Genomic DNA, 55,430 nt, shown 5'->3' with positions numbered 1-55,430 from the left:
CGCGATCCTTGCGGACAAGGCGATCCGGGTCGCTGCCGGACCGCACCAGTAGCCGGTCTCCTGATACTGGAAGTCGATCGCCAGGGTCACCTGCCCCTGAGTCTTGGTCGCGCCCGCCGGCACCATCTTGGCCGCGGCGGCCGCGTTGGCCGCCTTCGCGGCCGCACTACCCACCTGTACGCCGTTGCCGGGGGCGCCCAGAGCGGAAACGTCAGCAGCCGGCGCTGGAGTCGCCACGGCCGGCGAGGTCGATGCCATCGGCATCGAGACTCCGGCAACCAGGGCCAGACCGCAGGTCACGGCCTTCAACTTCGTCGTGGTACGCCTCCCGAGCCTCACGGGCGGCTGGAACAGATCACTGGACATGTGAACTCCTCGAGCCTCGACGCGTCGGCCTCGGTGGTCGACGCACGTGCCAGTGGATGCCTTGTACGCCGCCTTGTAAACCCACTCTCCGAGCAGGTTCGAGCACTGTGTGCAACTGACAGCGTGGTGTTTTCCCAGGTCAGCGTGCGGTTACCAGATTTCCGATCCCGTCCTGCGGTCGTGAAGATTTACCCGAGCATTTCGATCCAGGTCGAATCCACCGGGGAATGAGAGCTCAGGTGACTCAGTTGCAGCTGATATGGCCCCTCTCCCCCGTACTGCGCTCGCCGGAGTCCCGTTGTCGGTCCTCGACCGGTCCCGGACTCGGGTCGGCGAGACAGAGGCGGAGACTCTGCGCGGCACCGTCCAGCTCGCCCGAGAGGTGGAAGAGCTCGGCTATCACCGCTTCTGGGTGTCCGAGCATCACAGCGTGCCTGGAGTGGTCGGCTCGGCGCCGACCGTGCTGGCCGCTGCCGTAGGGGCGTCGACCACCCGGATCCGGGTCGGTACTGGCGGCGTGATGCTGCCCAATCATCAGCCGCTGGTGGTTGCCGAGCAGTTCGGCGTACTGGAGTCGTTGTTTCCTGGCCGCATCGACATGGGACTCGGGCGATCGGTCGGCTTCACGAATGGCATCCGGCGGGCGCTCGGCGTCGAGAAGGACGCTGCCGAGGATTTCAGCTCGCAGGTCCGGCAGTTGCTCGGCTACTTCACGGGAGACCAGGAGAGCCACCCACAGGTCCACGCACGCCCAGGAGAGGGCCTCACTGTGCCTCCGTTCGTGCTGGCAGTCGGAGAGGGCGCGCTCCTGGCTGCATCCCTGGGCCTGCCGCTGGTCCTGGCCGGGGTGAAAGGCGAGCAGGAGCTACAGAAACTGCTGGACCGCTACCGCACCGAGTTCCAACCGTCCGCCTGGGCCAGCAGCCCGTACGTCGTACTGGCAGCCACAGTGGCCGTCGCTGAGACGACGGAGGCAGCCCGGCAGCTGTTGTTGCCTGAGGCATGGTCCAGCGCCTACTCGCGGACCCGTGGCGTGTTCCCGCCGTTGCAGTCGATCGCGTCGGTGCTGGAGCTCGACCTGAGCGAGAAGGAGCGCGGGTTCTTCGAGCAGTCGCTGAGCGGACAGATCTACGGCACCCCCGGCGAGGTGGGTGCCGCGCTGGGCGGGCTGGTGCAGCGGACAGGCGCGGACGAAGTACTGGTCACTACGAACACCTACGACCGTGCCGAGCTGCTCGAGTCGTATCGCCTGTTGGCCGAGTTGGCGTCGGTGCGAACGTTGGCCAGCCGCTGATCCTCGCGACGGCAACTATCGATGCCGTAGGCAACGATTCGGCCGAACCGGGTCAGACGAGCAGGTGCAGGACCAGCCAGACGGCGGGAGCCGTTGCCAGCAAGGAATCCAGCCGGTCCATCACGCCGCCGTGGCCCGGCAGCAGGTTCGACATGTCCTTGATGCCGAGGTCGCGCTTGATCATCGACTCGGCCAGGTCGCCGACCGTCGCGGTCAGCACGGCCACGGCACCGACGATCGCACCGACCCACCAGTGACCGTCGAGCAGCAGGACCACCGAGGCGATCCCGGCGCCGATGCAGGCCACGGTCGAACCGGCGAAGCCCTCCCAGGACTTCTTCGGGCTGATCGTCGGCGCCATCGGATGCTTGCCGAACAGCACGCCGGCCACGTAGCCGCCGACGTCGCTGGCCACCACGACCAGGAAGAACGTCACCACCCGCTGCGGCCCGTCGTCCTCGGGCTGGACCAGCAGGATCGCGAACCCGGCCAGCAGCGGCACGTAGGCGAGCAGGAACGCATTGGTGGTGACGTCGCGGACGAACCCGATCGAACCGCCTGGCATCCGCCAGAAGATCGTCGCCAGGGTGGTCAGCGCCAATCCGATCAGCAGCGCGAGCGGGCCACCGAAGTACGCCGCGACGAGCATCGCCGTGGTACCGGCGAAGAGCGGGATCCGGGACAGCTTCGCGCCACTGTTCTGGAACACGCGAACGAGTTCGTCGACGGCCGCCAGGACGGCGGTGAGCACGACGAGGATGAACAGGGACTTCTGCCAGAGCAGCGAACCGAGGATGACCGCACCGAGACCGACACCGACCGCGATGGCCGCGGGCAGGTTGCGCCCGGCGCGGCTCGGCGCGGGCGTGCTCTGGTCGACGCCCATCACACCTCGAGCAGTTCGGCTTCCTTGTGCTTGAGCAGCTGGTCGATCGAGTCGACGTACTTCTTCGTCATCCCGTCGAGCCGCTTCTCAGCACTCTTGCCCTCGTCCTCGCCCGCTTCGCCGTCCTTGACCGACTTGCCGATCGAGTCCATCGCGTGCCGGCGGATGGTGCGGACCGAGACCTTGGCGTCCTCGCCCTTGGTCTTGGCGACCTTGATGTACTCCTTGCGGCGCTCCTCGGTGAGCTGCGGCATCGTGATCCGGATGACCGAACCGTCGTTGCCCGGGTTCACGCCCATGTCGGAGTCGCGGATGGCCTTCTCGATGGCCGGCATCGCGCCCTTGTCGTACGGCGAGATCAGCACGGTGCGGGGATCCGGCACCTGGAAACCGGCCAGCTGCTGCAGCGGCGTCGGCGAACCGTAGTAGTCGGCCACGATGTTCGAGAACATCGACGGGTGCGCGCGGCCGGTACGGATCGCGGCGAAGTCGTCCTTGGCGACCTCCACGGCCTTCGCCATCTTCTGCTCGGCATCGCGGAGTGCTTCGTCGATCACGACATTCCTCGCTTCCTCGGGGCCGCGTCGGTGCGGCCGGATCAACCCTACGAACGCTGGTGTACCACTCCACGGACCTGAGCCCGTGTGTCGACCGTGATCTTAGTGCGTCTGCTACTGACCCGGTGAGACGACGGTACCGATCTTCTCACCGCGGACGACGCGGGCGATGTTGCCCTCCTCGAGTCCGAAGATCACGATCGGCAGCGCGTTGTCCCGGGCCAGGCTGATCGCCGTCGCGTCGGCGACCCGCAGCCCGCGGGCCAGGAAGTCGTCGTACGACAGCTGGTCGAACTTGACCGCGTCGGGGTTCTTCTTGGGATCGGAGTCGTAGACCCCGTCGACGCCCTGCTTGCCCATCAGCAACGTCTCGGCGCCGATCTCCAGCGCGCGCTGCGCGGCGACCGTGTCGGTGGAGAAGTACGGCATGCCGGAACCGGCGCCGAAGATCACCACACGGCCCTTGGACAGGTGCCGGTCGGCCTTGCGCGGGATGTACGGCTCGGCGACCTGGCCCATCGTGATGGCGGTCTGGACCCGGGTCTCGACGCCCAGCTTCTCCAGGAAGTCCTGCAGCGCCAGGCAGTTCATCACCGTGCCGAGCATGCCCATGTAGTCGGCGCGGTTGCGCTCCATCCCCCGCTGCTGCAGCTCGGCGCCGCGGAAGAAGTTGCCGCCGCCGACCACCACGGCGACCTGGACGCCGGAGCGGACCACCTCGGCGATCTGCTTGGCGATGGAGTTGACCACGTCGGGGTCGACGCCGAGCTTGCCGCCGCCGAACACCTCACCCGACAGCTTCAGCAAGACCCGGCGATAGGCCGGATCGAACGGCGAAGAGGCCGGACTCGTCTCGGTACCCAGGGTTTCCGTCACGATTCCGGCCTCCTCGTCGACTACTGCACTGACTAGCGGTGGTCGCTGAGCCGTCAGGCTCCGACCTCGAAGCGAGCGAACCGCTTGACGGTCACGCCGGCTTCGTCGAGGACCGCCTTGACGGTCTTCTTGTTCTCCTGGACCGACGACTGCTCGAGCAGCACGACCTCCTTGAAGAAGCCGTTCACCCGGCCTTCGACGATCTTCGGCAGCGCCTGCTCGGGCTTGCCTTCCTCGCGCGCGGTCGCCTCGGCGATCCGCTTCTCGCTCTCGACCGTCTCGGCCGGGACCTCGTCGCGAGTGGTGTACAGCGGACGCATCGCGGCGGCCTGCATGGCAGCGCCGCGGGCGGCCTCGATGTTGTCGCCCTCGAACTCGACCAGCACGCCGACCTGGGCCGGCAGGTCGGCGGCACGCTTGTGCATGTACGCCGCGACCTTGCCTTCGTAGACGGCGACCTTGCCGAGCTCGAGCTTCTCGCCGATGACGACGGCCAGGGACTCGATGTTCTCGGCGACGCTCTTGCCGTCGGCCAGCTTCTCGTTCAGCAGACCCTCGAGGTCGCCGACCTTGCTGGCGGCCGCGTGCGCGACGATGTCGGCCGCGAGCTGCTGGAACTGCTCGTTCTTGGCGACGAAGTCGGTCTCGCAGTTGAGCTGGATCAGCGCGTTCTCCGCGGCGGCCACCAGGCCGTTGCTGGCGGAGCGCTCGGCACCACGCTTGGCGGCCTTGGCGGCGCCGTGGATGCGCAGCTCCTCGATCGCCTTCTCGAAGTCGCCGTCGGTGGTCTCGAGCGCCTTCTTCGCGTCCATCATGCCCGCGCCGGTGGCGTCGCGGAGCCGCTTCACGTCAGCGGCGGTGTAGTTCGCCATGCCTCGATCTCTCAGTCTTGTTGGTGCGTCAGCTGGGGGATGTCGTCCGGGCGCGAGCCCGGCGACTGCTCGCCGTCCGGCCTGGCCGGCCGCTGGTGGCCGCCCGCTCCGGGGAGCGGGCGTCTCACTCGTCGTCCGACCGGTTCCGGCTGGTCGGCCATCGCTTTGCTCCGCAGAGCAGGTTGGTGGCCGACCGGCCGGATTGTCCGGCGGTTGCTCACCGTCCGGCGCGGTCGCCGGCCTCCGTCATCCGGGGGCCGGCTCGTGCGCCTGGCGGCTACAGACCGATCAGGCGTCGGTCTTGGGCGCGTCGGTGCCCTCGACCGGGGTGCTGTCGGCGGCGGCGATCGTCTCGGCGACGGCGCCGGACTCGGCAACCGGAGCCTCGTCAGCGACCGGAGCGTCAGCGGCCGGAGCCTCGTCGGCGGCCTTGGCCTCGTCGGCCGGGGCGTCGGCGGCCGGAGCCTCGGTGGCCTCGGCAGCCGGAGCGGCGTCAGCGGCCTTGGCCTCGGTGGCGCCGTTCTGGCTCTCCAGCAGCTCGCGCTCCCAAGCAGCCAGCGGCTCCTCGGCACCCAGCTCCTCGCCGGCCGCGGCGGCGCCCTGGCCACCACGCGACATCAGACCGTCGGCGACGGCGTCGGCGATCACGCGGGTCAGCAGGCCGACCGAACGGATCGCGTCGTCGTTGCCCGGGATCGGGAAGTCGACCTCGTCGGGGTCACAGTTGGTGTCCAGGATGCCGATGATCGGCAGCTTGAGCTTGCGCGCCTCGTCGACGGCGAGGTGCTCCTTCTTGGTGTCGACGATCCAGACGGCGGCCGGAACGCGGGCCATGTCGCGGATACCACCGAGGGTCTTGAGCAGCTTGATGTACTCGCGACGCTTCTGCAGCAGCTCCTTCTTCGTCACGCCGGAGGCGGCGACGTCGTCGAAGTCCAGGAGCTCGAGCTCCTTCATCCGCTGGAGCCGCTTGCTGACGGTCTGGAAGTTGGTCAGCATGCCGCCCAGCCAGCGCTGGTTCACGTAGGGCATGCCGACGCGGGTCGCCTGCTCGGCGATCGCTTCCTGGGCCTGCTTCTTGGTACCGACGAACAGGATCGAGCCGCCGGAGGCAACGGTGCTCCGGATGAACTCGTAGGCGCGGTCGATGTACGACAGCGACTGCTGCAGGTCGATGATGTAGATGCCGTTGCGCTCGGTGAAGATGAATCGCTTCATCTTCGGGTTCCAGCGACGGGTCTGGTGCCCGAAGTGGACGCCGCTCTCGAGCAGCTGCTTCATGGTCACGACGGCCATGAGGTGTTCCTCCTGTCGCGCCCCGGCTCAGCCGGTGACGCCTGTCTCGGTTGTCCCGCGGTGGACCAGGATGGTCCGCCGCGCCTGACGCCCGCGCGCACCAATCCCGAACGAGCCGGGACCGAGTGGTGCGCCCACCGACCGCCACCGGGATTCCGGAGTCAGCCTTAGGCATGCGGGCGTGCGAAGTCGCCCCACACAGGTGGGACGCCACCAAAAGTCTACGGGAGACCAGGCACCCACACCTAACCGGCCCCACTTGTCCACAGCCCCCAGGATTCCACCGCCGACCCCGCCACTCCAACGGCACATTCCCTGTATGACGCCACTCCTCCTCACTCCCCTGCTCGCAGCCGCCCTGCTTCTCCCCAACCAGCCCGCACCAGGCAGGTCTTCACCGCCGCCCCTCACCCCGGCCACCGCCGACGCCCGGCTTGCTCTGGAGCCACATCACAAAGTCACAACCGCCGCTCAGCCGGAGCTCACCAACCTCCACCGAGGCGTCGATGACCCTGCTGACCCTCACCCGAAGCCCGCCATCCCCCGCCAAGCCGCCGCTGACCCTCCGCCCGAGACCGCCACGCCTCGCCAAGCCACAGTTGGCCCTCAGCCGGAGCTCGCCAACCTCCGCCGAGGCACCGCTGACCCTCGCGCCGTCTGGCCCCTCGAGCCCCGCCCCGAGATCGTCCGCGGCTTCGAAGCCCCAGCCAAACCCTGGCTCCCCGGTCACCGAGGCCTCGACCTCCGCGGCTCCCCCGGCCAGCAGGTCCGCTCCGCCACCCCAGGCACAGTCACCTTCGCCGCCCCGATAGCCGGCCGCGGCGTCATCGTCATCACCAACGGCCCACTCCGCACCACCTACGAACCGGTCAACCCCACAGTCCGCCCAGGCACAACAGTCTCCCCAGGAACCCCACTCGGCACCCTCTCAGCGGCTCACTCCCACTGCGCCCCCGCCACCTGCCTCCACTGGGGCCTACTCCAAGCCACCACCTACCTGAACCCGCTGTCCCTACTCCCCCAACGCCCCATCCGCCTACTTCCTTTGATCCCACCCACCACCTTGCCGCCCGCCTTCTGGCCAGCACCGCACGCCGCACCCGCCCTGTTGCCAGCACCGCACGCCGCGCCCACCTCTCCAGCGCAGCACCCCGCCTCCACCGGCGACCTGCCGGAGCCATACGCCACGCTCACCCGCGACCTGCCAGCACCACAGCCCGCACCGACCGGCAACCGCCCAGCGCCGCACGCTGGCCCCATCGACGCCCTGCCAGCACCACACGCCGACCCCACCGGCGACCTGCCAGCGCCGCATGCCGGCCCCACCGGCGACCTGCCAGCACCACACGCCGTCCCCATCGACGCCCTGCCAGCGCAGCAGCCCGAACCCATCGACGACCTGATCACCGATGCCACCGCCCCGCCGACCCCGAATCCACAGGAGTCAGCCGCATCCACCGCCCTGCCGCCCCCGCCCACAAACCGCACCCCGCCCGGCTCGGACCCGGCTCCCTCCAGCACCCGGCCGCCACCCGACGCAGCACCGCCGGCCCCACCCCGCGCGCAACCATCACCCAACGGCGACCCGGCCTCGAATGTCTTCGTCACCCTGGCAGCAATAGCCACTCTCACCGGCAGCCTGCTAATCAGGCGGCACTGATGCCCCGCCCGCTCCACCCACCCGACCCACCGGCTACCCAGCGCCAGCTATCCAGTCACCCAGCGATCGATCAGCCCAGCCCGGCTCGCGCAGCTCCCAGGAACCCACGCCTTCCAGCTCCGAGGAACCCACGCCTATCAGCTGCCAGGAACCCGCGCCTGCCAAGCGTCCTCGTCCTTCGACCGCCGCTCGACACCAGCCGGCAGCTTGCCCTTGGCCAGATCGGTCAGCGTCGTGTGCTCCAGCACGTCCCGCAGGCTCGCCCGCGCCGCGATCCAGACCCGCTGCAGCACGACCGCCCGCTCGTTGTACGCGACGCTTTCCGGCCGCACCCCGGAGATACTCACGATCGGGCCGTCCACCGCGCGCATCACATCGGCCACCGAGATCTCGTTCGGATCGACCGCGAGCTTCCATCCACCCGACTGGCCACGCTGACTCGTCAGCACCCCGGCCCGCCGCAGATCCGCCAGGATTCCCTGCAGGAAGCCGTGCGGAATCCCCTGCGCGCGGCTGAGTTCCTCGGCCGACACCACCGAAGGATCGTTCGCCACCCATCGCTGGGTGATCTCGATCAGCGCCCGCAACGCATAGTCAGACTTCGCCGAAACCCGCATACTCCGCAGTCTGCCGTATCGAAGGCCGGAGTCAGGCGCGCGGATGCGCTTGTTCGTACGCGCGTCGCAACCGGTCGCCCGACACGTGCGTGTAAATCTGCGTGGTCGCCAGCGACGCGTGCCCGAGGAGTTCTTGCACGCTGCGAAGGTCGGCGCCACCTTCCAGCAGATGCGTCGCCGCCGTGTGCCGCATCCCGTGCGGCGACAGATCCGGCGCGTCGGCCGCTTCCATCCGGGCGTGCACCAGCCGTCGTACGGTTCGTTGATCGATCCGGCCCCCACGAGACCCGAGGAACAACGCCGGCCCACTCCCCTCCCGGAACAGCTTCGGCCGCGCACCGTCCAGCCACCCGTCCAGCGCAACGCCCGCCGGTACGCCGTACGGGACGGAGCGTTCCTTGCGGCCTTTGCCGAAGACGCGGACCACCCGCCGCCCCGGGTCGATGTCGTCGAGGTCGAGCGCGCACAGCTCACCGACCCGAATACCCGTTGCGTAGAGCAACTCCATGATCGCGAGGTCTCGAAGTCCCACCGGGCTGCCGTCGTCCGCCGCCACCGCGGCAGCGTCGAGCACCGCCCGCGTGTCGGCCTGTCCGAGCACGCCCGGCAGCGACTTGTGCGGCTTGGGGCTGGCGAGCAACGCGCCGGGATCGGTCTCGATTCGCCCGGTCCGCTGCGCCCAGGCGGTGAACACCCGGGCCGCCGTCGCCCGCCGTGCCATCGTGCTGCGCGACTTGCCGAGGCTCTGCTGTTTGGCCAGCCAGGACCGCAGTCCACGGATGTCGAGGCTGCTCAGATCATCGTGACCAAGCCGAGTCAAATGATCGATCAGATCCATCACATCACCGATGTAGGCTCGCACCGAATGCCTGCTGAGGTCTCTTTCCGCCGTCAGATGCCGTTCGTAGTCAGCCAGTAACACAGTGAAACCTTCCGTCTTGGAAGGCGTTCCGCTGACCTCGTCCGGCGCCATGCCCCGACGATGCGGCAGTGGCCCCGGCATCGCAAGCCACCGCGCGGTGGATACCCCTAGGAGGTCTGGCCCCAATTCCACTGGTCGACTACTGTTCGGCCCGATTGCCCTAGTAGCAACGGAGGCACCCCTGACCATGGCCCCCTCAGCGAACGGACAGACCGTAGGCCGGCGCCTGCCGGTCGAGTCGGCGTTCACTCGAGTCGAGGATGCGCGGCACCGTCTGCCGCGCCTGTTCGGTCGTCGCGACCTAGTCGTTCTCGGACTCGGCGTGATGATCGGGTCCGGCATCTTCAGTCTCAGCGGTAAGCAGGCGGCCAATGTCGCCGGGCCCGCCGTGATCTTGTCGTTCTTGATCGCCGCGGTGGTCTGCGTACTGGCCGCGGCCTGTTACGCGGAACTCTCGTCGACGATCCCCGTCTCGGGAAGCGCGTACACCTTCAGCTACGTCACCTTCGGTGAGTTGTGGGCCTGGCTGGTGGGCTGGGCTCTGGTGCTCGAGCTCGTCACCGCCGCCGCCATCGTGGCGCGCGTCTGGTCGGCGTACTTCCTGGCGACGCTGGACGGATTCGGCTTCACCCTGCCCGCGGGCGTGGCGCAGTACTTCGGGCCGGACGCCGAGATCAACCTGGTGGCGCCGGTGCTGCTGCTGGTGCTGACCGCGCTGATCGTCACCGGCACCAAGCTGTCGGCCCGGGTGCTGACCGTCGTCGTCCTGGCGAAGGTCGCCGTCATCTTGCTGGTGGTCGTGATCGGCGCCCTCCACATCGACTTCGACAACTACCGCCCGTTCGTCCTGGACTCGCGCCCCGCCCCGGCGACGGCCAGTCCGACCTTGCTCAGCTGGATCCTGGACTCGTCGTTCGGCTCGTTCGGCGTGATGGGCATCTTCACCGCGGCCAGCTCGATCGTCTTCGCCTACATCGGCTTCGACCTGATCGCGACCGCGTCCGAGGACGCCCGCAACCCGCGCAAGACCGTCCCGCAGGGCATGCTGCTGGGCGTCGGCGCCGTCACCATCCTGTACGTCGCAATGGCGGTCGTCCTGGTCGGGATGCGTCCCTCCGGTCAGCTGGGCGGCGCGGCTCCCCTCTCGGAGGCCATGTCGGCTGTCGGCGTCGGCTGGGCGGCGAAGGTGGTCAATCTAGGGGCCTTGCTCGCCATGAGCACGGTCATCGTGGTGGTCCTGATCGCGCAGAGCCGAGTGCTCTTCAACATGGGCCGCGACGGCCTGCTCCCGAAGAGCCTCGGCCGGGTCAGCCGCGTGTACTCCTCCCCCGCCCGGGCCGCCACGGCCGCCGGGGTGGCAGCGATCGCGCTGACGATGTACCCGAAGGTTCTCGACCTCGAAGAACTGCTCGTCATCGGTGCCCTGTTCTGCTTCGCATTCTGCGCCGTCGGCGTGCTGACGCTGCGGCGCAAGGAGCCAAACCTCGAGCGTGGCTTCCGGGTCCCGATGGTGCCGTTGATTCCGCTGCTGTCACTGGCCTCGACGCTGTGGCTGATGCTGAACCTGAAGACCAGCACCTGGACCAAGTTCGGCGTCTGGATGGCACTCGGTCTGGCGATCTACGGCCTCTACGGCCGCTGGCACAGCCGTCTGGCCAACGAGGACAGCTGGGACTTCGACATCGGCGACACCGATCCCGGGACGGGCGGTCTGCAAGCCGTCCGGAGCGAGGCCGACACCGGTGAACTGCGTGCGGTCCGGACACCTCCCAAGCCGCCTTCCCGCGGAAAGCACATGCGTAACTGACGCTTCGGTGCCCACTGATCCCCTGACGAGTTCCCGGTCAGGGGATCAGCCATTTCCGGGGCGGTTTTCCACAGCGTTCCAAGTCGTCCGCGAGATCGGTGCGAACCACGGCAGATTCCTTGTCGGAGGTGGTCATCGATGCGAACCACGAACGCGGTCGGGCAGTATGGCGAAGATCTCGCCGCCAGACACCTGGTGGACAACGGCTTCACGATCCTGGATCGCAACTGGCGTTGTGCTCAGGGCGAGATCGACATCGTCGCCCGCGAGGGCCACACGCTCGTCGTCTGCGAAGTGAAGACCCGGCGCGGGCTGAACTACGGCAGTCCGCTCGAGTCGATCACCTATCGCAAGCTCAGCACACTCCGCCAGTTGGTCGGGCGGTGGCTGCAGGCGCACGAGGTGCGTCCGGATGAGATCCGGATCGACGCTGTCTCGGTGCTGCTGCCGCACCAGGGCGCGCCCAGTGTCGACCACGTCAGGGGCGTGGCCTGATGCCGCTCGCCCAGGCCTGGTCCGTGGCGCTCGTCGGCCTGGAAGGCCACCTCGTCGAGATCGAGGCCGACATCGCTCAGGGCCTGCCGAAGACCACCCTGATCGGCCTGCCTGACACCTCACTGTCGGAAGCGCGTGACCGAGTGCGCGCCGCGGTAGTCAACAGTGGCGAGAAGTTCCCCGACCGCAAGGTCACCATCGGCCTGTCCCCTGCGACGTTGCCGAAGACGGGTTCGCATTACGACGTCGCTATCGCGTGTTCGCTACTCGCCGCCGCGGGAGTGGTCGACAACGAGCGGCTTCGGCAGGTGGCGATCATCGGGGAACTGGGCCTGGACGGCCGGATGCGGGAGGTTCGCGGCGCCCTGGCCATGACCCTGGCCGCTTCCCGCTCCGGCTTCGAGCGGATCGTCGTCCCGGAGCTCAACGCCGGCGAGGCCAAACTGGTCCCGGGCATCGAGGTCTACGGGATGCGGTCCCTGCGTCAGGTGCTCGCCCTGCTGCGGCAGACCGAGATGCCCGACGAGGACCCACCCCGGGCCGAGCCTCGGCTCATCTCCGAGTCGCTCACCCGGGTGCCCGAAGTCGATCTCCACGACGTGCTCGGCCAGCGCGAGGGCCGCAAGGCGATCGAGGCAAGCGCGGCCGGCGGTCATCACATCTATCTGCACGGGCCACCCGGCTCGGGCAAGACCATGCTCGCCGAGCGCCTCGCGGGCTTGATGCCGGATCTCAGCACCGAAGACTCCCTCGAGGTGTCGGCGGTGCACTCGTTGGCGGGTTTGCTGACCAACGATGCGGAGTTGGTCGTGCGGCCGCCCTTCATCGCCCCGCACCACACCGCCTCCCTCCCCAGCCTGATCGGAGGCGGTTCCGGTATGCCCCGACCTGGGGCGATCAGCTGCGCTCACCGAGGGATCCTGTTCATCGACGAAGCACCCGAGATGCATCCGCTGACCCTCGACACCCTGCGGCAGCCGCTCGAGTCCGGCTTCGTCGAAGTGCACCGGGCGGCCGCGGTCGCGAAGTTCCCGGCTCGCTTCCTGCTCGTGCTCGCGGCGAATCCCTGTCCCTGCGGCCTGGCCGGGATACCGAACAAGATCTGCAACTGCACTCCGCAGAACCTGAACCGCTATCGCCAGCGCATCAGCGGCCCGATCAAGGACCGGATCGACATCCAGCGCCAGATCCTTCCCGCCGCCCGCGGTGTGGGCGACACCGATCAGCCGGAGTCGACCGCCGAGGTCGCCGCCAGAGTCCGGCTCGCGCGCGAGCGGCAGAGTCATCGGTATCAGGGCACGGGCTGGTCGCTGAACAGCCAACTCCCCGGGCCGATCCTCCGCCGCGAATACCCGCTCGACGAGGCGAGTCAACGACTTCTCGAAGACCTGTACGCCGAAGGCAGCCTCACCGCCCGAGGCTTCGACCGGGTCGCCCGTCTCGCCTGGACTCTCGCCGACCTGGAGGGCGCCACGCTCCCCAACGTCGCCCATACCCACGAAGCGTTCCAACTCAGAACCGGCGCCCCGCTGACCCCACTCACCGACGAACGCCCTCTCCGAAAGGCAGCTTCATGACCACTGCGATCTCCCCACCGGCTGATATCAGCGAAGATGAGCGGTTTGCGCGGGCCGGATTGTCCCGGGTGGTCGAGCCGGGCGATCCAGCGGCGGTTGCCGCGTTCGAGGGATTGGAGGCTCAAGAACTGTGGGCTGCGTTGCACGAGAAGCGGCCGATGTTCGAGCGGTGGAGTGCTCGGGTGGCGGAGGCGCGGCCGGAGATCGACCTGCAGCGTGCTGTGGCTACCGGCGCCAGATTCGTCATCCCGGGCGATGACGAGTGGCCCGAACAGGTGGAGGTGCTGGCCGATGCGGGCCTGCAGAGCCGTCGCGGCGGCGTACCGTTCGGGCTTTGGGTTCGCGGGCCTTCGCATCTGCGAGAGACACTCACGCAGTCTGTTGCCGTGGTCGGCGCCCGCGCCTGCTCGTCGTACGGCGAACATGCAGCGGCCGAGCTCGCCGCGGGACTCGCCGATGAGGGCATCACGGTGGTCTCCGGCGGCGCTTATGGGATCGATGCCGCGGCCCATCGCGGCGCCCTCGCCAGCGGCGGTCCGACGGTCGCCGTGCTCGCCTGCGGCGTCGACGTCAGCTACCCGAAAAGCAACACGGCGCTCTTCCACCGAATCGCCGAAACCGGCCTGCTGGTCAGCGAACTCCCGCCGAGATGTTCGCCCACCAAACTCCGCTTCCTCGCCCGCAACCGACTCATCGCAGCCACCACGCTGGGCACCATCGTGGTCGAAGCAGCAATCCGCAGCGGCGCCCTCAACAGCGCCGGCTGGGCCGAACAATGCGGCCGCCAGGTCCTCGCCGTCCCCGGCCCGATCACCTCCCGCATGTCAGAAGGCGTCCACCTCCTGATCCGCGAACGCAACGCCACCCTGGCCACCAACGTGGCCGACATCCTCGAAGCCATCTCCCCACTGGGCACCCACACCACGTCCTACCCCCACGCCCCCGCCACCCCCACCGACCACCTGGACCACGAACTCAGCCGCACCCTGGACGCCGTCCCCGTCCTCCGCCCCGCCCAAGCCACCCGCATAGCCACCACCGCCGGCCTCGACCTCGACACCACCCAGGAATGCCTCGAAACCCTCGCCGAAACCAACCTGATCGAATACACCGACACCGGCTGGCGCCTACCTTCCACCCAACAGTCGGCCTGACCCCACCGCCCCACACCCGCACCCGCACCCGATTCCCGCTCTTCTGCCGACTCCGTCCCGGCGGTGTCGAGGCCCGCGCTGCGCCAGCTCATCCCACATCCATTCGCGACCGCCCCGCACCAGTTCCTTCGTCGCCGGCTTCCCATCCTCAGCGCCGCCTGCACCGAGCCTGGCTGGCGGAGTGCCAGCGCCCGAGAAACCACTCGAATCGCCGGCGGCGCCTGCGCGGCGCTGGTTGGTGAATATGAACGAGTGGGAGAACCGAATGGAACCGGCGCCAGTCCGGCACGCGGACTGGCGGCGTGGCGATGAGACTGCGTTAACGCGTTGGCCCGCTCGTCAGCAGGTTCTGCGGGGTCGCTTGCGGCTGTTGACGCGCCCTCGGGCAGTCGATCGGTCCGCGCCAACGTTCGACCGGCGCGGTACCAGCGTCTGTGACACCGAGGTGTTGTCGCTACCCACCGGCGGGCTCGACGCGCGGTAGGAGCACTGGATGTAGCTCGCGCTGGTGCTGATACCGCTGCACCAGCCGAACTGCCTACGCCGACCACGCGCGGTATCAGCTCGATGTCGGTGCGCTGGCGGCGTCGGTACGGGTGTTGGTCCACGCGGTATGGACGCGTGTCTGCGGGCGGGCTGATCCACTTGGTTCACCGCGAGGCCGAGTCGAGCAACCTGCGCCGGGTCGGCTGGCGAGGTACCAGCAACCTGGCACCGGCTCGGCTGGCCAGGCACCAGCAACCGCACCGGCTCGGCTGGCCAGGCACCAGCAACCTGGCACCGGTTCAGCTGGCCGGATACCAGCAACCTGGCATCGGGTTAGCTGGCCAGGTACCAGCAACCTGGCATCGGGTCAGCTGGCGAAGTATCAGCAACCTGCGTCGGTCAAGTTGCGCAGTATCGGCTTCTGGAGCTGTATGGCTTGGTCGACTCGTGTACTGGTGGCCTGGAGGTGCGGTACCGCTGCGTCCGGGCGTGCCGACAGCCCGCGGGGTGGGCGCGGGTGTCGGGATGCGGTGGGGTCAGCGGCCGAAGTCGGAGTCTTTGGGGACTTCCAGGTCGGACTTGGCCAGTTCTTCGATGTTGACGTCGCGGAAGGTGACGACCTTCGCGTTCTTCACGAAGCGGGCTGAGCGGTAGACGTCCCAGACCCAGGCGTCGGCCATGGTGACTTCGAAGTAGACGTCGCCGCCTTCGGTGCGGACCTTCAGGTCCACCGCGTTGCACAGGTAGAAGCGCCGTTCGGTCTCCACTACGTACTTGAAGATCCCGACGACGTCCTTGTACTCCCGATAGAGCTGTAGCTCCATATCGGTTTCGTACTTCTCGAGATCGTCAGCGCTCATCGGCTCTCCACTCCGGTGGGACTGGTGACATTGTGTCCCAAATCGGGCCGCATACTGCGGCGGACATTCTCGAACCGCCGTCGATGTTGCGGACACGGGCCGTATTCGTCCAGTGCCGCCTGGTGCTCAGGGGTGCAGTAGCCCTTGTGGACCGCGAAATCGTACTGCGGGTACTGCTCGTGCCACTGCTGCATGATCCGGTCCCGGGTCACTTTGGCGATCACCGAGGCGGCCGCGATACAGGCTGCCACCCGGTCACCCTTCCACACCGCCAGCCCCGGTACGCCGAGGCCGTCGACCCCGAAGCCGTCGGTGAGCACGTACTGCGGCCGCAGGTCGAGCAGGAAGATCGCCCGGCGGAGCGCCTCCACGTTCGCGACATGCATGCCGAGCCGGTCGCACTCGGCCGCCTCGATCGAGACCACCGACCAGGCCAGGGCCCGGTCGCGGATCTGGTCGTAGCAGCGGTCCCGCGCCTTCGCGGTCAGCAGCTTGGAATCGGCCAGCTCGGGGATCTGGCCGCGTTTGCCCTCCGGCAGGATCACCGCGGCAGCGACCAGCGGTCCGGCGCACGGGCCCCGGCCCGCCTCGTCGACCCCCGCGATCGGGTCGAGGCCGACCCGTCGCAGGGCACGCTCGTACCCGTACAGCCCGGCGTCACGCCGGATGGTGCTGCCGCGCGGAAGTGCGCTCATCCATCAACTCACTTGGGGGTGTGAGGGGAGGTTCACTTGGGAGGTGGGGTCAGGGAGATCGAGGGCTTGTCCGGTGCCGGACCGGGCGCCGGGATCGACTTGAAGGTATCCGGTACGCCGAGTTTGCCGAATCTGTTCGCCGGCCAAACCACCAGCACCGCCCGGCCGGTCACCTTCTCCATCGGCACGAACGCCGCGTCACCCGGAGCGCCGCCGTCGGGCCCGGTGTCGCTCAGATGCACTCGCGAGTCACCCGACTCGGCCCGATGATCGCCCATCACGAAGACCCGACCGGCCGGCACGGTGACCTGGAACTCCATCGCCGAGGCCGCGTCACCCGGGTACAGGTACTGACTCTCCTCGAGGGGCTGACCGTTCACCATCAGGCGGCCCTTGGAGTCGCAGCAGGCGACCTTGTCGCCCGGCATTCCGACCAGGCGCTTGATCAGGTGCCCGTGGCTGGAGTCCGGCAGCAGGCCGACGACCTCGAAGAACCGGCCGACCGAACCACGCTTCGGGCCGCTCTCCCCGTTGCCGAGCCAGCCGCCCGGATCCTCGAACACGACGACGTCGCCGCGCTCGACGTCGGTCAGTTTCTCGACCACCACCCGGTCACCGACCAGCAGCGTGTTCTGCATCGACTCGCTGGGGATGATGAACATCTGGCCGACGAAGGCCCGCAGGATCGACGAGACGATCAGAGCACCGACCACGATCAGCACGAACTCGCGAGCAGCTGCCGCGAGGCCCGAGCGGTGGGCGGGTTTCTCTTTCGTCGCAGTCGGTGTCTCAGTCACTTCTTCAGCCCCGGCTTCTTGAAGGTTTCCGGAGGACGCAGCATCGTCATCCGGTCAGACGGCCAGATTACGCAACAGGCACGGCCAACCACGTTGTCGACGGGAACGAATCCGCCGCCGGGTCCGCCCATGTGGGCACGGGAGTCCGCGGATTCGGCCCGGTTGTCACCCATGACCCACAGTGAACCAGGCGGCACAACGACGCTGAACGGCGAATTCGAGGGCTTGGCGTCCTCGAGCAGGTACTCCCGCTCGTCCAGGGCGATGTTGTTCACCGCGATCTGGCCGGACTTGTTACAGCAGATCACCCGGTCGCCGGCCACGCCGATCACCCGTTTGACCAGGTGACCCTCACCGCTGCGCGGGAGGATGCCGACGAACTCACCGAGCTGCCGCAGCGGCCCGGGCTGCTTCGGCGCCTCGTTCAGCCAGTTGGCCGGGTCCTTGAACACGACGATGTCGCCCCGGTCGACCTCACGGTGCAGATAGCTGACCTTCTCGGCCAGGATCCGGTCGTTGGTCGTCAGGGTGTCGTACATCGACTCCGAGGGCACGTAGAAGGCCTCGGCAACGAAGAGTCGCAGGACGACCGTGATGACCAACGCGAGCACCGTCACGGTGGTCATCTCGATCAGCAGGCTCATCAGCGGATTCCGCTGTTTGAGCCTACGGTGCCGTCCTTTGGTGCGACGTGCCCTCCTGGCTGGCGGGCGAGCGCGCGTCGCGGTGCTCGGCGCCATACCGGACCGTCGTCAGTCGACGATCAGGAGGCCGGGATGTTGTCCCGCTTCTCCTTGATCTTGGCGGCCTTGCCGCGCAGGTCGCGCAGGTAGTACAGCTTCGCGCGACGGACGTCGCCGCGGGTGACGACCTCGATCTTGTCGACGATCGGGGTGTGCATCGGGAAGGTCCGCTCGACGCCGACGCCGAAGCTGACCTTGCGGACCGTGAAGGTCTCCTGCAGGCCACCACCGTGGCGGCGGATCACGACACCCTTGAAGACCTGGACGCGGGACCGGTTGCCTTCGACGACCTTGACGTGCACGTTGACCGTGTCACCGGCGCGGAAAGCGGGGATGTCGTCACGCTTGCTCGCGTTGTCGAGCTCGTTCAGGACGTTGGTCATCAGGTGTCTCTTCCTCGCGACTGCCACAGGTCACCCGCGAATGCTTGGTGTGAAAGTAGGAGTTGTTGTCACGCGGTGGTCACCCCCTGTGGCAGGAGCACCGACTGGCAACAGCGACCAAGTTTGCCACACCGCATCGACCGCCACGAAATCAGCCCGGCTCAGCGCCGCCTGCGACGCTTGGCCAGCAGTACCAGCTCGACCCGCTCGGTCTGCCGCTCCCGCTTGAGCTCGCGGTAGCCGGCGTTGCGGTAGAGCTGCAGGGTGCGCTCACTGTCCGCACCCGTGAACAGCTCGTACGCCGTGATCTCGGCGGGCGCGGTCTTCTCGGCGACCTGCAGGAGCTTGCCGGCGATCCCTCGCCGCTGCCAGTCAGGGGCCACCATCAGCCGCCCGATCCGGCCCACTGAGCCGTCCAGGACCAACTGCACCGATCCGACGATGCGCCCTCCCGCCACCGCCTTCCAGACCGGCCCCCGCGCGAAGCGGGCAACACACTCCTCCAGCGACTCCGACAGCGGCGGAATCGACAGGTCGCCGTACGCCTGGCCTTCGGTCAGGAAGGTCGCGCGCTGCAGCGTGAGCAACTCCCCCGCGTCCGCCTCGGTCGCCGGGAGTACCCGAACCTGCGACGCCGGGTCGTCCTCAGCAGCCACCGCACTGCCCCAGGCGGCCAGCAGGTCGGGCCTGCGCTCGGTGGTACGCCGTACGGACTCGTCGTGGCGCCACTCGGCGATCAGCTTGTGATTGCCCGACAGCAACACCTCGGGTACGTCGTGTCCGCGCCACTCCGCCGGCTTCGTGTAGACGGGGTACTCCAGCAGCCCGTGCCCCGAGTGAGACTCCTCGGCCAGGGACTCCGGGTTGCCGATCACACCGGGCAGGAGGCGGGCGATGGCCTCGACCATGACCAGTACGGCGACCTCGCCGCCGTTGAGCACGTAGTCGCCGATCGAGACCTCGGTGACCTGCATTCGCTCGGCGGCGTGGGCCGCCACTCGCGCGTCGATGCCCTCGTATCGCCCGCAGGCGAAAGCCAGCCACGGCTCGGCAGCAAGCTCGTAGGCCAGGTCCTGGCTGAAGGGGCGGCCTGCAGGCGTGGGGACGATCAGCCGGGGCTGTGACGGCCCGTCAGCCGGCAGTACTGCGTCGAACGCCTCTCCCCACGGCTGCGGCTTCATCACCATGCCCGCGCCACCGCCGTACGGGGTGTCGTCGACAGTGCGGTGGCGGTCGTGGGTCCAGTCACGGAGATCGTGGACGCGGACGTCCAGCAGGCCGCTCTTGGCCGCCTTGCCCACCAGCGAGACGTCGAGGGCGGCCAGGTACTCCGGGAAGATCGAGAAGACGTCGAGCCTCATCGGCCCGCGTCTCCAGGCTCGGCCGGAACCACCTCGGCGCCTTCGGGATCGAGCAGCCCCGGCCGGTCGGCCACCGTCACGTACTTCGCGTCCAGGTCGATCTCCGGGACCAGCTCTTCGACCAGCGGCACCAGTACGGCGTTGCCGGCCGGCCTGCGGATCTCCAGCAGGTCCTGCGACGGCAGGTGCACCACGTCGATGACCTCACCGGCCTCGGCGCCGTCGGTGGTGCGGACCTTCAGGCCGATCAGCTCGCGGTCGTAGTACTCCTCGGGGTCCTCCGGCCGCTCGTCCTCGCCGATCTCGGCCTGGACCTCCAGGTTGCGCAGGTTCTCCGCCGCGGTGCGGTCCGGCGACTCGACGAACTTCACCAGCAACCGCCCGCTGTGCCAGCGGCTGGACTCGACGACCAGCGTCCTGGGCGGCGTCGTGGGCGTCACCAGCCGGGCGCCGTCGGCGAACCGGAGGTCGGGGTCGTCCGTCCGGACGATCATGCCGACCTCGCCCTTGATCCCATGCGCCCGGCCGATCCGGCCGACGATCACCAGCACTTGCGGTTCCTACTTTCGACAACGAAGGGGGAAAGAGCAGTGAAGGGCCGCACCCAGTGGGTACGGCCCTTCAGGGACTGTCGGAGTTCAGCGGCGCGGACGCTTGTTGAACTCGTCGACGAAGTCGATCCGGACCGACTGCTCGGAGCTGAGCGCCCCGACCACGGTACGGATCGCGGTCGCCGTCCGGCCGTTGCGGCCGATCACCTTGCCGATGTCGTCGGGGTGCACGTGCACCTCGAGCGTCTGTCCGCGGCGCAGGTTACGCGACCGGACACTGACGTCGTCGGGATTGTCGACGATGCCCCGGACCAGGTGCTCGAGCGCCTCGGTCTCCATCACCGTCAGGCCTTGGCGTCGTCGGCCGGCGCGTCGGCGGCGGCGGCGGCGTCAGCGGCCGGAGCGGCCTCTTCGACCTTGGCCTCGGCGGCGTCGTCCTTCTTCTCGGCCTTCGGCTCCGCCTTCTTGGCGGTGGCCTTCTTGGTGACGGCCTCGGTCTTCAGCGTGCCGTGCGCCTCGGCGAGGGCCTCGTTGAAGATCTCCTGCTTGTCCCGCTTGGGCTCCTTGACCCGCAGCGGCGCCGGAGCCTCGAGACCCTTGAACTTCTGCCAGTCACCGCTGGCCCGGAAGATCGCGGCGACGGCCTCGGTCGGCTGCGCGCCGACGCCCAGCCAGTACTGCGCCCGGTCCGACTCGACGTGGATGAACGACGGCTCGGCCTTCGGGTTGTACTTGCCGATCTCCTCGATGGCGCGGCCGTCACGCTTGGCGCGGGCGTCCATCACGACGATGCGGTAGTGCGGCGCACGCTTCTTGCCGATGCGCTTCAGACGAATCTTGACTGCCACGTTTGTGGGGTCTCCCTCGGGATTTCATGTCTTGGTTGAGCAACACACCGGCGTCGTGGGGACAACGGGTGGTCACTCGGATGGGCCTTCCGGGACGTGGAGTTAGAGGGCTGCACGTGATCCGGACGGACTCAGCCCGACATTCTGCCAGATCCACGCACTTCAAACCAATTCACTGCCGGGGTGCCGGGCTACCGGCTGTCAGGTGCGGAAGGGAGCCAGGTCCGGAAGCTCCGCGATGTAGCCGTCGAGCAGTTGATGGGCGGCGGTGACGGAGTCGATCAGGGGGTGCCAGGCGAAGGCCCGGACGGCGGCGGCCCGCGAACCGGAGGCGGCGGCTTCGATGGTGGACCGCTCGACCGCCTTGACCGCGCAGACCAGGCCGGCCTGGTGGTCGGTGAACTGCGAGATCGCGAGCGGCCGGGCGCCGTTGGCGTCGACCGTGCACGGGATCTCGACCACCGCGTCGTCGTCGAGGTGGCGCAGGGTGCCGCGGTTGCGCACGTTCAGGATCAGCGACGCCCGCTCGTTGTGGGCGATCGCCCGCATCAGTGACAGCGCGACCTGCTCGTAGCCACCCGCCGACATGTCCCGCTCGTCCCGCTCCCCCGCGTCGGCCACCGCACGGCTCTCCACCATGTACGTCGACTCGCGCTCGGCCCGCGTCTTCTGCCACAGCTCCAACGCATCGGCGGGCTGTGCAGCCGTCTCGGCGTAGAACCGCGACTGCTGCTCCAGCAGGAACGTCCCGCGCGTCTGCTCGACCGCCTGTACTGCGGCCAGCGTCTCGCGGGCGAAGTAGTAGTAGTGCAGGTACTCATTGGGGATCGACCCCAGCGAGCGCAGCCACTCGACCCCGAAGAGCCGCCCCTCCTCGAAGTCGCCGAGCGCCGCCGGGTCGGCCAGCAACGCCGGCAGATGATCCACGCCACCCGACTGCAGCCCGCGCAACCAGCCGAGGTGATTGAGCCCGGCGTAGTCGTAGAAGACCGACGAGGCGTCCAGCCCCAGCGCCAAGGCGGCCCGGCGCCCGAGCCCGGACGGCGAGTCGCAGATCCCGATCACCCGGTCCCCCAGGGACGGGATCATCGCCTCGGTCACCATCCCGGCCGGGTTGGTGAAGTTGATGACCCATGCCTCAGGCGCCAGCGCGGCGATCCGCTGGGCGATGGCGGTGGCCACCGGCAGCGTCCGCAAGGCGTAGGCGATCCCACCCGCGCCGACCGTCTCCTGCCCCAGTACGCCGAGGTCGAGGGCGACCCGCTCGTCGACGGTGCGGCCTTCGAGCCCGCCGACCCGGATCGCGGAGAAGACGAAGTCGGCACCGCGCAGCGCCTCGTCGAGGTCGGTTGTCTCGGTCACCACCGGCGCATCGGCGTACGGTGTGGCCTGTTGCCGCAGCACCGAACCGATGGACGCCAGCCGGGAGCGGTCGGTGTCGTAGAGCACCACGGAGGTGATCCGGCCGTCGCCACGATCCCCCAGCAACGCCTGGTAGACGAGCGGAACCCGGAACCCGCCGCCTCCGAGAATGGTCAGCCTCATGTCAGCACCACCTGCACCCCAGCCTCCTCCAGCTGCCCCCGGGTCGCCTCGTCGGCGCCGGCTTCGGTCACCACCATGGAAAGTTCACCCGGCTCGCAGACCTTGGCGACACCGTGGCCGGGGAACTTGGTCGCGTCGGCCAGCAGCACCACCCGGTCGGCGGCCTTGATCATCGCCCGCTTCACCGGTACTTCGATCATCGTGCTGTCCATCACCCGGCCGTCGGGGCGGACCCCGCTGGTGCCGAGGAACAGCCAGTCGACGTGGATCTGCCGCAGCGACTCTTCGGTCAGGTAGCCGACCAGTGAGCGGTAGCTGCGCCGGACGAAGCCACCCAGGATGATCAGCTCGATCTGCTCGTCGTGCTGCAGCTCCTCCAGCACCGCGAGGTTGCTGGTGACGACGGTCAGCGAGCGGCCGCGCAGGTGCTGCGCGACCCGCAGGGCCGTCGTACCGATGTCCAGCAGCACCGACTGCCCGTCGTTGACCAGGGCGGCCGCGCGCCGCGCGATCTTGTCCTTCTCGGTCGCATGCACCGCACTGACCTCGGCGAACGGCTCGTCACCGCCGTCGACAGCCAGCGCGCCGCCATAGACCCGCGTCAGCCGGCCCTGCTCGTGCAACTGCTCGAGGTCGCGCCGGATGGTGGCCTCGCTGACGCCGAGCTGGGCAGCCAGCAGTTTCACACCTCCGGCCCCGTCGACCCGAAGTGCGCGGACGATCTGATCCTGCCGCTGCTGTGGCAACACGAGATGACGGTATCACGCAAACTCCGTCATACTTGAGCACAGATTTGCAGGGGTATTGCGTAGTTTGATCAAAAGCTCCACACTGGCTGCACGAATTTGAGCGACCCTGCAGGAGTGTGCTGGCCATGCAAGAGCTGGCGATGAGCGAACTGGACGTCGTCGTGTCCGGCCTGGTCTTCCACGACCTGGTGCTGGGGCTGCCGTCCGCGCCGCGTCCGGGGACCGAGGTGTGGGCGGACGACTCCGCCGAGAGCCCGGGCGGGATCGCCAACTTCGCGGTCGCGCTGGCCCGGCTCGGGCTGCGCACCGGCCTGGCCGCGACCTTCGGCGCCGACGATCTCGGCGACCGGCTGTGGGACCGGCTGGCACTGGGCGAAGGCATCGATCTGACTCTCTCCCGCAAGCTCGACGGCTGGCAGACCCCACTCACGGTGGCCCTTGCCTATGACAACGACCGGGCCCTGGTCACCAGGGGTACCCCTCCTCCGCTGTCGGCCGACGAGCTCCTGACCACGCTGCCGGCCGCCAAGGCCGTTGCCGCTCACATCGGTCCCTGGCCGAACGAGTGGCTCGCCAAGGCCCGGGCGGCCGGCAGCGTGGTGTTCGCCGACGTCGGCTGGGACCCCACCGAGCAGTGGGATCCCGCGGTACTCGATCAACTGGAGCACTGCGACGTATTCCTGCCGAACGCCGGTGAGGCGATGAACTACACCCGCACGAGTACGCCGGACGAGGCGCTCGGGCGGCTGGCCGAGAAAGTCCCGCTGGTTGTCGTCTCGGACGGCGCGAACGGAGCGCTGGCGCTGGACGCGAGCACCGGCGAGCGGGTCGTAGTACCGGCCGTACAGGTCTCGGCGGCGGACACCACCGGGGCGGGTGATGTGTTCGCCGCCGGGTTCATCGCAGCGAGCCACTGGGGCCTCCCGCTGGCCGAGCGGGTGGAGTTCGCCGCACTGGTCGCGGCGCTGTCCGTCACCAAGCTCGGTGGCGCCGAGGCCGCTCCGCGGTGGGCCGACCTCGCCGCATGGCACCACCAGCATCCAGAACACCCATCCCTTGCCGCGCTGATCAGCGCACACTCCGGGAGCGCAGGGCTGCGCGACCAGTCAGGAAGGTAGAACCATGGAGCTCTCACGTCGGACGGTGCTCGCCGGAGGGTTCGCCACCCTGCTCGGCGGAACGCTCGTCGGCTGTTCGTCCAGCATGGACACGGGATCGACGAAGAAGAACGCAGGAGGCAACCTCGCGCTGTGGTGCTGGCCGGGTGGCCTGGGCAAGTCCGTCCTGGACGACACCGTCGCGCACTTCCCGGACCAGAACATCAAGTACTCCGAGGTCGGGGGCGACTTCAAGCAGAAGCTGCTCACCACCTTCAACGGCGGCAGCTCGATCCCGGACATCACCGGGGTCAAGGGTGAGGACATCGCCTCGCTGCTCCCGCAGGCCAACCGGTTCGTCGACCTCAAGACGATCGGCGGCGACGCCCTGCTGGGCGACTACCTGGAGTGGAAGGTCAAGCAGGCCACCACGCTGGACGGCAAGGTGCTCGGCATCCCGATCGACATCGGCCCGACCGCGCTGTTCTACCGCGAGGACATCTTCGCCGCCGCCGGGCTGCCCGGCGACCCGGCCGAGGTGGCCGAGCAGCTGAAGACCTGGGACGACTTCCTGGCCGCCGGGGTGGAGCTGCGCAAGGCCAACCCGAAGGCGCCGATCGTTGCCGACGCCACCGATCTCTACGGCACGGTCGTCAACCAGGGCACGTCGCGGTACATCGACAAGGACAACAGGTTCATCGGCGACCAGGACCACATCCGGAAAGCCTGGGACACCGCGGTCAAGGCGATCACGCTCAAGGTCGACGGCCGTGCCCTCGGCGGCTCACCGGACTGGAACGCCGGCCTCGACCAGGGCACCGTGCCCACGGTCACCGGCGCGGCCTGGGTCGCACTGGACATCAAGGCCGCCTGCAAGACCAGCGCCGGCAAGTGGCGGGTCGCGGCGACCCCGAGCGGTCCGGCGAACTTCGGTGGCTCGTTCCTGACCATCACCAAGAACGCCGCCGATCCGGCCGCGGCGCTCGAGGTGATCAAGTACATGCTCAGCGCCGACAACCAGGCCAAGGCGTTCGCCGACGCGCAGATCTTCCCGTCCGCCCCGGCCGCCTACGACAAGCCGCAACTCAAGGCGGCGGACCCGTTCTTCGGTGGCCAGGCGCCGATCGAGGTCTTCGGGCCGGCCGCCAAGAACATCCCGGTCGCCTACGAGGCGCCGCTGGACGCCGCGATCGCCGTACACGGCATCAAGCTGGTCCAGGCGGGCAAGAAGACGTCGGACGCGGCCTGGGCGGAGGCGGTCGCGAAGGCGAAGCAGATCGGCAAGCGTCAGGGCGTGCAGTGACGCTGACCGCGACGACGCCCACCCGTCCGGCCGGTACGGCGAAGCCGGGGCGCCGGCGCGGCATCGCGTCGTACTGGCGCTTCTACCTGGCGCTGTCGCCGTTCTACCTGATCTTCCTGGTCTTCGGCCTCTACCCGGTGGCGTCGACGATCCTGCTGGCCTTCCAGAAGTGGGACGGTCTCGGGCCCCGCAAGCTGGTCGGGCTGCAGAACTTCGGCTTCCTGATCGAGGACAGCACCTTCTGGCTGTCGTTGTGGAACACCGTGGTGCTGTTCGCGATGTCGACCGTGCCGACGCTGGTGATCGCGATGACGCTGGCGGTGATGCTGCATTCGGCGGTCCGGTTCAAGGGCGTCTACCGGATCGCCTACTTCATCCCGAACATCACCTCGCTGGTGGCGGCGGCGATCTTCTTCGCCGCCATCTTCAGTACCAACTTCGGGCTGATCAACTCCGGGCTGCGCGCGCTCGGCCTGCCCACCGAGGACTGGCTGCGGCAGCCGTGGGGGATCAAGATCGCGATCTCCACGATGATCGTGTGGCAGTGGGCCGGCTACAACACGATCATCTACCTGGCCGGTCTGCAGGCGATCCCGACCGAGCAGTACGAGGCGGCCAAGGTGGACGGCGCGGGACCGTTCCGGACGTTCTTCCAGATCACGTTGCCGCAACTGCGTCCGGTGGTGCTGTTCACCGTGATCATGTCGACGATCGGCGGCCTGCAGACCTTCACCGAACCGCAGGTGATGGTCGGCAACGCCGGCGGTACGGGGCAGAGCGGGATGACGGTGGTCATGTACTTCTACAACCAGGCCTTCTTCAACAACGACTACGGGTACGCCGGTGCGATCGCCCTGAGCATCTTCCTGCTCGTGCTGCTCTTCACCGCGATCAACTGGAGGCTGCTCGGCGGAAGGGGACGCCGGTGAAGACTCGTGTGCGATGGCCGGGGCTGATCATGCACGTCTTCCTGGCGATCGCCGGGGTGCTGTGCCTGTTCCCCTTCTACTGGACGTTGGTGATGGCAACCAACACCACGTCGGACATCTACCGGTATCCGCCCAAGTTCACCCTCGGCTCCCAGCTCGACGACAACATCCGCGCGGTGCTGGAGAACGTGGCGTTCTTCCAGTCGATGGCCAACACGCTGATCGTGGCGGTCTGTACGACGGTGCTGGTGCTGTTCTTCGACTCGCTGGCCGCGTTCACCTTCGCGAAGTTCCGGTTCCCGGGGCGGAACGCGCTGTTCGTGATCCTGCTCGCCACGATGCTGCTGCCGGCCCAGCTGGGCGCCGTACCGCAGTTCCAGACGATGGCGGCGTTCGGCTGGGTCGGGTCGCTGAAGGCGCTGATCATCCCGGCGTCGGCCAACGCGTTCGGGATCTTCTGGCTGCGGCAGTACTTCCAGAACTCGATCCACGACGAGCTGGTCGAGGCCGCGACGCTGGACGGCTGCGGCTTCCTCGGCGTCTACCGGCACGTGGCGCTGCCGTCGGCGCGGCCGGCCCTCGCGTTCCTCGGCATCTTCACCTTCGTCGCCTCCTGGAACGACTACTTCTGGCCGTTGATCGTGCTGACCAACCCCGATCACCTGACCCTGCAGGTGGCGCTGTCGTCGCTGAACCGCAGCCACGGCGTCGACTACAGCATGGTGATGACGGGCGCGCTGATGGCGATGGTGCCGCTGATCATCGTCTTCGTGATCTTCGCCCGGCAGTTCATCAAGGGAGCCACCGAGGGCGCGATCCGCGGCTAGTCCCCCGGCCGGGGCACTAGGCTGCGGGAACTGGAACGGGTGGGACTGCGTCGGAGGGGCGTCATGGTTGGCAAGCGGGGTCGCGTGATCGGGCGGGTCGGGCCGGGAATCGTCGGCGAGGTGATGCTTCCGGTCCGCGGTGCCACCGAAGCCTTCTACGCTTACCCCGCGGCCGACGAGGTGATCGAGGTCGGTACTCCGGTGGTGGTGGTCGAGTTCGATCCGCCCCGCTCGGTCTACGTCGCCCGCGCCATCTGAAATCCACGCAGTCCTGGAGGGGAAATGCTCTGGACGTACCTGATCACCGGCGCGATCGCGCTGGTGGTCCTCTTGATCCTGTTCCGGATGGTCTGGCGGGTGGCGGAGCCGAACGAGGCGCTGATCATCTCCGGCCTGGGCGCGCACTCGAGTGCCGAGCAGATCAACGAGACACTCGGCTTCAAGATCGTGGTCGGCCGCGGCACCGCCGTGCTGCCCGGTTTCCAGACCGTCCGGCGGTTGCCGCTGGACATCCGGGCCACCCCGCTGACCGTGACGTGTGTCTCCAGCCAGGGCATTCCGCTGCACATCAAGGGCGTCACGGCCTACAAGGTCGGTGACGACTACGGCTCGATCGCCAACGCCGCCCGCCGGTTCCTGGAGCAGAGCGACGAGCAGGTGATGAGCACGATCCACGAGCTGTTCGCGGGCCACCTGCGGGCGATCGTCGGATCCACCACGGTCGAGGAGATGCTGCACGACCGGGAGACGCTGACCACCAACATCCGCGGCTCGCTGGCCGGCGACATGGAGAAGCTCGGCCTGGTGGTCGACTCGCTGCAGATCCAGGAGATCGACGACGAGTCGGGCTACATCAAGAACCTCGGCCGCCCGCAGGCCGCCGCGGTCGAGGCCGCGGCCCGGATCGCCTGGGCCGAGCGCGACCGCGAGGCCACCGAGCGCGAGCAGGTGGCCGGCGCGGCGAAGGCCGCCGCGGTACGGCAGAGCTCGATCGCCCAGGCCGGCTACCAGGCCGAGGTCGACCAGGCGAACTCGAAGGCGTCGCAGTCCGGCCCGCTGGCCGAGGCGCTGGCCCGCCAGCAGGTCGTCGTGGCGGAGACCGAGACCGCGAAGCTGAACGCGGCCCTGGCCGAGAAGCAGCTCGAGTCGAGTGTGCTCAAGCCGGCCGACGCCGAGGCGTACAAGCAACGCACGCTGGCCAACGCGGCCCGTGACGCGCAGATCGCGTCCGCCGAGGCGAACGCCCGCGAGGTCACTCTGCGCGGTGAGGCACAGGCGCGGGCGACGGAGCTGAACGGTAAGGCCGAGGCGCTCGCCGTCCAGGCCAAGGCGATGGCCGAGGCCGCCGGTATCAAGGCGCGGGCCGAGGCGCTGGCCACGAACACCGACGCCGTCGTCGCGCAGCAGCTGGCCGAGGCCTACCCGGAGATCGTCCGGGCGGCCGCCAGCTCGTTCGAGAAGGTCGGCAACATGGTGGTCCTGAACGGTGCCCAGGGCATCGAGGACACCCTGGTGAAGACCATCACGATGGGCGGTTCCGGCTTCGCGCTGGCCAAGCAGCTGATCGACTCGCTGTCCACCAACGGCAAGCCGCCGACGCTGGAGGCCGTGCCCGACGAGGCTCCCCGGCCGTAGCCGGCGAGCTACCTTTCGACCACAAGTTAATCACTAACGTCGTATCAGGGTTGTCAGTTCCTAAGTCACAAGTGCTGCGCTAGCTTGAGGGCCATCACTCCCAGCGTCACGGCTCTCACCGGCCGTGACCGGTCGCCCCGAAGGACTGATCACCGTGCCCTTACGACGATTGCTCGCCGCCCTCGCAGCCTTGCTGGTCGGTGCCGCCACCCTGGTGGCGGTGCCGACCGAGGCGCAGGCCGCCCCCAACTTCAAGGCCCCGTTCCCGTGTGGCCAGCGCTGGACCTACAGCCACCACTCGCAGGAGGTCCGCCGCGCCCTCGACTTCGTCCGGTCCGACGGCGGCACCACCAACGGCACGCCGGTGCTGGCCAGCGCCGGCGGTACGGCGTACCGGTTCTCGCAGCCCGGTGGCGCCGGCAACTACATCTCCATCGAGCACGGTGGTGGCTGGAAGACCTACTACTTCCACCTCTCCGCGTACTCCGTGGCCAACGGCCAGGCGGTCGGCCAAGGCCAGCAGATCGGCGTGACCGGTAGCACCGGCGCCTCCTCCGGGCCGCACATCCACTACGAACAACTGCTGAACGGTGTCGGCCAGAACATCGTCATCAACGGCAGCGGACTCTCCTACCCAGGCTCCTACGGCTCTGCCCATCTCACCAGCGACAACGGCTGCGGCAGTCAGCCCGGCAAGCAGTTCATGACCTGGGGCTCCGGCATCCGGGTCCGGGCCGACGCCAGGCTGAACGCCACGGTGGTGGGCACTCTCGGCGGCCCCACCTCGGTCCGGGTGCTCTGCCAGAAGCAGGGCGACACCGTGACGGCGGAGGGCTACACCAACAACTGGTGGGCCAAGCTCGCCAGTCCGGCGGGATTCATGAGCAACATCTACATCGACGATCCGAACGCCGTACTGCCGGGCGTTCCGACCTGTTGACCTGAGTCACCAGGAGACCGGGCCCGTCCGCGAGGGCGGGCCCGGTCTGCTGTCAGGCGGTGTGCAGACGCAGCCCGTAGGCGTTGAGGATCTCGTTGACCGGCTGGAACCAGGTCTCACCACCACTGCTGCAGTTACCCCAGCCACCGGACGTCACGCCCTGCGCCTGGTCACCGGTGATGAAGGAACCACCCGAGTCGCCGCCTTCGGCGCAGACGCTGGTCTTGGTGGCGCCGTAGAAGAGCTGGCCGTTGCCGTAGTTCACGGTCTCGTTCTTGGCCAGTACGGCACCGCAGCGCCAGTGGGTCGTCGAGCCGCTACGGCAGATCGACGTACCGACTGGGGCCTCCCAGGAGCCGCGGACCAGGTGGTCGCTGACCTGTCCCCAGCCGAGCACTACCGGTACGGTCCACCAGCCGCTGTCGACCTGGACCCAGGCGTAGTCGTTGCCGGGGAAGGACGAACCGCGGAAGACACCCTGCGCCGAGCCGTCCCAGCCGCGCGTCCTGGCACCGGCACCGGAGCAGTGGCCGGCCGTGACGTAGCCGCCGTGCACTGAGAAGCCGATCGAACAGCGGACGTTGCCGGTGTAGTACGGGTCTCCCCCGACTGTTCCGGCCGCGTAGGTCTGCGGCGCCTGGGCAACGACCTCCCGAACAGTGACGGCTCCAGCCTTCGCCACCTTCGCCACGAAGGCGTCGACGGCCTGGGAACGCTTACCTGCTTGGACGTTCACGACAACGCTGCCGGTCTTCGGGTCAGCCGACCAGCCGCTCACCGCAGCCGGCACCGCCTTCCCTGCCAGCTTGTCCACAGCAGCCTTGCGCTGGTCGAGTTGCTTGGCAGTCACCGGTACTACGGACACCTCAGCGCCAGTAGCCCGTACTGCGTCTGCTGCGGCGGAACTGGTCACTCCGACGACCAGCTTCTTCCGGGCGACGTCGTACCAGGTGCCGCCGAAGGCAGCGCCCGCAGCACGTTGTGCGGCCGGGACGAGCTTGGTGGCCACCAGTTCTGACTTCAGACGTTCCTTGACCTGCTGCTCGGTCAGGCCGAGATCAGCTTGCATGGCGGTCACCTGCCGCGGTACTGCGTGCTGCTGGTCGGCGGCGGCTTGGTCGGGGGCCACGGCCATGGCCTGGGTCGGGACGGCTACCGCGCTCGCTACGAGCACGGCAGCAGCTAATACCTTCATCTGGACTCTCCTCACCTAGGGGCGGTTCGGTGCGGTGAGAGCGCTCTCGGAACTGAGAGTGGCTTGACGAACACCTGTCGTCAAGAGCTGATGCCGACGTTGTCACCTTGCGCAACGGCGGCAACCGCTATCCCCGCTCGGAGTTGTCCGGAAAAGGTCAGAGCCCGAGGTGGGCCAGCACGGCGAGGACCCGGCGATGGCCCGACTCGGTCGGCGGCAGGTCGAGTTTCTGGAAGACGTTGCCGACGTGTTTGTGGACGGCACCCTCGCTGATCACCAGCTTCTCCCCGATCGCCGTGTTGCCGAGCCCCTCGGCCATCAGGGCGAGCACCTCGCGCTCCCGGGGAGTCAGGCGCTCGAGCGGGTCGCTGCGCTTCACCATCAACTGGCTCACGACCTCGGGATCCAGGACAGTCCCGCCGTCCGCGACCCGGCGTACGGCTGCCATGAACTCGTCGACCCGGGAGACCCGGTCCTTGAGCAGGTAGCCGACCCCCTCGGTCCCGGCGGCCAGCAGTTCGGCGGCGTAGACCTCCTCGACGTACTGCGAGAAGACCAGCACCGGGAAGCCCGGCCGCAACCTGCGTGCCTCGATCGCGGCGCGCAGCCCCTCGTCGGTGTAGGTCGGCGGCAGCCGGACGTCGACCACAGCGATGTCCGGCTGGTGCTCGGCCACCGCCTTGGCGAACTGGTCGGCGTCACCGGCGACAGCGGCCACCTCGAAACCGGAGTTGTCCAGCAGCAGGCCAAGACCCTCCGCGAGGATCGGGTTGTCCTCCAGGATCACTACGCGCACGGCAGGATCACCTCGACCGTGGTCGGCCCGCCGATAGGGCTCTGCAGTTCCATCTGACCGTCAATCGCTTCCACCCGGTGCACCATGCCATGGAGGCCACTCCCCCGCCCCAGGAGGTCTGCCTGCTCGTTGATCCGGGCGCCACCGATCCCGTCGTCAGTGATGGCCAGGTAGAGCTCTGACCCTCGCCGCTCCAGCAACAGGTCGACATGGCCGGCCGCGGAGTGCTTGGTGATGTTGGTGAGCGATTCGGCCACCACGAAGTACGCGGCGGCTTCCACGGAGGCCGGTACCGTGCCGAGCTCGCCGACACGGAGCTCTACCGGGATCGGACTGCGGGCGGACAGTGCCGAGACTGCACCGGCGAGGCCGCGGTCGGCCAGGATCGGCGGGTACATGGTCCGCAGTACGCCGCGTAGCTCGGTCATCGCCTGCTCCGCGCCGTCCCTGGCGTCGTCGAGGATCTTCGCGGCCTTCTCGGGGTCAGCGGCCATGGTCTGCTTGGCGATACCGATCCGCATGGCGAGCGAGACCAGCTGGGCCTGAGTGCCGTCGTGGAGGTCCCGCTCGATCCGGCGCAGCTCAGCGCCGTGGGAGTCGACAGCCCCGGCCCTGGTCCGGGTCAGCTCTGCCACCCGCTCGTTGAGGCGGGCTGTCTCCACCTGCTCGGCGCTGGGCGCCAGCAGGGCAAGCACGGCCCGCGCGTGGCCTCGGGCGACCGCCGGAGCGACCCAGCCCAGAAAGCCCAGCCCGACGAGCAGCTGCAGCGGACCGAAGACCAGCGCCTTCCACCAGGCGTCGATCGGCACCCCGACCAGGTTGAAGCCGCCCGGATCGAGCGGCCAGAGCACCATGGCGATGACAGTGGCCGGGATGGCGACCACCGCGATCACCGCGACGACCAGCTCGACGATGACGACCGCCGGCATCAGCAGCAACAGCAGGCTGCGCAGGAAGGACTTGTCCTTGAAGAGAGTGACGACGTCCCCGGCGTGCCGAGGCAGGGCGTCGGGCAGTGGCGCGGCCTCCGGCTGCTTGAGGTACCGCGCTGCGCGGTACCGCTCACTGTTGGCCAGTTTGACCAAGCCTGCGGTCACGTCGGGGATCACCCACCCCAGCAGCAGGCTGATCGGCGTAGCTACCAGCAGCACCATCCCCCGGAGGTACCGGAGGAACAGGTAGCCGCTGGCCGGACCGCCGCGGGCCAGGATCTTCGTGAGCATCGCAGAGCCTTTCCGTCGTCGTCAGTATCGATCCTGACGGAACAGGCCGCCTACGTCGGTACAGCAGGCTCTACTCTTCCCGGTGGCCCGGGACCCACCGCGACAGGGCCCCGGACCTCCCAGTTCTCTAGCAGACCGGTACGCCCGGGAGCTTGGGATTCGGGTCGGCGATGTAGATGTTGGACATGTAGCCGCCCTGGTCGCGCAGCTTCGCCCACCAGTTGTTGCTGGTGCCTTCGGCGTTGACGGTGTCGCCCTGCTTCTGGCAGGTGACGAAGACCCTGGTCGGGCCGGCCAGCGTGGTGACGATCGAGGCCGTCAGCCTGGCATCACTGCGGACGCGGACGCCGGAGCCGTAGGTGGTGAAGTTGTACGTCGGCGGGTTTCCGCCGTTCACCAGCTGCATGTAGTAGGTCCAGTTCCAGTTCGGGCCCGGGTCGGTGTGGTCGTTGCCCGGGATCTCGTTGTGGCCCTGGATGTGCGCACGGTCCTTCGGGATCCCGCGACGGTCGGCGATGCTCCTGGTCAGCGCCGCCGACGACCGGTACATGGCGTCGGTGAACCAGGACGGCTGGTCCACGAAGCCCTCGTGCTCGATCCCCACCGAGGACGCGTTGGCGTCCCGGGCGTGCCAGGCGGTGTCCTTCTCGGCCACCATCTGGGTCACCTGCCCGTCGCTGGAGCGGACCACGTAGTGCGCGCTGACCTGGGCCGCCGGGTTCTTGAACCAGCTGATGGTGCCGGCGTACGAGCCCTGGGTGACGTGGATGACGATCTTGCTGATCGAGCTCGTCCGGCCGACCCGGTAGTTGCTGGTGCTGGCCGCGCTCCAGATCGCGCCCGGGTAGTCGACCGCCAGGACCGACGAGGTGCTCTTGGCGCCGAGCGGAGCGACCTTGGCGTAGGCGCCCCGGTCGGGAGTGACCGGCTTGGGGTCGAGCCGGACACCCGCGGCGCCGACACCGGCCCCGATGATCCGGTAGACCTCGTCGGTGTACAGGCGACCGGTCGGGGCGTCGGCCGAGTGTGAGTACTGCGCGACGACGCCGTACCACTTGGCGATGTCCTTGCGGGCCTCCCCGCTCAGGCCGGCCCGGTCGGCGTACGAGTCGAGGACGGCGGCGGCGCCAGTGATGTTGGCCGCCGAGTCCTTGGCGAGCTTTTCGACCGGCAGGCCGGTCAGCTGGGCAGCCTCGGACATCGTCGGATTCAGCGGATTGCTGACCAGGTGCATCACGCCGTACCCGTTGGACTGGCTCGGCCGGCCGTCGTGGCCGTCCAGGTGCGACTCGGCGTAGCCGATACCGACAAGCACCTCACGCGGTACGTCGTACGTTGCGGCGGCGGACTGGAAGGCCTGGGCCAGGTCACCTGGCACGCCGCTCCCTGTTTGCGGTGCGGCCGGGTCGGGCGCTGGGGCGGCGGTACTGGGGAGCGCGCCACTCAGCGCGATCGCACCAGCGGCGGCTGCGGCGAGCAGCGCGGTCATTCTGGGCACTCGGGCGGTCTTACCCATGGGGGTGGTCCTTCCCTTGCGACGTCCGCCGCGCCTCCCGCGACGTCCGTCCCACCGAGGGGCGTCGGCGGGTGCGACTCACGGTAGGGCAAAATATTCCGCCGCGGCCAGTAGTTACGTGAATATTTCCCGTCACCGGGTGAAATTGTCCGGTCACCCAGCCGTTCGGACGCGATCCTGCCAGTTCTTCGGAGTCAGGGCCGATAGACGCGGCCGCGCAGGACGATGCAGTCGGGATGAGCCAGCACGGCCGGGTCGGCTCGCGGATCCTCGGGGTAGACGACGAGGTCGGCCGGATTGCCCGGGGAGAGGTCGGCGGGAGCGCCCAGCCAGGCGCGGGCGGACCAGGACCCGGCGGCCAGCGCCTGCTCGCCGGACAGTCCGATGGTGGTGAGGGCCAGGATCTCCTTGGCCACCAGCCCGTGACCCAGGACGCCACCGGCGTCGGTGCCCGCATAGACCTGCACTCCGGCCTCCGCGGCGGAGCGCAGCGTGTCGAGGTGGCGTGCGTGGAGATCACGCATGTGGGCGGCATACAGAGGGAACTTGCCGGCGGCCTGGTCGGCGTACAGGGGGAAGTTCTCGAGGTTGATGATCGTCGGGACGACGGCGACCCCGTCGGCTGCCATCTGGTCCAGCATGTCGGGCTGCAGGCCGGTGCCGTGCTCGATGCAGTCGATGCCTGCCGCCAGCAGGTCGGGCAGGGCATGCTCGCCGAAGACGTGGGCGGTGACCCGGGCGCCCAGGTCGTGGGCGCGAGTGATGGCCGCGGTGAGCGCCTCCAGTGGCCAGCAGGGAGTCAGGTCGCCGGCGTCGCGGTCGATCCAGTCCCCCACCAGCTTGACCCAGCCGTCGCCGCGGCGGGCCTCCTGCTCGACGTAGGCGACCAGTTCGTCGGGCTCGATCTCCCAGCCGTAGTTGCGGATGTAGCGCTTGGAGCGGGCGATGTGCCGCCCCGCCCGGATGATCTTCGGCAGGTCCGCCCGCTCGTCGATCCAGCGGGTATCGGCGGCCGAGCCCGCGTCCCGGACGAGCAGCGCGCCGGCGTCGCGCTCGGCGACCGCCTGCTGCTCCTGGACGTCCCGGTCGACAGCCCCGTGCTGGTCCAGCCCGATGTGACAGTGCGCGTCCACCAGGCCCGGCACGATCCAGCCGCCCGTGCTGACCGTGGTGACGTCAGCAGTGGCGGGCCGGTCGACGACCAGCCCGCCACTGAGGTGAAGCTCCTGCTGCTCACCGGCCGGCAGAACCGTGCCGGCGAGCCGTAGTACACCGGTTTCGGTCGTCATGTGGCGACCGTAACCGAGAGGGACTATCCGTGCGAGCCGCTGCCCTGGGTGCAGGGGGTGGGGTTCGTCTCGGCCGCGCAGGGTGAGCCGGACGGGGTCTCGGACGGGGTCGGGGTCGGGGTCTCGGACGGAGTGGGGGTGGGAGTCGGTGTCGGGGTGGGCGTCGGGGTCGGCGTGTCGGTCGGCTTCGGCGTGGTCGTCGTCGGCCGGTCGGTCGGCGGCTGCGTCGGACGCGTGGTCGGGCGCTCCGTCGGCGTCACGATCGGGTCCGGGATCGACGGCCGGACGGTGGGCGTGGTGCCCGGGACGGTCGGCTTCGCGGTCGGCGTCGGGGTGACCGAGTCGTCCGGCACCTCCGGCACCTCGCGCGGGTCGACGTTGCTCTCGACGTTGCCGGTCGGCTTCGGCGTGGCCAGTTTGCCGGTGAGGTTCGGCACCAGGACCGCGCTCTTGCTGTAGACGCGCATCCACCGCAGGACGGTGGCGACGAAGTCCTTGGAGTGCTGGTAGCGCAGGAGGGAGGCGACCAGGTCGCGGGGGCGCTTCAGGTCGTCACCCTCGGAGCACAGGTAGACCGCGACGGTGGTGACGGCGTCGTACACGTTGTTGGGGTTGCGGAAGCCGTCGCCGTTTCCGTCGGCTCCGAACTCGGTCCAGACGCCCGGGACGATCTGCATCGGGCCGACGGCGCGGTCCCAGACCAGGTCGGCGTCGTACCGGCCCTTGTCGGTGTCCTTGATCCGGCCGATCCCGCGGCGGCCGTTCAGGACCGGGCCGAAGAGCTTGCCCCGGGTCGTTCCGGCCACGTCGACCTTGCCGCCGGCGGCGTGGTCGGACTCGACCTTGCCGATCCCGGCCAGCAACGGCCAGGTGAGCCCACAGTTGGGGCGGACCACGGCGAGATTCGCGGTGGCGCGGCGATACGCGGGGAAGACCCCACGGGGGATGCCGTTCACGGCACCGGGTCGTCCCGGGCGGACCACGGAACGGCCGTCGGTGGCACCCTGCACGGGCACGTCGGCCCGGGCAGGCTTGTCAGATCCGATCCGGCCGTCCACTCCTGGACGCTGGGGGACGATCATGGTCAGTTCGTCGAATTCACCGCTGTTCAGTCCGGCTCCAGGCGAAGGAGCGACCGGACTGTCCGCCGCGAGCTGGCCGGAGGCACCGGCTCCGCCCGAAGCGACTGTCACGATCGCCCCTACCAGCAGGGGGGCCGTGCACAGTGAAGCGATGATTATTTTGACCCGACGGTTTCCACTACGGGTTAGGCGCATAGTTCCCCCAACGACCGATGCGCCAGAAAGTTACCGGAGTGCGACGGAAAGTTACCTGAGCCGATAGCCCGGCAGCGCCGAATCCGCGCTCAACGGTGCTCCGCCGCGCTCAGCAGGCGGCGATCCGGCCCGGGGGCGGCTGGGTCACTGTTGGGAAATCTTAACGTTCCGGACCGGTTTCGCGGCCCGCAAAGGCCCTTCGGGCGGCCCTCAGAGGGCCGCCGGCGCCGCTTCAGGCCGGAGTAGTCTCCGAGGCTACCGGAGTGCTTCCCGGGGCTACCGGGGTGCTCTCCGGAGCCGGGGTGGTCGCCTCAGGGGTCATGCTCGGCGGCACCGTGCAGGTGGGCGCGGGAGCCGGCGGGTCGTTCGGCGCCGGGGTAGGCGCGGGCGTCTCGTTCGGGCCACAGGGGGTCGGCGGCGTCGTGGGAGGCGTCGTCGGCGGCGTGCTCGGCGGGGTCGTCGGCGGCGTACTGGGCGGGGTGGTCGGGGGCGTCGTGGGAGGCGTCGTCGGCGGAGTGGTCGGGGGCGTGCTGGGCGGCGTCGTCGGAACGGTCGGCCGGGTCGGGATCGTGGTCGGCGGAGTTCCCTGCGGCGACTTCGGCGGGGTCGGCGTCGACGGTCGCGGCGTACTCGGGCGCGGGGTCGTCGGTACCGGCGTCGTCGGCACCGGGGTCGTGGGCACCGGAGTGGTCGGCACCGGTGTCGTCGCCGGGGTGGTGACCGGAGTGGCCGGCGGCGTCGTGGGGTCGTTCTGGACGTTGCCGCTGTCGTCCGGCGGGTCGATCGAGTCCGGCGAGTTCGGCACGTTCACCGTCGTCTGGCTGTAGGTCTGCATCCAGCGCAGCACCTTGGACACGTAGTCCATCGAGTGGTTGTAGCGCAGCACCGCCTGCACCAGGCCCTGTGGGTCCTTGAGGTCGGCGCCGCCGGAGCACAGGTAGTCGCCGGCCGAGCGGGCCGCGTCGTAGATGTTGTGCGGGTCCTTGACGCCGTCACCGTTGCCGTCGGCACCGAAGGACTTCCAGGTGCCCGGGATGAACTGCATCGGGCCGACCGCGCGGTCCCACTTGGTGTCGCCGTCGAACGAGCCCTGGTCGGTGTCGCTGATGGCCGCCATCCCGGGCCCGCCGTCGAGCACCGGGCCGAGGATCTTGCCGCGGGTCACCCCGGTCGTGTCGACCCGGCCGCCACTGGCGTGGGCGGACTCGATCTTCCCGATCCCCGCCAGCAGTGGCCAGGTGATACCGCAGTTGGGCTGCGCGGTCCCCAGGTCGTTCGCCGCCTTCTGGTACGCCGCCAGCACGGTCCCCGGGATGCCGGAGACGTCACCGGGCGTGCCGGGCGGAGGCTGCTGGAGACTGTCCACCGCTCCGGTGACCGGCACCTCGATCTGGGACTTCTGCTCGGTCGGGATACTTCCGTCGGCCCCAGGGCCGGGCGGGAGGTTCTCGGCCAGCTCGTTGAAGACGGCGTCCTGACGCGGCTGACTCAGCGCGTGGGCGTCGACGATGAACGTGTTCGAGGTGACCCCACCGGCCACGAACGCGGCGACCAGGACCGTCGGCGGCGCGAGACAGACCCCGACCGCGGTCAGCTTGCCCCGCCACGTGTCCAGGTTGCTGAACTGCTGCCTCATCCGAACCGTCCCTCACGACTTAGTTCGCAGTACCTGATCCTTGGGCGTAGGCACGATCTTAACGGTCCAGCGGTTCTGGACAACCGGTGACGGTATGTCCGTCCGGCCGGTGAAGGACTCCCGGCCGGGAGGTCACTTGTCGCCGAGCAGCTTCTTCAGGTCGTCCGGCAGCTCGAAGTTCCCGCCGGCGGCGCTGCCACCGAAGGCGGCCGGAAGCTGACCCGCCGCCGGTGCGGCCGGCTCGCTCTGCGCCGGGTTGCCCCGCTTGGCCGGGTTGCCGGAGCCGCGCTTGGCCTTGCCCTTCTTGACCTGCTGCTTGCCCTTCTTGCCGCCGCTCATCCCCGGCATCCCGGGCATTCCCGGCATTCCTGGCATGCCCTTGCCCGACGCCATCGCCGACATCATCTTGCGGGCCTCGAAGAAGCGCTCGACCAGGCCGCTGACGGTGGCCACCTCGGTGCCGGAGCCGTTCGCGATCCGCAGCCGGCGGGAGCCGTTGATGATGGTGGGGTCGGTGCGCTCGGCCGGGGTCATCGAGTGGATGACGGCCTCGATCCGGTCGATCTCGCGCTCGTCGAAGTTCTCCAGCTGGTCCTTGAACTGGGCCGCGCCGGGCAGCATGCCGAAGATCTTGGTCAGCGGGCCCATCTTGCGCACCGACTGCATCTGGGCGAGGAAGTCGTCCAGGGTGAAGTCCTTGCCGCCCTTCTTCTGCAGCTTGGCGGCGGTCTTGGCCGCCTCCTCGGCGTCGAAGGACTGCTCGGCCTTCTCGATCAGGCTCATCACGTCGCCCATCCCGAGGATGCGCGAGGCCATCCGGTCGGGGTGGAAGACGTCGAAGTCCTCGAGCTTCTCGCCGTTCGAGGCGAACATCACCTGCCGGCCGGTGACCTTGGCGATCGACAGCGCGGCACCACCGCGGGCGTCACCGTCGAGCTTGGACAGCACCACGCCGTCGAAGCCGACGCCGTCCAGGAAGGCCTGCGCGGTGACGACCGCGTCCTGGCCGATCATCGCGTCGACGACGAACAGGATCTCGTCCGGCGTGACCGCGTCGCGGATGTCCGCGGCCTGTTTCATCAGTTCCTCGTCGACACCCAGCCGGCCGGCCGTGTCGACGATGACCACGCTGTGCTGCTTGGTCCGCGCCTCCTCCATCGCCTGCCGGGCGACCGCGACCGGGTCGCCGACGCCGTTGCCGGCTTCCGGCGCGTACACCGGTACGCCGGCCCGCTGGCCGACCACCTGGAGCTGGGTGACCGCGTTCGGGCGCTGCAGGTCGGCGGCGACCAGCAGCGGAGTCTGGTGCTTGGTCTCCTTCAGCCACTTCGCCAGCTTGCCGGCCAGCGTGGTCTTACCGGCGCCCTGCAGACCCGCGAGCATGATCACCGTCGGCGGCCGCTTGGCCATCCGCAGCTCACGCGTCTCGCCACCCAGGATCGCGACGAGCTCCTCGTTCACGATCTTGATCACCTGCTGGGCCGGGTTCAGCCCGCCGCGCACCTCGGCGCCGGCGGCCCGCTCCTTGACCGCCGCGATGAAGTCCTTCACCACCGGCAGCGCGACATCGGCCTCCAGCAACGCGATCCGGATCTCCCGGGCGGTCGCGTCGATGTCGGCGTCGGTCAGCTTGCCCTTGCCGCGCAGCGTCTTGAAGGCGGCGGACAGGCGATCAGAGAGCGTGTCGAACACGAGAACACAGTCCATTTCTTCCGGTGAAGCAGTTCCGGTGGAGCAGGCAGTCGCCGATTCCCCAGGCAACTCCCCGAGTCTACCGGCCCGCGGGCGCCTGCTCGGAGCTAGCATCCCCTAACCGATGATTCGGATCGAGCGGTTAGGAAGAGTTGCCGTGCGCAGACACAGAGCAGTACTGGACGGACCGTCGAACCTGGGACTACGACCGCCGGCCCCGGGGACCGTGCCAGGTTGCCACAAACTCGCGGGGGCCCTCAGAGACCAGCGGTTCGTCGAGCGGATCGTCGCGGCCGACGCGGGATGCGTGACCCCACCGCGCTACGACCGCGGCGAGTGGAAGCCCGGCGACGGGGTCTTCAACGCGGCGGCGATGGCCGGCTACACGATCCGGCTGGCAGACCGGATCGGCAAGCTGCTGGACGACGGTCAGTTCGTCGTACTGCTCGGGGGCGAGTGCAGCAACCTCCTGGCGCCGACACTCGCGCTCAGACGTCGCGGCCGGTACGGCGTCGTCTATCTCGACGGGCACTCGGACTTCAGGACCGTCGACAACGACGAGTACGTCGGAGCGGCCGGAGGCGAAGCACTGGCATTGGTCACTGGGCGCGGACAGGACGACCTCGCCGACCTGGAAGGACTGCGGCCCTACGTGCGCGACAGCGACGCCGTCATGCTCGGGTACCGCGAGGACGAGGCCTACCTGGACACGATGCGCGAGGCGGGGATCAGGGACTGGTCGGCACTGACCGTCATCGCTGACCCGGCGAGCGCGGCGGGCGGCGTACTGGAGCACCTGGAGCGGGACGACCTGGACGGCTTCTGGGTGCACCTGGATGTGGACATCCTCGACGCCGAGGTGATGCCTGCCGTCGACAGTCCCGACCCCGGCGGCCTGCAGCACGAGCACCTGCGCGAACTGCTCCGGCCACTGCTGGCGTCACCGAAGTGCGTCGGCCTCGACATCGGCATCTTCGATCCGGACCTCGACCCGGACGGCCGGTACGCCGCGGCGCTCGCCGACACCCTTGTCGCGGCCCTCACCTGACCCAGCGCGCCGATGGCGGGTTCTCGCACCCAGGGCGTCCCGCAACGCGCTGCTGGTACGAAAACCCGCCATCAGTCCCCCACCCGTCCAGAGGTGGGGTAACCGCCGGCCGGAGTGGCCGTCCGGCCGGCGGTGGATCTATTGGCCCGTCAGCTGAACGAGACCGGGATGTAGACGTCGCCACTGCGATCGCCGGCCGCGAAGTGGTCGCGGCGGCTGACGATCGCGCAGGTGACGTCCGGGTCGCCGCAGTCCAGGCCGGAGTTGACCTTCTTGATCCGGATCTGGGCAGTGAAGGTGCCGTTGGCCGCGATCGGGTACGACGCGCTGCCACCGAGCGGGCTGTTGGTCACCCAGGCCGACGGGCCGACCGTCGTACCGCCCTGACCGTCACCGCCGGCACATGGGCTGGGCTTGGTGCCGTAGCTGTAGTCGGACGGGACCGCGCACAGCGCGACGTAGTAGCCCTGGGCCGGATTGAAGCCGCTGCCGGTCACAGTGATCGTTTCGCCGGCCGAAACGAGGCCGGTCGCGTTCGAGGCGTTCAAGGTCTTGCCTAGGTTGCTCGCACTGCCGGGTGCGGCAGCGGCAGGCGTGATCAGACCGACTGCCAGCGCGGTAGCGGCGGCGACGGTCAGGACGATCCGGCGGAGCTTTGTCATCTGGGCGGAGATCCTCTCTGGTGACTCAGGTTAGGGTGACCTAAGTTCTCCAGACAGACTAAGGCGCACCTAAGTTCACGGGAAGTGCGATCTCTCTCACTCCCAGTGCGCCGGCAGCCCGTGCGGCTCGGCGGTGCCGAGGATCCGCGGCACTCCCCCGGGCCAGACCTGCAGGACGATGAGCCACTCGGACTCGGCCTGCGGCGTACGGCGCATCGGCTCCAGACACAGGTGAGCCAGCGGAGCCGTCTCGGTGGCCTTGGCTCCCAGCGCCGTGATCAGCGCATCGCCGGCCGTCTGCTCCTCCGGCGACAGGTACTGCCACATCACCGAGTGCCAGATGACCGTCACGTGGCCTTCCGACAGTTCCACGTTCCGCAGGAACGACAGCGCGTCCTCACGCCGTACGTCGGCCGGCACCTGCCGCGCGACCGCCAGTGCTCCCCGCAACCGCTCGAGCCGCGCGGTCATGTCCGGCCACACGTACGACGTCAGCGTGAGCACGCCGTCCTCGCTCAACGGGTTCACCGGAGCGATGTCGCTGCCGACCCGCTCTGCGATCCGCAGGGCCGCCGGCACAACAGGGCGGCCCGACCAGGCGTCCTCCAGCACCACTGGGCTGTCCGCGGCCCCGAAGCTGGACCCGTCGGCCAGGTCGTAACGGAAGTGGTCAGGTCGCAGGTTGAGGCCACCGCTCGCGCCGATCTCGAACAGCCGTACAGGAAGCGGTACTGCCTCGGCCAGCCGCAGCAGCCCGCCGTACAGGGCTGTCGAGCGGCCGACCTCGTTCGTCTGTGGCGCCTGGGTCAGCAGGTTGCGCACCTCCGGTCCACGCGAGAGCAGTACCTGCTCGAACGCCTCCCACCCGAGTACTGCGTCCCACTCGCCACCCACGCTGGGGTAGAACCCGGCCAACTCGGGCGCCGCCCCCGACAACACGAGCCGGTGCACTGCGCCGAGCAGCCGCAAGCCGATCAGTGCGTCCCCGGGTGCTGACTCGAATCCCGCCAGTACTCGCGTGGACGACCCGCCCAACTCGTAGTCGTCCACGAGCCGCCGCAGGAGGTCGGCGTACATGGGTGAGCCCAGGTCCTCGCAAGCCACGGCCTGCCGCTGCAGTGCTGCTACCAGATCCATCCCCCCGACACTAGAAGGTCAGGCGATCCAGGATCGACTTGGCCGTCGTGCGGGCGTCTTCGTCCTCCAGGGCGGAGCCGTTGCGATCGGTCAGGTAGAAGACGTCCACGCACTCGGCGCCGAGCGTGCTGACATGCGCCGACCTCACGTCCGCTCCGGTCGCGGCGATCGCGGCAGTGACGTCGTAGAGCAGTCCCGGGCGGTCATGCGCCCGCACCTGCAGCACGGTGGCCGTTTCGGATGCCTCCGGCAACAAGTCGATCCGGGCGGCCGCGCTCTTCCCCTTCGAGGCGTCGCGCGCCGCCAACCGGCGTACGAGGTCGCTGTCGTCGCGCAGCGCCACAGCGAGCCGGTCCCGCAACCGCACCGGGTCAGGCGCCGAACCGGCTACCGACCACTGCGAAATCCCCAGGCCGTCCGTCGAGGTCACCACAGCAGCCCGTACTGCGAGCCGCTCCACCGCCAGTACCCCGGCAACCGTCGACAGCGTCCCCACCTGATCGGGCACGGCCACATTCACCCGTACGTCGCCCCGGTACTCCGACACAGTCACGCCGACGCGCCCGACACCGACCACCTGGTGCAGGTCCGGAGTCGGGATCGGCGGCACCTCGGTCCACAGCCCAGCCCCTCCACCGGACAGCTCACCTCGAACCCGCCTGGCTAGTTCGCCCACCAGCCGCAGCCGCCACGGCGAAGCTGCCGCGGGGCCGGCCGCGCGTGCGTCGGCGTACGTGAGGGCCTCCAGCAGGTCCAGCGTCTCTGTGTCGCCCACAATGCCCGCGACGAAGTCGACTGTCATCGGATCGTCCAGGTCCCGCCTGGTGGCGACCTGAGCCAGCACCAGGTGCTGCCGGACCAGCAGCGTGATCGTGTCGACGTCGGCTTCGGAGAAGCCCAGCCGGCGAGCTACCGAGGTCGCGATGACGGCCCCGGTGACGCTGTGGTCGCCTTCGACTCCCTTGCCGAGGTCATGGATCAACGCAGCGACCAGCAGCAGGTCCGGACGGCGTACGTCGCGGACCATCTTCGAGGCCTCTACACAGGTTTCCAGCAGGTGCCGGTCGACGGTGTAGCGATGCACAGCCGACTGCGGCGGGCGGAAGCGAACCAGGTCCCACTCCGGAAGGATCCGCGTGACGTACCCCGCCTGGTCCAGGGCTTCCCAGACTTCCAGCAGGCCCGATCCGGCTCCCAGCAACGCGCACAGCAACCGGCGCGCCTCAGCGGGCCATGGTTCCGGCAGGAGCGCGGCAGAGTTCGCGAGCCGAGCACAGACAGCGGGAGAGAGCACGAGATCCCTGTCAGCGGCCACAGCCGCAGCACGGAGTCCAAGGGAGGCGTCTCGCTCCGGACGGGCATCCGGCATCAGGACGACCTCGCCCTCGTGCTGACCGACGCCCTCGTCCAATGCCAGCAGCAGCGGCCCACCTGTGCGGTGACGGCGTCGCGAGCGCGGCGGACGGGCCATCAGGCTCTCGATCCGCCGCCACGACACGTCACACACGTGCGCCAGCGTCCTGCCGGTCGAATAGATGTGTCGCAGCAAGGCATCGCGGTCCTGCAGCCCTAGACCGGCAGCGACCTCACCGGCCACGTCGGCGATCACCCGGTCAGTTGCCCGGCCCGCGACGGAGTGCAGCTCGTCCCTGATGTCGAGCAGGTCCAGCCGGGCCCGCTCGACCACCGGATGCGGTACGTCGATCAACCACGAGGCGACCAGAGCACGCAGTACAACGGCATCTCGCAACCCGCCGTACGCCTCCTTGAGGTCCGGCTCTGCAAGGTGCGCGAGCTCGCCGACCGTGTTGGCGCGGTCCCGGCACGCCTCGGCGAGTGCAGGCAGCCGAGTCTTCGCAGTACGGCGCCAGTCGGCCATCAGCACCGACCGCAGCTGCAGGGTGAGGTGCGAGTCGCCCGCGACGTGCCGCGCGTCCAGCAGCCCCAGCGCGACCCGTATGTCGTCGGCGGCGGCGCTCTGGGCCTCCGCGACCGTCCGGACACTGTGGTCGAGCTTGGTCCGCGAGTCCCACAGCGGGTACCAGATCTGGGCGGCGAGCTCGTCGAGCTTCGGGTACCCCTCGGTGTGCAGGAGCATCACGTCGAGATCGCTGTACGGCGAGAGCTCCTCCCGGCCGTAGCCGCCGACGGCGACCAGGGCGACGCCCTCGGTAGGAGTACCGAGGGCGTCGCATGCCTTGGAGAGGAGCAGGAACAGCAGCGCGTCGGCCTCGTCGGCACGCGCGCGCCGCTGTGCTGCCCGGTCCACCATCTAGAGGGCGTCTCCGTCGGTCTCGCCGGTACGGACCCGGACGATCGACTCGACCGGAACGACCCAGACCTTGCCGTCACCGATCTTGCCGGTCTGCGCGGCCTTCACGATCACGTCCACCACGTCGGCGCCGTCACCGTCCTCGACCACCACCTCGAGCCGGACCTTCGGGACCAGGTCCACCTCGTACTCCGCGCCCCGGTAGACCTCGGTGTGGCCCTTCTGCCGGCCGTAGCCGCTCGCCTCGGTGACCGTCATACCGGTCACCCCGAACGTCTCCAGCGCGGCCCGGACGTCCTCCAGCTTGTGCGGCTTGACCACCGCGGTGATCAGCTTCATACCTTCGCACCTTCCTTGTCAGCAGTGTCGGGCTCGGCGTCCTCGACCACCGGTGCCGGGGTCCGGACGACCGTACTGTGCCCGCGCAGACCCGAGCCCGCGGCCAGGAAGTCGTACGCCGTCTCGGCGTGCTCGGCCTGGTCGATACCAGCCACCTCGTCGTCTTCCTTGAGCCGGAAGCCGATGGTCAGGTCGATCAGCTTCGCCAGGATGAAGGCGACCACGAAGGAGTAGACACCGACGATCAGGTTGGCCAGCGCCTGCCGGCCGAGCTGGTCGACACCGCCACCGTAGAACAGGCCGTCCACGGCCGACGGCGCCGCCGCCGAGCCCAGGAAGCCGATGCCGAGCGAGCCGACCAGACCGCCGACCAGGTGCACGCCGACCACGTCGAGCGAGTCGTCGAAGCCGAACTTGTACTTCAGCGAGACCGCGAAGGCACAGATGCCACCGGCGACGAGACCGAGGATCAGCGAGCCGACCGGGGTGAGCGCGCCACAGGCCGGGGTGATCGCGACCAGACCGGCGATCGCGCCGGAGGCCATTCCCAGCGTGGTGGCCTTGCCGTGCCGGATCCGCTCGATGATCAGCCAGCCGACCACCGCGGCGGCGGTGGCGGCCTGGGTGTTCACGAAGACGACCGCGGCCGTCGTACCGGCGCTCAGGGCGGAGCCGGCGTTGAACCCGAACCAGCCGAACCACAGCAGCCCGGCACCGAGGACCACCAGCGGAAGGCTGTGCGGACGCATCGGGTCCTTGCGCCAGCCGACCCGGCGGCCGAGCACGATCGCCAGGGCGAGGGCCGCGGCACCGGCGTTCACGTGCACCGCGGTGCCACCGGCGAAGTCGATCGCCTTGATCCCGGTCCCGATGAAGCCACCAGGGTTGTCACCGTCGAGGAACCAGACCGCGTGCGCGACCGGGAAGTAGACCAGGCAGGTCCACAGGGCCACGAACACGATCCAGCCACGGAACGTCGCCCGGTCGGCGATCGCACCCGAGATCAGGGCCGGCGTGATGATCGCGAACATCAGCTGGAAGACCACGTAGGCCAGTGTCGGAATGGTGCCGGTCACCGCCTCGGGGGCGATCAGGCCCTTGAGCCCGACCAGTGAGAAGTTGCCGATCACGCCGCCGTTGTCGCCACCGAAGGTGAGCGAGTAGCCGACCACGATCCACAGCACGGTGACGACGGCGATGGTGATGGCGCTCATCATCATCATGTTCAGCACGCTCTTGACGCGCACCATGCCGCCGTAGAAGAAAGCCAGGCCCGGTGTCATCAAGAACACCAGGGCGGCACTGACCAGAACCCAGGCGGTATCGCCGGCGTTGATCTCCATCAACGTCATCCCTTCCATCGATCTGGGGGTGGCCCGCCGTCCTCAGTCGGGGAGCTCCACAACGCCGGGGAACCCAGCGGCACGGCCACACCGCAAACGGTGTCGGCGCGCCGTTTCAGCCGATCGGTCCTGATGTTTCCGGGATGTGACAAAGCGCTTCGTCAGGTGACATCGGCGTGACATCTTCCGGTATGTGGCACTCTGGCCTGACCACACGGCCCGCAGCCGCGCCACTGCGACCGTCCGAAGCTGGGGAAGTACGAATGGGGACCGAGCACGGGGAAAAGCCACGCCGAGGTAGGCCGCGGGATCCGGACGCAGAGCCGAGAATCCGCCGGTACGCCGTCCAGCTGCTGCTGGAGCGCGGGTTCGACGGCATGACGGTGGACGACGTGGCCGAGGCGGCCGGCGTCGGCAAGGCCACGATCTACCGGCGGTGGGCGAGCAAGGACCTGCTCGCCAACGACGCGATGACCGATCTGTTCGACATCGAGATTCCCGACGCCGACACCGGCTCGATCGAGGGTGACCTGCGCCAGGTCTACCGCGACGCGCTGGCGTTCGTGAACCGCAAGGAGGGCGTCGCGCTGATCCGGCTCGCGATCACCGAGCTGAACCGCGACGAGCAGTTCGCCGCGTTCTACCGCAGCTTCCTGCAGCGCCGGATCGCCCTGACGGCGGCCGCGCTGGAGCGGGCCCGGCGCCGCGGCGAGCCGATCCGCGCGTCCGCCGACCCGGTCCTGATGGTGCAGTGGCTGGCCGGCATCCTGATCCTGCGCGCGATGACCGGTGAACCGATGCCGGCCGTCGAGGACGCGGACCACCTGGTCGCGATGACGATGCGGACGATCATGGAGTAGCTAGCGGCGGACGCCGGGCCCGAGGGCGACGCCGTCGACCTCGAGCTCGGTGACCCGGCGGACCTGGCCCGACCGCAGGTTCCAGGCCAGCAACCAGTCGGTGACCTGGAGCAGGGCGGTCTGCTGGTCGTACCAGCCAAGCAGGAAGCAGCAGCCCGGCTCGCGGATCCGGTCCGGAGTGCTGCGGCCGGGAGTCGGCGTCGCCGCCGGGGTCTCGCCGAACACGAGCAGCCGGTCGTCGAGTGGCTGCAGGGCCGAGATCGTCGCCAGTACCTGTGCCTGGGAAGCAACCGTGGGCACCTGCGCCAGTTCGCTTGCGACGAACATCCGGCCGACGGAAGCGCCACTGTCGAACGTTTGTCCCACCCAGGAAGCGACCGGCAGCTGCGGATTGCTGACCTCGACCCACCCGTTGTTCCCGGCGTACTGGCGCAGTGCCACCTGCCCCGCCACCCCGTCCAGCCGGTACGGCGTAGTCGCGTCGTCGGCATCGTGGCTGGCGGCGACGCTGCCGACGACCGACGGCTGGTTGCTGGCCAGATCCACGTCCAGCCGGTACGCCGCACCCGGTCCGCTCGCCAGCAGCCGCGTGCTGTTGGGCAGCCACGAAACACTGCGGATGTCCCTCGACGGCAGGGTGACCGACCGGGTCATCGCCGTACTGGCGTCGATGATGTGCACGGCGCCCGGCTGCGGGAAAGCGACCAGCTTGCCGTTCGGGGCGATCGCTCCGGCGCTCAGCGGCAGGCCGGTCGCGATCGGTTGCAACTCACCAGGAGCCTGGGCCCAGCGGGAGTCCGCGCCCAGGAACAGCGGCACGAACTTGCCTTCCGCCGGTGCCAGGACCACAGCGGCGAGGCGGTCGATCGGGTCGTTCCGCAGGTCTTCGGGATTGTCCGGCACACGCAGCAGGTCACCCAACGGGGTGGAGACCCGGTCGAGGAACGGTTCGCTGCCCGCGGGCGGCGCGTTCCAGTAGGTGATCCCGGCGATCTGGCCGGCCGGCGGCACCGACCCCGGCGGAGGCGACGGAGTGTCTGGTGGAGTGAGAGCGAACCTGTCGCCACCCAGCGTCATCACCAGGACGCCCGCGACAACCACCAGGACGAACGCGATCACCCCGGCGATGATGCTGCGTCGCTGCTTGCGGCGATAGGCGACACCGGCGGCCCAGGCCGCGTCGGTGAGCTCCGGCTCGGGCAGGCCGTCGGCCGCCCGCGCGAGCAGCAGGGGCACCTCGTCGCGTTTCATCGCGGCTCTCTCCCGGTGACGTCGCGCCAGTCCGCGGTGCCGAGCTCCAGCCGGAAGCGGCTGACCGCGGTCATCGAGTGCGTGTGCACGCTGGAGTGGGACATCCCGAGGATCTCACCGGCCTCGAACTCGGTCAGCTCCTCGAAGTACAGCAGCACCAGTACCGCGCGCTGCTGCGGACTCAACGCGGCCAGTGCGGCCTTGACCGGATCCTCCTCGTCCTCGAAGACCTTGGCCCGCGACCAGCGCGCCAGCGCCTGGTGGAACAGCAGCCCGAGCACATAGGAATCCGGATCGTCCTCTCTCCCCCACCGCGTCGACAACCGCGTGAAGGCGCGCAGCAGTTGCTCCTCGGCCCGCCCTGCGTCGCCGTACACGAGGTACGCCGTACGAAGCCATCTCCCTTGCCGCGCATCGACGTACGCGGCGAACTCTGGGTCGACTGTGTCGCGCATCCACCCTCCCGGGAACCATTCAACCTCTCAACTACCCAAAAGAGGATGGTTGCGACCGCAGTAGTCGCGCCAACTTCGGCTGGAGGGCGGCCAGAAGGACTGCCAGTACTGCGCAGCTGACCCAGAGTCCAACCGGCCCTGTTGCGGCATAGACCTGAGTACTCACCAAGGGCGCGACCGCTGTGGCCACTCCCCAGCTCAGCCCGTACGTCGCCAGGTACCGACCTCGTGCGTGCTCGGGAGCCAGTTCGGCGACCACTGAGAGGGCGCGCCCGATCAGCACCACGTCTCCGAGGCTCCAGACAACAGCGGCGGCCAGGAAGGTCGGCAGATTGTGGGCCAGCCCATTGGCGATCAGACCGGCTGCCAGCACTACGTAGCCCAGAGCCATGGCCTGGAAGTTGTCGAGAGCGCGCAGGCGGCTAGTACGCAGTACCGGCTGTGCTGCTACCTGGGTGATCGCGGAGAGGGCGAGGATGAAGCCGATGCCGGACGCCGAGACTCCGCGGTCGAGCAACGTGAGAGGTAGCGCGAACACGATCACCATGGCGAGTACTGCGAAGACAGTGCCTGAGGACAGCATCCAGAGCAGCCGGCGATCGCGCCAGACCGCTGCAGCGGGCGGCACGGCGTGCACCCCGCCGGGCAGCGCTACTGCGACCAAAACTGCGCAGGCCAGACAACTGGCTGCGTCGGCGACGAACAGCCAGCGCAAGTCCCACTGTCCGAGCCACGCCGCCGACAGCCCCGCGACAACCCCCGCCACGGCCATCACCGCACCCAGCAGCCCGTACGCCGCCGGGCGGTCGGCCGGCTCCGTCACGTCCGCGATGATCGCCTGACTCGGCGGTTCGTAGATCTCGAAGGCCAACCCCAGCAGCACCACCGCGGGCACCGCCGACCACAGACTCCCGGACCCTGCGATCCACAACTGCCCTACCGCGCATCCGACCAGGCCGAGCACGATCGTCGCCCGCCGCCCCAAGCGGTCGGCCAGCAAGCCACCGATCACCCGGGACGGCAGAGTCGCCACCCCGAACGCGGTCAGCACCAGCCCGGCCTCCGCCACGCCGGCCCCCAGTTCCACCGTCAGCACCACCGCCAGAAACGGCAGCGTGAACGCACCCAACCGGTTGACCCCGCGCGCGACCACCAGCACCCAGACCACCGAAGGCAACCGACGGTGACCGGCAAACTCGGTATCGTTGGTCACGACAACGCACCCTACGAAGTCTGGAGTGACTGGTCAAGTGAACTTCGATAGTCACATCCTCGCCGTCCTCACCGCCGCCGTGGCCTTGGTCAACCGCCTGACTCCCGGCCAATCCGGCGGTACGCCCTTCGACGGACCGGACGATCTGACCGCGGCTACCGCCGACGCACTCGGGGATGACGGCAGGCCCAGGCCCGAGGTGACCACCGCGCAGGCCCGGCAACTGGCCGCCGTCGCGAGCAGAATGCGCATCGTCTTCGAGGCAGCCCACCGCGGCGAAACGGACCGCGCCGCCGAGGAGGTCAACGCCCTCCTGCGCGACACTCACGCCCGGCCTCAGCTCGACCGCACCGGCTCTCCTGGCTGGAACCTGCACTTCCACGGCGCTGACGACACGCTGGCAAACGGCTGGGCTGCCGGCTGCGCGGCCGGGCTGGCCATGGCCCTCGGCAGCGACCTCGCAGGCCGGCTCGGAGTTTGCTCCGCGCCGGCCTGCGACCGGGTGTTCGTCGACGCCTCCCGCAACAGTGCGAAGCGGTTCTGCTCACCGCAGTGCCAGAGCCGCGTCAAGGCCGCCGCCCATCGGGCTAGACGGCAGACGTCGTAGCGCCCGCGCGGTACTCCTCTACCGCCTGCCGGGTCTCCTCCGTCACCAGGTCCGCATTGATCATGGCGCCGGCAGTGAGTCCCGCCGCGGCCGAGTTGACCACCTGAGTCATCGGGTCGGTCACGTTGCCGGCCACCCAGACACCCGGGACGTCAGTAGCGCCAGTGGGGTCCGAGTCGACAGCCGTGCCCACCACGACTCCCCTGGCCTCCCGGACGGTCGCCTTCAAACCGAGGTCGTCCAGGAAGTCGGCGCGGGCCTCCAGTTGGGTTTGGACCACCAGCGCCTGCCGCGGGATCACCCGGCCGCCTTCGAGCCGGATGCCGCTGAGCTTGTCGTCGGTGACCTCCACCGCCTCGACCTTCCCCTGCACCACGGAGATCCCACGGGCGGCAAACTCCTCCCACTGCTCCTCTGTCGGCTCCAGCACGTCGTTGAGGAACAGCGTCACGTCCGCGCTCCACTGTCGGAACAGCAACGTCTGGTGGCCGGCCATCGCCCCAGTAGCCAGTACGCCGATGGCCTGGTCCTGCACCTCCCAGCCGTGGCAGTACGGGCAGTGCAGCACGTCCCGCCCGAACCGCTCGGCAACGCCCTCCACTGCCGGCAACTGGTCGACCACCCCAGTGGTCACCAACAGCCGGCGGGCCTCCACCGCCTCGCGCCCGGCCAGCTCCACCACGAACCCGTACTCCGAACCACCCGGCCGCACTCGCGTCACGGTGTCGATCACCACCTCACCGCCGTACCCGGCGACCTCGGCGCGCCCGAGCGAGTACAGCTCGGCCGGCGGGACACCATCCCGGGTCAGGTAGTTGTGCACGTGACCTGCCGCGGCGTTGCGAGGCGTGCCGTTGTCGACCACCAGCACGGACCTGCGCGCCCGGACCAGCGCCAGCGCACCACTCAATCCGGCGGCTCCCCCGCCGATCACCACCACGTCGTACCGCTTCACCCTGAGCTCCTTCGTCGTTGGTCGTTCTGAACCGACCATCCGCCATTATGTCGATTTTGACAAACATCTTTGCCAGAATGGCAAGATGGAATCAGAGCTCGACGATGTCCTCGAAGCAGTCGGCCCCCGGCTGCGCGCCCTCCGCCTCGAACGCGGCACCACGCTCACCCAGCTCTCGGAGACCACCGGCATCTCGGTCAGCACACTGTCCCGCCTGGAGTCCGGTCAACGCCGCCCCACCCTGGAACTACTGCTGCCGCTCGCCCGCGCACACCAGGTCCAGCTGGACGAACTGGTCGACGCTCCACCGACGGGCGACCCACGGATCCACGCCAAGCCGTTCAAACGTCGCGGCGCGACGATGATCCCGCTCAGCCGGCGCCCGGGGGGCCTGCAGGCGTTCAAGCAGATCGTCCCCGAGGGGTGGGGCGGCGACAACGTGGAGCAGCGCGTGCACGAGGGCTACGACTGGATCTACGTGCTGTCCGGCCGAATCCGGCTGGTGCTCGGCGACCAGGACTTCTTCCTGCAGGAGGGTGAGGTGGCGGAGTTCGACACCCGAGTCCCGCACTGGTTCGGCAATCCGGGGCCGGGCCCGGCGGAGATGCTGTGCCTGTACGGCCCGCAGGGCGAGCGACTGCACGTCCGGGCGCGCTCCAAGTAGCCGATAAAAGTTGCTGCCAGCAACAGATCGGGGTCAGTCGCGCCTTCGCGCCGCCGCGCTGACCTCCGCCGCCTTGGTGGTCAGGTAGTTCTGTTCCGGCAGGGTCGTGGTCCGGCGGGCCGCCGCGGTGAAGTGCGCCGCGGCGGTCTCGTGGTCACCGAGCATCTCGTACAGATGCCCGCGTACGGCATCCAGCCGGTAGTGCCGGTCCAGCTTGTCGTCCAGCGGCCGTAGCAGCTCCAGTCCGGCCTGTGGACCCGACACCATCGCGTGGGCGATCGCCCGGTTCAGCGTCACCATGGGGTTGCCCGACAGTTCCTCCAGCAATCCGTAGAGCCCGACGATCTGCGGCCAGTCCGTCTCCTCCGGCCGGGCCGCCTCGTCGTGCAGCGCGGCGATCGCGGCCTGCAGCTGATACTCCCCGAGCGGCGGCCGGCCAAACGCGTCGACCGCCAGCGCGACGCCCTCGTCGATGAACTCCTTGTTCCACAGTGACCGATCCTGCTCGGCCAGCGGGATCAGCTCGCCGAGCGAGCCGGTCCGCGCCGGCCGCCGGGCGTCGTTCAGCAGCATCAGCGCCAGCAGGCCGGTGACCTGGGCGTTCTCCGGCAGCGACTCGTGCACCATCCGGGTCAGCCGGATCGCCTCACCGGACAGGTCGCTGCGATGCAGCTCGGAACCGCTGCTGCTGGTGTAGCCCTCGTTGAAGATCAGATAGAGCACATGCAGGACCTGCGCCAGCCGCTCCTGGTCCTGCGACAGCTCGAACGGCAGCCCCTTGAGCTTCTGTTTGGCCCGGCTGATCCGCTGCGCCATCGTTGCCTCGGGCACCAGGTACGCCGCCGCGATCTCGGCCGTCGTCAGCCCGCCGACCGCTCGCAACGTCAGCGCGATCGCCGACGCCGCGGTCAACGCCGGGTGGCAGCACAGGAACAGCAGCCGGAGCGTGTCGTCGTGCTCCTCGACCGCCTCGGGCGGCACCTCGCGCCGCGCCGCCCGTTCCTCGCGCTTCCGCCGCGCCTGCTCCTGCCGGATCTCGTCGACGAACCGGCGCGAAGCCGCCTGGACCAGCCAGCCGCGCGGACTGTCCGGCACCCCGTCGGCCGGCCAGCTCCGAGCCGCCGCGATCAGCGCCTCCTGGACGGCGTCCTCGGCGGCGGTGAAATCGCCGGTCCGGCGGACCATCGCACCGAGCACCTGTGGCGCCAGTTCCCGCAGCAGGTCCTCGAGCCCCGCCTCCGTCATGCTCAACCCTTACCCCGAAGTGTTCTCGCCCACAACCGAAAATCCCGCTTGCCGTTGCCTCAGGCAACCACTTCGGGCGTTGGCCCGGTCGCCAAGGTTGGCCAACCCGGACCGGATTGTCAACGTCACGAACAGTTTACGAACGGATACTTCCAGAAGTCGGATGACAACTTGACCTCGACCCACCACAGGTGTTCGGATCGGTCCGCTCGGGGATCGATTCCACATCTGGGAAGGTTTGCTCGTGGTTGAGCACGTAGAGATTCCGGAGATCAGCGACTACGCCGCCGTGGGTGGCGCCGGCGCGATCTCATCGGTGGTGGATTTGTTCTACCAAAGCGTTCTCGCGGACCCACAGCTGGTCGGGTACTTCGCGGACACCGACCTGGCCAGGCTGAAACGCCACCAGGTACAGCTCGTCTCGCAGGTGATGGGCGGCCCGGTCAGTTACGAGGGCGCCGACCTGGCGCAGGCGCACAGCGGCCGCGGCATCACCGGCGCGGACTTCGGCCGGGTGGTGGACCACCTGGTCGCCGCGCTGGAGGCGCACAGCGTGCCGGCCGAGATCACCCAGCGGGTGGTGGCGGCGCTCGGCGCGACGCAGGACGACATCGTCACCGCGCCCTG

55 protein-coding genes (2 of these 55 only partly in view) are annotated in these 55,430 nt (G+C 68.9%); 18 read left to right on the top strand and 37 right to left on the bottom strand.

Annotated elements, in window-relative coordinates; all coding sequences use genetic code 11:
* Positions 1-366, bottom strand: the 5' end (the start) of a protein-coding gene (locus tag OX958_RS13140) for a C39 family peptidase (RefSeq protein ID WP_270137599.1). 411 nt of this gene lie to the left of the window's left edge; 366 of the gene's 777 nt are visible here — the first part of the coding sequence; the start codon lies at positions 364-366; its stop codon lies off the left edge, out of view.
* A gap of 259 nt (positions 367-625) precedes the next feature.
* Here OX958_RS13140 and OX958_RS13135 point away from each other — a divergent pair, with 259 nt between their 5' ends.
* Positions 626-1,660: an LLM class flavin-dependent oxidoreductase gene (locus OX958_RS13135; RefSeq protein ID WP_270137598.1), complete on the top strand. Its 1,035-nt coding sequence runs from the start codon at positions 626-628 to the stop codon at positions 1,658-1,660.
* Positions 1,661-1,712: 52 nt separating this feature from the next.
* On the opposite strand, the gene OX958_RS13130 is transcribed toward OX958_RS13135, so the two are convergent.
* The 5 genes from OX958_RS13130 to rpsB all read right to left on the bottom strand — a co-directional run bounded on the left by OX958_RS13130 (position 1,713) and on the right by rpsB (position 6,147).
* Positions 1,713-2,546 carry a phosphatidate cytidylyltransferase gene (locus tag OX958_RS13130; protein ID WP_270137597.1) on the bottom strand — a complete coding sequence of 278 codons (834 nt, stop codon included), beginning with the start codon at positions 2,544-2,546 and terminating at the stop codon, positions 1,713-1,715.
* Positions 2,546-3,100, bottom strand: a complete 555-nt coding sequence (gene frr, locus OX958_RS13125) for a ribosome recycling factor (RefSeq protein ID WP_270139052.1) — start codon at positions 3,098-3,100, stop codon at positions 2,546-2,548. Before frr ends, OX958_RS13130 begins: the two co-directional genes overlap by 1 nt.
* Positions 3,101-3,217: 117 nt before the next feature.
* A complete protein-coding gene (pyrH, locus tag OX958_RS13120; protein WP_442913268.1) occupies positions 3,218-3,979 on the bottom strand; it encodes a UMP kinase in 762 nt (253 codons plus the stop codon).
* 53 nt (positions 3,980-4,032) lie between these two features.
* Positions 4,033-4,851 (bottom strand): translation elongation factor Ts, encoded by an 819-nt coding sequence (gene tsf, locus OX958_RS13115; RefSeq protein WP_270137596.1) that lies wholly within the window; start codon positions 4,849-4,851, stop codon positions 4,033-4,035.
* Between the two features lie 288 nt (positions 4,852-5,139).
* Positions 5,140-6,147, bottom strand: coding sequence for a 30S ribosomal protein S2 (rpsB, locus tag OX958_RS13110; RefSeq protein ID WP_270137595.1), 1,008 nt, complete (start codon positions 6,145-6,147; stop codon positions 5,140-5,142).
* Between the two features lie 319 nt (positions 6,148-6,466).
* On the opposite strand from rpsB, the gene OX958_RS35350 reads away from it, so the two are divergent.
* Positions 6,467-7,807: a peptidoglycan DD-metalloendopeptidase family protein gene (locus OX958_RS35350; RefSeq protein ID WP_442913267.1), complete on the top strand. Its 1,341-nt coding sequence runs from the start codon at positions 6,467-6,469 to the stop codon at positions 7,805-7,807.
* Between the two features lie 137 nt (positions 7,808-7,944).
* Here OX958_RS35350 and OX958_RS13105 read toward each other — a convergent pair whose 3' ends face one another.
* Positions 7,945-8,424 (bottom strand): RrF2 family transcriptional regulator, encoded by a 480-nt coding sequence (locus OX958_RS13105; RefSeq protein WP_077012701.1) that lies wholly within the window; start codon positions 8,422-8,424, stop codon positions 7,945-7,947.
* A gap of 31 nt (positions 8,425-8,455) precedes the next feature.
* The gene (locus OX958_RS13100) at positions 8,456-9,397 is read right to left on the bottom strand and encodes a tyrosine recombinase XerC (RefSeq protein ID WP_270137594.1); all 942 of its coding nucleotides are present in this window, start codon (positions 9,395-9,397) and stop codon (positions 8,456-8,458) included.
* Between the two features lie 274 nt (positions 9,398-9,671).
* Here OX958_RS13100 and OX958_RS13095 point away from each other — a divergent pair, with 274 nt between their 5' ends.
* The 4 genes from OX958_RS13095 to dprA all read left to right on the top strand — a co-directional run bounded on the left by OX958_RS13095 (position 9,672) and on the right by dprA (position 14,379).
* Complete coding sequence (locus tag OX958_RS13095; RefSeq protein WP_270139049.1) at positions 9,672-11,153, top strand: APC family permease; 1,482 nt, start codon at positions 9,672-9,674, stop codon at positions 11,151-11,153.
* Positions 11,154-11,291: 138 nt separating this feature from the next.
* Positions 11,292-11,648 (top strand): YraN family protein, encoded by a 357-nt coding sequence (locus tag OX958_RS13090; RefSeq protein WP_270137593.1) that lies wholly within the window; start codon positions 11,292-11,294, stop codon positions 11,646-11,648.
* Entirely contained in the window at positions 11,648-13,225 is a 1,578-nt protein-coding gene (locus OX958_RS13085) for a YifB family Mg chelatase-like AAA ATPase (RefSeq protein ID WP_270137592.1), read from the top strand. The genes OX958_RS13090 and OX958_RS13085 overlap by 1 nt, the downstream gene beginning before the upstream one ends.
* Complete coding sequence (dprA, locus tag OX958_RS13080; RefSeq protein WP_270137591.1) at positions 13,222-14,379, top strand: DNA-processing protein DprA; 1,158 nt, start codon at positions 13,222-13,224, stop codon at positions 14,377-14,379. The genes OX958_RS13085 and dprA overlap by 4 nt, the downstream gene beginning before the upstream one ends.
* Before the next feature lie 1,022 nt (positions 14,380-15,401).
* On the opposite strand, the gene OX958_RS13075 is transcribed toward dprA, so the two are convergent.
* The 11 genes from OX958_RS13075 to OX958_RS13025 form a co-directional block, all read right to left on the bottom strand.
* On the bottom strand, positions 15,402-15,725 hold the full coding sequence (locus tag OX958_RS13075) for a DUF2469 domain-containing protein (protein ID WP_012922325.1): 324 nt from the start codon (positions 15,723-15,725) through the stop codon (positions 15,402-15,404).
* Positions 15,722-16,420 (bottom strand): ribonuclease HII, encoded by a 699-nt coding sequence (locus OX958_RS13070; RefSeq protein WP_270137590.1) that lies wholly within the window; start codon positions 16,418-16,420, stop codon positions 15,722-15,724. Before OX958_RS13070 ends, OX958_RS13075 begins: the two co-directional genes overlap by 4 nt.
* 32 nt (positions 16,421-16,452) lie before the next feature.
* Complete coding sequence (lepB, locus tag OX958_RS13065; protein ID WP_270137589.1) at positions 16,453-17,217, bottom strand: signal peptidase I; 765 nt, start codon at positions 17,215-17,217, stop codon at positions 16,453-16,455.
* Positions 17,214-17,861, bottom strand: a complete 648-nt coding sequence (gene lepB / locus OX958_RS13060) for a signal peptidase I (protein ID WP_270137588.1) — start codon at positions 17,859-17,861, stop codon at positions 17,214-17,216. The genes lepB (OX958_RS13065) and lepB (OX958_RS13060) overlap by 4 nt, the downstream gene beginning before the upstream one ends.
* Before the next feature lie 119 nt (positions 17,862-17,980).
* The gene (rplS, locus tag OX958_RS13055) at positions 17,981-18,343 is read right to left on the bottom strand and encodes a 50S ribosomal protein L19 (protein WP_270137587.1); all 363 of its coding nucleotides are present in this window, start codon (positions 18,341-18,343) and stop codon (positions 17,981-17,983) included.
* A 161-nt stretch (positions 18,344-18,504) separates the two neighbouring features.
* The gene (gene trmD, locus OX958_RS13050; protein ID WP_270137586.1) at positions 18,505-19,704 is read right to left on the bottom strand and encodes a tRNA (guanosine(37)-N1)-methyltransferase TrmD; all 1,200 of its coding nucleotides are present in this window, start codon (positions 19,702-19,704) and stop codon (positions 18,505-18,507) included.
* Positions 19,701-20,255: a ribosome maturation factor RimM gene (gene rimM, locus OX958_RS13045; protein WP_270137585.1), complete on the bottom strand. Its 555-nt coding sequence runs from the start codon at positions 20,253-20,255 to the stop codon at positions 19,701-19,703. Before rimM ends, trmD begins: the two co-directional genes overlap by 4 nt.
* A gap of 87 nt (positions 20,256-20,342) precedes the next feature.
* Positions 20,343-20,594, bottom strand: a complete 252-nt coding sequence (locus tag OX958_RS13040) for an RNA-binding protein (RefSeq protein WP_270139047.1) — start codon at positions 20,592-20,594, stop codon at positions 20,343-20,345.
* A gap of 5 nt (positions 20,595-20,599) precedes the next feature.
* Positions 20,600-21,103, bottom strand: a complete 504-nt coding sequence (rpsP, locus tag OX958_RS13035; protein ID WP_270137584.1) for a 30S ribosomal protein S16 — start codon at positions 21,101-21,103, stop codon at positions 20,600-20,602.
* Positions 21,104-21,304: 201 nt separating this feature from the next.
* A complete protein-coding gene (locus OX958_RS13030) occupies positions 21,305-22,648 on the bottom strand; it encodes a 6-phospho-beta-glucosidase (protein ID WP_270137583.1) in 1,344 nt (447 codons plus the stop codon).
* On the bottom strand, positions 22,645-23,397 hold the full coding sequence (locus OX958_RS13025) for a DeoR/GlpR family DNA-binding transcription regulator (RefSeq protein WP_270137582.1): 753 nt from the start codon (positions 23,395-23,397) through the stop codon (positions 22,645-22,647). The genes OX958_RS13030 and OX958_RS13025 overlap by 4 nt, the downstream gene beginning before the upstream one ends.
* A gap of 125 nt (positions 23,398-23,522) precedes the next feature.
* Here OX958_RS13025 and OX958_RS13020 point away from each other — a divergent pair, with 125 nt between their 5' ends.
* From OX958_RS13020 to OX958_RS12990, 7 genes are all read left to right on the top strand, one after another.
* Positions 23,523-24,515, top strand: a complete 993-nt coding sequence (locus tag OX958_RS13020) for a carbohydrate kinase family protein (RefSeq protein ID WP_270137581.1) — start codon at positions 23,523-23,525, stop codon at positions 24,513-24,515.
* A 4-nt stretch (positions 24,516-24,519) separates the two neighbouring features.
* Positions 24,520-25,797 (top strand): ABC transporter substrate-binding protein, encoded by a 1,278-nt coding sequence (locus OX958_RS13015; protein WP_270137580.1) that lies wholly within the window; start codon positions 24,520-24,522, stop codon positions 25,795-25,797.
* Positions 25,794-26,726, top strand: a complete 933-nt coding sequence (locus OX958_RS13010) for a carbohydrate ABC transporter permease (RefSeq protein WP_270137579.1) — start codon at positions 25,794-25,796, stop codon at positions 26,724-26,726. The genes OX958_RS13015 and OX958_RS13010 overlap by 4 nt, the downstream gene beginning before the upstream one ends.
* Positions 26,723-27,553 (top strand): carbohydrate ABC transporter permease, encoded by an 831-nt coding sequence (locus tag OX958_RS13005; protein WP_442913266.1) that lies wholly within the window; start codon positions 26,723-26,725, stop codon positions 27,551-27,553. Before OX958_RS13010 ends, OX958_RS13005 begins: the two co-directional genes overlap by 4 nt.
* A gap of 63 nt (positions 27,554-27,616) precedes the next feature.
* Positions 27,617-27,811, top strand: a complete 195-nt coding sequence (locus OX958_RS13000) for a hypothetical protein (RefSeq protein WP_270137578.1) — start codon at positions 27,617-27,619, stop codon at positions 27,809-27,811.
* Positions 27,812-27,835: 24 nt separating this feature from the next.
* Entirely contained in the window at positions 27,836-29,188 is a 1,353-nt protein-coding gene (locus tag OX958_RS12995; protein WP_270137577.1) for a flotillin family protein, read from the top strand.
* A 154-nt stretch (positions 29,189-29,342) separates the two neighbouring features.
* On the top strand, positions 29,343-30,128 hold the full coding sequence (locus OX958_RS12990; RefSeq protein WP_270137576.1) for a M23 family metallopeptidase: 786 nt from the start codon (positions 29,343-29,345) through the stop codon (positions 30,126-30,128).
* A 52-nt stretch (positions 30,129-30,180) separates the two neighbouring features.
* Here the strand turns inward: OX958_RS12990 and OX958_RS12985 are convergent, their stop codons facing one another.
* The 8 genes from OX958_RS12985 to ffh form a co-directional block, all read right to left on the bottom strand.
* Positions 30,181-31,323: a S1 family peptidase gene (locus tag OX958_RS12985; protein WP_270137575.1), complete on the bottom strand. Its 1,143-nt coding sequence runs from the start codon at positions 31,321-31,323 to the stop codon at positions 30,181-30,183.
* A gap of 157 nt (positions 31,324-31,480) precedes the next feature.
* Positions 31,481-32,119 carry a response regulator gene (locus tag OX958_RS12980; RefSeq protein ID WP_270137574.1) on the bottom strand — a complete coding sequence of 213 codons (639 nt, stop codon included), beginning with the start codon at positions 32,117-32,119 and terminating at the stop codon, positions 31,481-31,483.
* Positions 32,110-33,342, bottom strand: coding sequence for a sensor histidine kinase (locus tag OX958_RS12975; RefSeq protein WP_270137573.1), 1,233 nt, complete (start codon positions 33,340-33,342; stop codon positions 32,110-32,112). Before OX958_RS12975 ends, OX958_RS12980 begins: the two co-directional genes overlap by 10 nt.
* Positions 33,343-33,469: 127 nt before the next feature.
* A complete protein-coding gene (locus tag OX958_RS12970; protein ID WP_270137572.1) occupies positions 33,470-34,858 on the bottom strand; it encodes an N-acetylmuramoyl-L-alanine amidase in 1,389 nt (462 codons plus the stop codon).
* A gap of 194 nt (positions 34,859-35,052) precedes the next feature.
* Entirely contained in the window at positions 35,053-36,147 is a 1,095-nt protein-coding gene (locus OX958_RS12965) for an amidohydrolase family protein (protein ID WP_270137571.1), read from the bottom strand.
* A 23-nt stretch (positions 36,148-36,170) separates the two neighbouring features.
* Entirely contained in the window at positions 36,171-37,340 is a 1,170-nt protein-coding gene (locus OX958_RS12960; protein WP_270137570.1) for a lytic transglycosylase domain-containing protein, read from the bottom strand.
* A 316-nt stretch (positions 37,341-37,656) separates the two neighbouring features.
* Positions 37,657-39,060 carry a lytic transglycosylase domain-containing protein gene (locus OX958_RS12955; RefSeq protein WP_270137569.1) on the bottom strand — a complete coding sequence of 468 codons (1,404 nt, stop codon included), beginning with the start codon at positions 39,058-39,060 and terminating at the stop codon, positions 37,657-37,659.
* Positions 39,061-39,192: 132 nt separating this feature from the next.
* Positions 39,193-40,752 carry a signal recognition particle protein gene (gene ffh / locus OX958_RS12950; protein ID WP_270137568.1) on the bottom strand — a complete coding sequence of 520 codons (1,560 nt, stop codon included), beginning with the start codon at positions 40,750-40,752 and terminating at the stop codon, positions 39,193-39,195.
* A gap of 157 nt (positions 40,753-40,909) precedes the next feature.
* On the opposite strand from ffh, the gene OX958_RS12945 reads away from it, so the two are divergent.
* Complete coding sequence (locus OX958_RS12945) at positions 40,910-41,800, top strand: arginase family protein (RefSeq protein WP_270137566.1); 891 nt, start codon at positions 40,910-40,912, stop codon at positions 41,798-41,800.
* Between the two features lie 149 nt (positions 41,801-41,949).
* Here the strand turns inward: OX958_RS12945 and OX958_RS12940 are convergent, their stop codons facing one another.
* The 5 genes from OX958_RS12940 to OX958_RS12920 form a co-directional block, all read right to left on the bottom strand.
* Positions 41,950-42,462: a hypothetical protein gene (locus OX958_RS12940; protein ID WP_270137565.1), complete on the bottom strand. Its 513-nt coding sequence runs from the start codon at positions 42,460-42,462 to the stop codon at positions 41,950-41,952.
* Positions 42,463-42,558: 96 nt separating this feature from the next.
* A complete protein-coding gene (locus OX958_RS12935; protein ID WP_270137564.1) occupies positions 42,559-43,599 on the bottom strand; it encodes a DUF2332 domain-containing protein in 1,041 nt (346 codons plus the stop codon).
* A 10-nt stretch (positions 43,600-43,609) separates the two neighbouring features.
* The gene (locus tag OX958_RS12930) at positions 43,610-45,871 is read right to left on the bottom strand and encodes a [protein-PII] uridylyltransferase (RefSeq protein WP_270137563.1); all 2,262 of its coding nucleotides are present in this window, start codon (positions 45,869-45,871) and stop codon (positions 43,610-43,612) included.
* Positions 45,872-46,210 (bottom strand): P-II family nitrogen regulator, encoded by a 339-nt coding sequence (locus OX958_RS12925; protein ID WP_270137562.1) that lies wholly within the window; start codon positions 46,208-46,210, stop codon positions 45,872-45,874.
* Positions 46,207-47,562, bottom strand: a complete 1,356-nt coding sequence (locus tag OX958_RS12920) for an ammonium transporter (protein ID WP_270137561.1) — start codon at positions 47,560-47,562, stop codon at positions 46,207-46,209. Before OX958_RS12920 ends, OX958_RS12925 begins: the two co-directional genes overlap by 4 nt.
* 254 nt (positions 47,563-47,816) lie before the next feature.
* Here OX958_RS12920 and OX958_RS12915 point away from each other — a divergent pair, with 254 nt between their 5' ends.
* Entirely contained in the window at positions 47,817-48,413 is a 597-nt protein-coding gene (locus OX958_RS12915) for a TetR/AcrR family transcriptional regulator (protein ID WP_270137560.1), read from the top strand.
* Here the strand turns inward: OX958_RS12915 and OX958_RS12910 are convergent, their stop codons facing one another.
* The 3 genes from OX958_RS12910 to OX958_RS12900 are packed head-to-tail and all read right to left on the bottom strand — an operon-like array spanning position 48,414 to position 51,332.
* The gene (locus OX958_RS12910) at positions 48,414-49,664 is read right to left on the bottom strand and encodes a hypothetical protein (protein WP_270137559.1); all 1,251 of its coding nucleotides are present in this window, start codon (positions 49,662-49,664) and stop codon (positions 48,414-48,416) included.
* Positions 49,661-50,119, bottom strand: coding sequence for a sigma factor-like helix-turn-helix DNA-binding protein (locus OX958_RS12905; RefSeq protein WP_270137558.1), 459 nt, complete (start codon positions 50,117-50,119; stop codon positions 49,661-49,663). The genes OX958_RS12910 and OX958_RS12905 overlap by 4 nt, the downstream gene beginning before the upstream one ends.
* Before the next feature lie 31 nt (positions 50,120-50,150).
* A complete protein-coding gene (locus OX958_RS12900; protein WP_270137557.1) occupies positions 50,151-51,332 on the bottom strand; it encodes an MFS transporter in 1,182 nt (393 codons plus the stop codon).
* 37 nt (positions 51,333-51,369) lie between these two features.
* Here OX958_RS12900 and OX958_RS12895 point away from each other — a divergent pair, with 37 nt between their 5' ends.
* Positions 51,370-51,939: a CGNR zinc finger domain-containing protein gene (locus OX958_RS12895; RefSeq protein ID WP_270137556.1), complete on the top strand. Its 570-nt coding sequence runs from the start codon at positions 51,370-51,372 to the stop codon at positions 51,937-51,939.
* Here the strand turns inward: OX958_RS12895 and OX958_RS12890 are convergent.
* Positions 51,920-52,894: an NAD(P)/FAD-dependent oxidoreductase gene (locus OX958_RS12890; RefSeq protein ID WP_270137555.1), complete on the bottom strand. Its 975-nt coding sequence runs from the start codon at positions 52,892-52,894 to the stop codon at positions 51,920-51,922. The genes OX958_RS12895 and OX958_RS12890 overlap by 20 nt on opposite strands.
* Before the next feature lie 85 nt (positions 52,895-52,979).
* On the opposite strand from OX958_RS12890, the gene OX958_RS12885 reads away from it, so the two are divergent.
* Entirely contained in the window at positions 52,980-53,558 is a 579-nt protein-coding gene (locus tag OX958_RS12885; RefSeq protein WP_270137554.1) for a helix-turn-helix domain-containing protein, read from the top strand.
* Positions 53,559-53,591: 33 nt separating this feature from the next.
* Here the strand turns inward: OX958_RS12885 and OX958_RS12880 are convergent, their stop codons facing one another.
* Positions 53,592-54,803 carry an RNA polymerase sigma factor gene (locus tag OX958_RS12880; protein WP_270137553.1) on the bottom strand — a complete coding sequence of 404 codons (1,212 nt, stop codon included), beginning with the start codon at positions 54,801-54,803 and terminating at the stop codon, positions 53,592-53,594.
* A gap of 244 nt (positions 54,804-55,047) precedes the next feature.
* On the opposite strand from OX958_RS12880, the gene OX958_RS12875 reads away from it, so the two are divergent.
* On the top strand, positions 55,048-55,430 hold the 5' portion of the coding sequence (locus OX958_RS12875) for a group I truncated hemoglobin (RefSeq protein ID WP_270137552.1). The gene runs 1 nt beyond the window's last position; only the first 383 of its 384 coding nucleotides appear in the window; the start codon lies at positions 55,048-55,050; only part of the stop codon is in view: it crosses the right edge, with 2 bases visible at positions 55,429-55,430.

The organism is Kribbella sp. CA-293567 (assembly GCF_027627575.1).
Lineage (GTDB): Bacteria > Actinomycetota > Actinomycetes > Propionibacteriales > Kribbellaceae > Kribbella.
Note: the sequence above shows the minus strand (reverse complement) of the source record. Positions and strands in the feature narration are given on the sequence as shown.

Excerpts from the sequence above, each read along its gene's own strand:
- OX958_RS13135 (WP_270137598.1), top strand. The coding sequence starts at position 626 with ATGGCCCCTCTCCCCCGTACTGCGCTCGCCGGAGTCCCGTTGTCGGTC.
- OX958_RS13130 (WP_270137597.1), bottom strand. The coding sequence starts at position 2,546 with ATGGGCGTCGACCAGAGCACGCCCGCGCCGAGCCGCGCCGGGCGCAAC.
- tsf (WP_270137596.1), bottom strand. The coding sequence starts at position 4,851 with ATGGCGAACTACACCGCCGCTGACGTGAAGCGGCTCCGCGACGCCACC.
- rpsB (WP_270137595.1), bottom strand. The coding sequence starts at position 6,147 with ATGGCCGTCGTGACCATGAAGCAGCTGCTCGAGAGCGGCGTCCACTTC.
- OX958_RS35350 (WP_442913267.1), top strand. The coding sequence starts at position 6,467 with ATGACGCCACTCCTCCTCACTCCCCTGCTCGCAGCCGCCCTGCTTCTC.
- OX958_RS13105 (WP_077012701.1), bottom strand. The coding sequence starts at position 8,424 with ATGCGGGTTTCGGCGAAGTCTGACTATGCGTTGCGGGCGCTGATCGAG.
- OX958_RS13100 (WP_270137594.1), bottom strand. The coding sequence starts at position 9,397 with ATGGCGCCGGACGAGGTCAGCGGAACGCCTTCCAAGACGGAAGGTTTC.
- OX958_RS13095 (WP_270139049.1), top strand. The coding sequence starts at position 9,672 with ATGATCGGGTCCGGCATCTTCAGTCTCAGCGGTAAGCAGGCGGCCAAT.
- OX958_RS13090 (WP_270137593.1), top strand. The coding sequence starts at position 11,292 with ATGCGAACCACGAACGCGGTCGGGCAGTATGGCGAAGATCTCGCCGCC.
- OX958_RS13085 (WP_270137592.1), top strand. The coding sequence starts at position 11,648 with ATGCCGCTCGCCCAGGCCTGGTCCGTGGCGCTCGTCGGCCTGGAAGGC.
- dprA (WP_270137591.1), top strand. The coding sequence starts at position 13,222 with ATGACCACTGCGATCTCCCCACCGGCTGATATCAGCGAAGATGAGCGG.
- OX958_RS13075 (WP_012922325.1), bottom strand. The coding sequence starts at position 15,725 with ATGAGCGCTGACGATCTCGAGAAGTACGAAACCGATATGGAGCTACAG.
- OX958_RS13070 (WP_270137590.1), bottom strand. The coding sequence starts at position 16,420 with ATGAGCGCACTTCCGCGCGGCAGCACCATCCGGCGTGACGCCGGGCTG.
- lepB (WP_270137588.1), bottom strand. The coding sequence starts at position 17,861 with ATGAGCCTGCTGATCGAGATGACCACCGTGACGGTGCTCGCGTTGGTC.
- rplS (WP_270137587.1), bottom strand. The coding sequence starts at position 18,343 with ATGACCAACGTCCTGAACGAGCTCGACAACGCGAGCAAGCGTGACGAC.
- trmD (WP_270137586.1), bottom strand. The coding sequence starts at position 19,704 with ATGAGGCTCGACGTCTTCTCGATCTTCCCGGAGTACCTGGCCGCCCTC.
- OX958_RS13040 (WP_270139047.1), bottom strand. The coding sequence starts at position 20,594 with ATGGAGACCGAGGCGCTCGAGCACCTGGTCCGGGGCATCGTCGACAAT.
- OX958_RS13030 (WP_270137583.1), bottom strand. The coding sequence starts at position 22,648 with ATGAGGCTGACCATTCTCGGAGGCGGCGGGTTCCGGGTTCCGCTCGTC.
- OX958_RS13020 (WP_270137581.1), top strand. The coding sequence starts at position 23,523 with ATGCAAGAGCTGGCGATGAGCGAACTGGACGTCGTCGTGTCCGGCCTG.
- OX958_RS13015 (WP_270137580.1), top strand. The coding sequence starts at position 24,520 with ATGGAGCTCTCACGTCGGACGGTGCTCGCCGGAGGGTTCGCCACCCTG.
- OX958_RS13000 (WP_270137578.1), top strand. The coding sequence starts at position 27,617 with ATGGTTGGCAAGCGGGGTCGCGTGATCGGGCGGGTCGGGCCGGGAATC.
- OX958_RS12995 (WP_270137577.1), top strand. The coding sequence starts at position 27,836 with ATGCTCTGGACGTACCTGATCACCGGCGCGATCGCGCTGGTGGTCCTC.
- OX958_RS12985 (WP_270137575.1), bottom strand. The coding sequence starts at position 31,323 with ATGAAGGTATTAGCTGCTGCCGTGCTCGTAGCGAGCGCGGTAGCCGTC.
- OX958_RS12975 (WP_270137573.1), bottom strand. The coding sequence starts at position 33,342 with ATGCTCACGAAGATCCTGGCCCGCGGCGGTCCGGCCAGCGGCTACCTG.
- OX958_RS12970 (WP_270137572.1), bottom strand. The coding sequence starts at position 34,858 with ATGGGTAAGACCGCCCGAGTGCCCAGAATGACCGCGCTGCTCGCCGCA.
- OX958_RS12965 (WP_270137571.1), bottom strand. The coding sequence starts at position 36,147 with ATGACGACCGAAACCGGTGTACTACGGCTCGCCGGCACGGTTCTGCCG.
- OX958_RS12955 (WP_270137569.1), bottom strand. The coding sequence starts at position 39,060 with ATGAGGCAGCAGTTCAGCAACCTGGACACGTGGCGGGGCAAGCTGACC.
- OX958_RS12940 (WP_270137565.1), bottom strand. The coding sequence starts at position 42,462 with ATGACAAAGCTCCGCCGGATCGTCCTGACCGTCGCCGCCGCTACCGCG.
- OX958_RS12935 (WP_270137564.1), bottom strand. The coding sequence starts at position 43,599 with ATGGATCTGGTAGCAGCACTGCAGCGGCAGGCCGTGGCTTGCGAGGAC.
- OX958_RS12930 (WP_270137563.1), bottom strand. The coding sequence starts at position 45,871 with ATGGTGGACCGGGCAGCACAGCGGCGCGCGCGTGCCGACGAGGCCGAC.
- OX958_RS12925 (WP_270137562.1), bottom strand. The coding sequence starts at position 46,210 with ATGAAGCTGATCACCGCGGTGGTCAAGCCGCACAAGCTGGAGGACGTC.
- OX958_RS12920 (WP_270137561.1), bottom strand. The coding sequence starts at position 47,562 with ATGACGTTGATGGAGATCAACGCCGGCGATACCGCCTGGGTTCTGGTC.
- OX958_RS12915 (WP_270137560.1), top strand. The coding sequence starts at position 47,817 with ATGGGGACCGAGCACGGGGAAAAGCCACGCCGAGGTAGGCCGCGGGAT.
- OX958_RS12910 (WP_270137559.1), bottom strand. The coding sequence starts at position 49,664 with ATGAAACGCGACGAGGTGCCCCTGCTGCTCGCGCGGGCGGCCGACGGC.
- OX958_RS12905 (WP_270137558.1), bottom strand. The coding sequence starts at position 50,119 with ATGCGCGACACAGTCGACCCAGAGTTCGCCGCGTACGTCGATGCGCGG.
- OX958_RS12885 (WP_270137554.1), top strand. The coding sequence starts at position 52,980 with ATGGAATCAGAGCTCGACGATGTCCTCGAAGCAGTCGGCCCCCGGCTG.
- OX958_RS12880 (WP_270137553.1), bottom strand. The coding sequence starts at position 54,803 with ATGACGGAGGCGGGGCTCGAGGACCTGCTGCGGGAACTGGCGCCACAG.